Below are 54687 nucleotides of genomic sequence, written 5' to 3'. Positions count from 1 at the left end.
ATCCGCTCCTCCGCCGAGACGGTGAAGCGCCTGACCCTCGAGCTCGGCGGCAACGACGCCGGCATCGTCCTGCCCGACGCCGACCCCGAGGCGATCGCCGAGGGCCTGTTCTGGGGCGCCTTCATCAACACCGGCCAGACCTGCGCCGCCCTCAAGCGCCTCTACGTCCACGAGGACATCTACGAGGACGTGTGCCGGGCCCTGGCCCAGTACGCCGCGGCCGTGCCCATGGGCGTCGGGCTCCACGAGCAGAACCTGCTCGGCCCGCTGCAGAACAGGGCCCAGTACGAGATCGTCGCCCGCCTCGTCGAGGCCGCCAAGGCCTCCGGCGCGGAAGTGCTCCTGGGCGGGAACCCCGACGAGGACCAGCCCGGCCACTTCTACCCCACCACCCTGGTGGCCCACATCGACAACGCGAACCCCCTCGTGGCCCAGGAGCAGTTCGGCCCCGCCCTGCCCATCGTGAAGTACTCCACCGTGGAGGAGGCCGTGGAGATGGCCAACGGCCTCGAGGTCGGCCTCGGCGCCTCCGTCTGGTCCGCCGACAGGGACAACGCCCGCGAGGTCGCCTCCCGCCTCGAGGCCGGCACCGTCTGGATCAACGCCCACGGCGTCGTCCACCCCATGGTCCCCTTCGGCGGCGCCAAGCACTCCGGCTACGGCCTCGAATTCGGCGTCGAAGGCCTCAAGCACCTCGGCCAACCCCAGATCATCAACGGCTGACCCGTCGTCGCCCCGAGCGACGCGGGGCCTCAAGCGACGCCGGGCCTCAAGCGAGAGGACGCCTCCTCTTCGCGACCCTCCGCAAGAATGAAGGGGCCGGCGGACTCCTCCGGACTACGCTCGAGGTATGTCAGAGTTCCGCCACCTGACCATCCCCATCTCCCTGCCAGCCGGCGACGTCGCCGCCTTCGCGGGCAACCCCGCGAATCTTCCGCTGTGGGCGGAAGGGCTGGCGGGTGGGATTCGGGCCGAGGGTGAGCTCTGGATCGCCTCGTCCCCGATGGGCGACGTAGAGGTCAGCTTCGTCGGCGACGTCGCCGAGGGAATCCTGGACCACAGAGTCACGCTTCCTACCGGCGCAACCGTCCTCAATCAGTTCCGCATCCTGCACGACGGCGCGCACAGCCTCGCGGTCTTCCACCTCCGCCGCGAACCCGGTGTCTCAGACGAGGATTTCGAGTCGGACGCCGCAGCCGTGCAACGCGATCTCGAGACCCTGCGCTCCGTGCTCGAACACGGAGCGCAGGGGTCGGTCGACTAGGCTGGGGCGGGAAGAGTCCGGTGATGGAGGGGCAGATCGTGGCCGAGAGCGACATGCGGCTCGAGCACTCCCTCATCGGAGGGCGGTATCGGCTCCTCGAGGTCGCGGGCAGCGGAGCGATGGCGAAGGTGTACCGGGCCCGCGACGAGGTCCTCGGCAGGATCGTCGGGGTGAAGGTCTTCCGCGCCCACTCTCCCGACCCGCAGAATGATCGCCGGCGGCGGAGCGAGATGGAAGTCCTCGCTCGCCTCAACCATCCGAGCCTCGTCCGCCTCTACGACGTCGGCACGGAGACGAGCGCCGACGGCAAGGCCCAGGTCACGTATCTCGTGATGGAGTTCCTCGAGGGCAGCGACCTGCGCCAGCGCCTGCGGCACGGTCCGCTCACCGGGGACGAGGTGCGGCGTCTCGGCGCGGACCTTGCGAGCGCCCTCTCGTACATCCACGCCCTCGGCATCGTGCACCGCGACATCAAGCCCGCCAACGTGATCGTGCCGGATCCCGCCATCGCTGTGGGACCCCGTAGGCCCGCCAAGCTCACGGACTTCGGGGTCGCCCGCGTCATCGACGCGAGCCGCGTGACCCACACGAACACGACCATTGGCACCGCCCACTACCTGAGCCCGGAGCAGGCCCGCGGGGAGCCAGTGGGACCGCCCTCCGACGTGTATTCGCTCGGCCTGGTGCTCCTCGAGGCCCTTACCGGCCGCATCGAGTATCCGGGCGGCGCCGTCGAGTCCGCCGTCGCTCGCCTCCTCCGCGAGCCCCGCGTGCCCGCCGAGCTCGGTGCGCCGTGGACCACCCTCCTGCCGCGCATGATGGCCAAGGATGCCTCGGAACGGCCCACTGCAGCCGAGGTCGCCGCCATGCTCGAGGGCGCCGGCACCCCTCCCGCGGCGGGCACCATCCCTCCCGCGGCGGGCACCATCCCTCCCGCGGCGGGCACCGTCCCTCCCGCGGCGGGCACCGTCCCTCCCTCCGCGGGCGCGGACGACGACGCGACCCGCCTCCCGCCGTCGGGTCCACGCGCCGCAACACCCCAACCGCCTCGTCGTGCCCCGCTGCACCGGCGCCCGCTCGCGTGGGTGGCGGCCGCCGTCGTCGTCCTCGCCCTCATCACCGTGGTCCCTCTTGTCCTGCACGCGGGATCGCCCGACTCCCGGTCGGTGCCGAGCGCGCCGGGCTCGTCACCCGTCCCGGGGCCACTCGGGAGCCATATCGCCCAGCTCGAACGGAGTGTCCGACCGTGATCGTCAGCCGCCAGCGACTCGTGTCCGCCGCAGCAGCCGCGTGCCTCGCCGTGGCAACGCTCGCCGGCTGCGCCCAGAATCCTTCCGGGATGGACTCGGGCGTCGCCGCCGACCTCCAGTCGGCAGCCCAGAACGTGAGGGCCGAGGCCGCCGCGGGCCACTACGCGCAAGCACTCCAGGAGCTCGCGGAGATCGAACGCGAGGCGAATGACGCCGCGGCCCAGGGCAAGCTCAGCGTCTCCCGGAAGCAGGACGTGCTCACCGCCATCGCCCTCGTGCGGACCGACCTCGAGACCGCCTCGGGCTCCCGCGGCACCCCGTCCCCGAGCCCCTCGGCCACGAGCACTTCGGCTGGTACTTCGAGCACGGCCCCGGCGTCGTCCCCGAGCACGAGCGGGTCCCCAACGGCGAAGTAGCTCACCGCAGCTGCGGAAGCCCGTAGCGGCCGCTGGGCGCGGCTAGCCGTTCCCCGGGATCGGGGCTCCGAACGGGAGCCCCTCACGGATGTAGCCGTCGTACAGGGGCTGCCACGCGAGGGCGCCCTCATTGTGGGGCCCTCCGGGTTCCCCGCCGCCCAGCTTGACGGCGAGCTCCGCGAGGCACACGTGCCAGCCCGCGGCGTTGCGCGCGGCGGCCATCCGGTCGCCGAGCCAGTTGCGCAGAGTGAGCTCCGCATCCGCGCCCGAACCCTGGACGAGGAACTCGAGGGAGTCCTCACCCCAGTCGAACGCCCATCGCTCCGGCGGCTCCCACGCGGTGATCCGCTCGGACGACGGCGGCATGTTGGGATCGTCGGTCAGCGTCACCGTGCGTGCCGAGTGGTCGATGGCGACGGCGGACGGGAACCACCCGTCCAGGCCGTCCGGCGTGCTCACGGCGTCCCACACAGTCGCGGCCGCGACCGGATACGAACGCACGAAGGTCACCGAGGCCCGGCCCTCTTCCTCGCTGTACTGCCCGTCGAGCTCTTCCATCATTCAGTACCTCCGGACTGAGTGGTGCAGCGGTTCATGTCTCCGGGTCAGTGCCCGTACACGCTCCGGACGATCAGGTCGAACGCCCTGTCCGGGAGCAGCTTGCGCGCGGCCAGGATGGGCCACGCTCCTCCGCCCACGGGGTAGCGGGCGGCGGGACTCTTCGATTGGACAGCCTTGACGATGGCCCGCGCGACGGCGTCCGGGGGACTCGCACGTCCGGGCACATCAACGCCCGCCAGGACACCCGCGACCTTCCGCGCGTTGCCCTCGTAGGCTGTCCCCTCCGAGCTCTCGATGAGGGATTCACGGGCGATCGAGCTCCACTCGGAGAGGATCGGCCCGGGCTCGATCAGGACGACACGGATCCCGAAGGGCCGGAGTTCGATGCGCAGCGAGTCCGAGAGGCCCTCAACGGCGAACTTGGCCGCGTGGTACCAGGAGCCGAGCGGCTCGTAGAACTTGCCGCCGATCGAGGAGATGTTGACGATCGTCCCCGACCTGCGGGCCCGCATCCCGGGGAGCACGAGCTGCGTGAGGCGGGCGAGTCCGAAGAGGTTGACGTCGAATTGGCGCCTGGCTTCGGAGATCGGCACCTCCTCGAGTGCGCCGTAGGAGCCGTATCCGGCGTTGTTCACGAGGACGTCGATGCGCCCGGCATCGGCGAGAACGCGCCGCACGCCGTCGGTCATCGATTCGTCCGAGGTGACATCCATCGAGAGGATCCGGGCTCCGAGTTCGGCTAGCCCCTGCATCCGCTCGACCCGCCGGGCCGCGGCGTAGACCGTGAATCCTGCGCCGATGAGGTCGCGGACCGTGGCCTCGCCGATTCCGCTGGACGCCCCCGTCACGAGGGCAATGTGTTCCATGCGCCTCACGCTACCGGAGGCCCTGCACCCCGGACGAGGGCCTGTGACAAGCTGGGGGCCATGAGCCTTCGACACCTCGCAGCGTCCGCACGCTCTCAGGTCGCACCGTTCGCCGTCATGGACATCCTCGCGAGGGTCGACGAGCTCCGGGCTGCGGGACGGGACGTCGTCTCGCTCTGTGCCGGGGAGCCATCCGGCGGGGCACCGTCCGGGGTGTCGGCGAGGGCCGCAGCCATCCACGCGTCCGAGCGCCCGCTCACCTACACCCCCGCCTTGGGGACGGCGGAGCTGCGTTCGGCGATCGCCGCCCATTACCGGCGCTGGTACGGGCTCGAGATCGATCCCCGCCGGGTGGCGGTCACGACCGGTTCCTCGGGCGCATTCCTGCTGGGCTTCCTCGCGGCCTTCGAGGCGGGGGACCGGGTCGCCCTCGCACGGCCGGGATATCCGGCGTACCGCAACATCCTCGCTGCCCTCGGCTGTCAGGTCGTGGAGATCGCCTGCGGCCCTGAGACGCGGTATCAGCCGACGCCTGAGCTGCTCGATGCCGCGGCCAGCGAGCACGGCCCCCTCGCCGGCGTCGTTCTCGCCTCGCCCGCCAATCCGACGGGGACCATGGTGAGCCGAGCCGAACTCGAGGCGATCGCGTCGTGGTGCTCGGCCAACGGGGCCCGCCTCGTGAGCGACGAGATCTACCACGGCATCACCTACCCGGACGCGGTCGCCGACGAGCACAGCCCGCGCGGCGTCTGCGCGTGGGAGCTCGGAGACGATCTCGCGCGGGACACGATCGTCATCTCGAGCTTCTCCAAGTACTGGGGCATGACGGGCTGGCGGCTCGGATGGATGCTGCTCCCCGAGGAACTTCTCGGGGCCGTAGACGCCCTCGCCGGAAATCTCGCCCTCTGCCCGCCTGCACCCTCCCAGCTCGCCGCGGTCGAGGCCTTCTCACCGGCTTCCTACGCCGAGGCCGACGCTTGGGTCGCCCAGTACGCGGAGACGCGAAGGGCGCTCCTCGGGAGGCTCGGCGCCCTCGGCTGGGGGCCCGCTGCACCGGCCGACGGCGCGTTCTACCTCTACGCGGAGCTCGGCTCCCAGCTCGAGAGGTTCGGGGACTCGCGCGCCTACTGCCGCCAGCTGCTCGAGTCCGAGGGAGTCGCCATCGTGCCGGGCACGGATTTCGACGTCGTCTCCGGCGGCCGCTCGGTTCGCCTCAGCTTCGCCGCGGGCTCGACGGCGGTGACGACCGCCGTCGAGCGCATCCTCCGGTTCCAGGGCGCGTAGCTAACCCTCGCGGTGGCCGCGAAGCCTCTCCATCTCTCGGCGGTCCTTCTTCGTGGGCCGTCCTGCGCCTCGGTCCCGCTGCGGAAGGCCGAGGAACGGCACGGGCGGTCGCTCTGGGGTGTGGTCCGTGTAGCAGCGGGAGGCCGCCTCGGCGCCGACACGCTTGGCGATCAGGACGTGCACCTCGAGGATCCGTTCGAATCCCGGCTGCCTGACCCGGACGGTGTCGCCCGGCACGACGGTCTGGGAGGCCTTGACCGGGTTCCCGTTGAGCCGAACGTGGCCCGCTCGGCAGGCCGCGGTGGCCGCTGAACGGGTCTTGTACGCGCGCACTGCCCACAGCCACGAGTCGATGCGGACCGCGGAGGGAGACGAGGAACCTGACGAGGCGGGGGCGTGCGAAAAGGCCATGGTGCCCAGCAGTCTAGCGGCGTATCGTCGGCTCATGGGGGGCCGATGCTGAGGAGCTGACATGCCTGACAAGCAGCCACATCAGGGCGAGCACAAGAAGCCGTCGAAGTCCATCAAGGAGCAGCGCGCGGCCAAGAAGGCCAAACGCCAGGTAACCCTCGATTCGGACTCCGTCGCGCATCTCCGCAAACCGCGGAGCCGCTGAAACCGACCCGCCCCGGTCCCAGCCAGGGGCGGGCCGTACTATGCCCCGGCCCGGCTAGGCCCGGGCGAGCTGGAGGCCAGCGCGCGCCATCGCGTCCGCGTACGCCTTGCCCATCTCGATGAGCCACTCCGTCTGGCGCTCCTTCGAACCGGCAAAGGCCCTTCCGTGGAGCGAGCGCGCCTTGTAGACCTTGAGGCCGCGGCGCCAGATGAGCGGGTTGCCCGTCTTGAGGAGCATCTGCGCGAGCCGGTTCGCCTCGGGGCCGTGCGCGACGATGGCCGACGCGCGCGGGAGGATCTTGAGCAGCGCGAGGAGGGGCTTGAGCCCGGCCTGAACCTGGTCCGGCGTGAGCTTGCCGTTAGCCTCGCCGGGAGTGAACCAGGGGTGGGTGTTCCACGGCATGATCCACTCGGGGCGCAGGCCCAGCTGGTACTGGAGGCCGAGGAGCCGGGTGGCGGCGGCGTCGTCCCCCGCCCATACGAATCCCTGGGGGCTGGCCTCGCCCGTGTTCGAGAAGAGGCTCACGATGCGGCACTCCTCGACCGAGTGCATCGGGTCGACGTAGGGGACCTCGAGGCCTGGCCGCAGCTTCCGCAGGAACTCCACGTGCTCCGTGACGGGAGCGATCGAGGGCGCCCGCAGCGGGTCCGTCACCTCGACGTCGTCGCGGACGACGGCGGGCGGCGGCACCTGTTCGCCGTCCGGCGCGTCGAGGCTCGCCGCGCGAGGGTCGGGCGCCTCGTCTTCTTCCACGGTTTCCGCCGTCGCAGCCGGGTCAGGCAGCACTTCCACTGCCGACCGCCGAGCAGCCTCCGTCGCCGCCGCGAGCCGGTCGGCGGCGGCGCGGGCGAACTCCTCGGCCTCCGTCGAGCGGGCGAGGGCGAGCTGCGCTTCCTCCTCCGCCGCAGAGGCCTCGGCGGCGGCAGCCTTCGCAGCAGCGGCCTTCGCGACCGCCTCGGAGACGGCTCGCCTCGCGGCGTTTCCCGCCGATTCGGCTGCCACCCGCGCCCGCGTAGCGGCCTCGGCTAGCGCGGCGAGCACGGGGTCGGCACTGGCTGCATTGTCCGCGGCCTCCGCAGTGTCCACCGCGGCAGGAGCGTCTGTGGTCGAGGGCTGCGCGATGGGCGCCTCGGGAGTCCGGGCCGAGGCCACTGAAGCCGAGACCGCGACAGAAGCGAGCGTGGGAGCGGAATTCCGCGAGGTCGACATCTTGCTCGCGGGCGACTTCCGTGTCGTTGCCTTGGGGGTCGATGTCCGCGAAGGCGCGGCCTCGTCGTCATCGTCGTCATCGTCGTCATCGTCGAAGACGTCGGCGAACAGGTCGTCGAACTCATCCTCGTCGTCGTAGGCAAGCTCGGGACCTTGGCCGAAGCCCTCTTCGTACTTGGCGTCGAGGTCGGACCGGTAGTCCTCGTCGTAGTCGTCGTAGGCGGAGCACGAGGCCAAGACTGTCATCTGCTGCAGGATCTCCTCGAGTTCGGCGGGCGTCCGACGGGCGCGCCAGAAGGCGTCCGTCCGGACTTGAGAGGGGGATGGGCCGGCCGCTGGGGGCGGTCGGGCTTTAAGAGCTTAGCAAGCTCGAGTTCGCCTGAGGTTCGACAGATATTCAACCTTCCCAAAAGGGCGCAGGGAGCGGCGGACTGGCGGGGAATTTTCGGGCAGACTTGATGTTGCACACAGTGTGAGGGCGGATCGACCGCTTCCGCGCCCTACCTCCCCAGGAGAAGCCGTGACGCCCGCGTCCGACCATCAGATTTCACGCGAGAACCGCCTTGTGATCACCGCCCTCGTGACGGCCACATTCGTCGTGATCCTCAATGAGACGATCATGAACGTCGCGCTGCCGCGGCTCATGGCCGAGCTGCGCATCGATGCCCCCACCGTGCAGTGGCTCGCGACCGCCTTCATGCTCACGATGTCCGTCGTGATCCCCACTACCGGCTTCCTCCTTCAGAGGCTCGCGCGCAGGAGCGTCTTCATCCTCGCGATGAGCCTTTTCAGCGCCGGAACGCTCCTGGCGGCGCTGGCACCCGGATTCCCGGTCCTGCTCCTCGCCCGCGTCGTCCAGGCGTGCGGAACTGCCATCATGCTTCCACTGCTGATGACGAGCGTCCTCTCGCTCGTCCCGGTCGCCCGCCGAGGCCAGGTCATGGGGACGGTGAGCATCGTGATCTCGGTTGCGCCCGCGATCGGTCCGACCATCTCTGGCCTCATCCTCCAGTTCCTTCCGTGGCGCTTCATGTTCCTCGCGGTTCTCCCGATCGCCCTGGCGGCGCTCGTCTTCGGTGCCCGGCACCTCGGAGGCGACGCCGAGGGGGAGCGGCCTCGACTCGATGCCCTCTCCGTGGTGCTGACGGTGCCGGCATTCGGCGGCCTCGTGTACGGCCTCAGCCAGCTGGGCGGCGCGGGAAGCGGCCTCGGGCCCACGATCCCGCTTGCCGTCGGCCTCGTGTGCCTCGCGCTCTTCGTCCTGCGGCAGCTGAGCCTCCAGCGCTCGGGCTCGCCACTGCTCGACCTCCGTGCTTTCCTGCACCCGATGTTCACCGTCGCGACCGCACTGCTCGTGGTCGGCATGATTGCCCTGTTCGGCGTGGTCATCCTGCTGCCCATCTACCTGCAGCAGGTCCGCGGCCTCGACACGCTCGCGACCGGCCTCCTGCTTCTCCCCGGCGGCCTCGTGATGGGCCTGCTCGCGCCGATGGTCGGCAAGTGGTTCGACCGCGTCGGCCCGCTTCCGCTGACGCTCGCGGGAACCGCGCTCATGACCGCAGTCCTCTTCGTCTTCGCGTTCCTCGCCGGCGACACTCCGATCTGGATGGTCCTCTCGCTGCACATCGGGCTGTCCCTTGGCCTGGCCCTCCTGTTCACGCCGGCCTTCACGAGCGGGCTGAACCCGCTTCCGCCGCATCTCTACAGCCACGGCTCGGCGATCCTGAGTACGCTCCAGCAGGTCGCGGGCGCCGCAGGGACCGCGCTGCTCGTGGGAGTCATGGCCTCGCAGGCTCGGGCTACGACGGTTGCCGGGGCCGCAGTCAGTCCCCTCGAGGCCCAGATGAACGGCTTCCGTGCGGCGTTCCTGGTTGCCGCCGTCGTGGCCATCGCTTCGATCATCCTCGCGGTGTTCCTGCGCAATCGGCCGGCGGTTCCGGCACCGGAAGGCGCGGTGGCGGCGGCGCCAGCGCATTGAGGCCTCTGAGCCGGTTTCGAGGCCACCGAGCCGGTTTCGACCACTGAGGACAAGCGCACTGATGGACGAGAGCACTGGGCCCCCTGCACCGAGGGGAACCCAGTGCACTCAGGGCCGCCGCGCGCTCAGGCCGAAAACCCGCCGTCGGCCTTCACGAGCTGACCGTTGATCCACCCGCCCGGTCGGCTCACCAGGAAGGCGACGACGGCTGCCACGTCCGCCGGCGTCCCGAGCCGTCCCCCCGGCTGGCGGCCCGTCAGGCCCGCGCGGGTCGAGTCGTCCATCCATCCGGTGTCGACCGGCCCGGGGTTGAGCACGTTGGCGCTGATCCCGAGGTGGCCCAACTCGCGGGCCGCCGCCAGGACCATCCGGTCTAGTGCTCCCTTGCTGGCGCCGTAGGGCAGGTTGTGGGCGGTGTGGTCGCTCGTGAGAGCGACGATGCGGCCGAGACCGCGCAGGCTCTCGGGGAACTGCTCGGCGAATGCCTTCACGAGGAGCCAGGAGGCTCGAGCGTTCACGGCGAAGTGGCGGTCGAAGGATTCCACGCTCGTGTCGAGGATCGAGGAATCGACGGACTCCGCATGGCTCAGGACGAGGGCCCGCACCGGCGCCAGCTCTCCGGCCTGTTCGAGGAGCTCGGCGGGCACCGCGGGATCGGCGAGGTCCGCCTCGATGACCTGGACGGAGGCGCCTCGGGCACGCAGCTCTGCGGCGATCTCCTCGGCGTCGTGCGGGGGTGGGCCGCCGTGCATCCTCGCGTCGTAGGCCGACCAGTGCGAGAGCGCCAGGTCCCATCCCTGCCGCGCGAGCTCGCGCGCAATGCCCGCTCCGATCCCCGCGTGCCGCCCGACGCCGGTGACGAGGGCGAGCGGACGTTCTGCCGCGACGGCGGACGGCGGTGTCTGGCTTGTCGAGCTCACGCTGGCCAGCGTAGTAGTGCCCACAGGGTGTGCATACTGAGCGGAAACCTTTCCACAGCCTGTGGAGCAAATCCCAGAGGATGGCGCTCCGTCCCCTCTTGATCCCGATGGGCCAGCGGCCGAAGGCGCATCATCCGTAGCGAATCACAAGCCTGTAAGTTGTCCACCCCTGTGGACAACTTTGTGGAGAACTCAGTCCTCGGGGGCAACGAAACCGTCGACGACGAGGTCGCGGTATTCAGGATGACGGCGCAGGAAAGCGCGGACGTACGGGCAGTACGGCCGGATCCGCGCGCCCTTCGCACGGACATCGTCGAGGGCGAAACCCACGAGGCGGCTCGCAAGGCCGAGCCCGGAGTACCCCTCGTCAACCTCGGTGTGGTCGAACGCATATACAGCGCCGTCCTCCTGGAGCCGGTAGAGCGCCATGCCAATCCGCCTCGCCCCGTCGCGCAGCTCGTAGCGATGGTGCTCCGGAACGTGCACGATCTCGATCCGTTCGCTCATCCCTGCTTCCTCTCGCGTGATCCTCCGCGGGACCGGAGGCGGACGTGGGGGAGAGCGGGAGCCGGGAGTGCGGGCTCGCCTCGGGTGGCCTCGACGACGCCACCGAACTGCACGCCGTCATGCGCTTTCCGCTCCGCCTCCGTGCCCTCGGCGGCCTCCGCCCCGATTTCGCGCTGCCACGCCGCTCGGTACGCGACGATCTCGTCGTGATCCCGCCCGACGAAGTTCCACCACATCGTGATCTCCTCCTCGAACGGGCGCCCTCCAAGGAGGAGGAGGCGAAGCCGCTCGTCCCGGTCGTTCGCGAGACGCAGTGCGCCCCGGCCCGGCGAGAGGTAGGCGAGCACGTCCCGCGGCACCGCGGCACCCTCGACCTCAGCTTCGCCTTGGTCGACGAGGGCTCCGTGTTCGAAGGCCGGATCGACCTCGAGGACGACGGCGGTGTGCGGCTCGAGCGTGAGCTCAGCGCCGAGGAGGGGCGAGTAGGTCGGCACAGGGGAGGAGGTCCCGACGAGGGAGCCGAGGAAGACGCGTGCCTCGCCGGCAGCCTTCCCCTCCGGGTCGAGCAGCGTGATCGGCTCTGGCACGTAGCGCTCAAAGCCGGGATCTGTATGGCGGGACGCGTCCGGGAGGGCAGTCCAGAGCTGGGCCCCGTGCAGAATCGTCGTCCGGGGGGTCGAGTACTCGGAGTGGTTGATGCCGCGGCCCGCCGTCATGAGGTTGAGCTCCCCCGGCCGGACGAAGGCGTGGTGTCCCGCGCTGTCCCGGTGCTCGATCTCGCCCGTGAACAGCCAGCTCACGGTCTGGAGGCCCGTATGCGGGTGGGGCGGGACGCGCATGCCCCCGGTCAGGGAGACGTCGTCGGGGCCGTAGTGGTCAAGGAAGCACCACGCGCCGATGAGGCTCCGCTCCTTCGAGGGCAGGGTTCTCCGCACAGGCATGGCACGAAGGCCGCCGAGGGGGACGTCGCGAGGAACGATCAGTTCGACGCCCACCACGTCCGCACTGTCCGCTCCACAGCGGCTTTCCTGGGGCTCGAGTTCAAGATTGCTCATAGGCGCTGCCCTCCTCAGCCGAGCCTAATCCGTGGGAGGCCCGGGTTGTGCACTTTCCAACAGGGCCTATCCCCACAGTTATCCACAGCTGTTGATTCTCGCGGCACTTCAGCGGCGCGGAGCCGCCAATCCGGCGGTGTGGGCGACGACCGGCGGCGGAACTACAAGCCTGTAAGTTACCCACACTGTGGATAAACACTGTGGACAGAGGATGACAGGAAGCCTTGACCCTCGCCATCGGAGCGCGTAGTTTGATCTTATTCAACCGATACGTTGAACAACAAGAGCGTTTATCAACACGAAGGTTGATCAGGATGTTGGCTGGACCCTTCGGAAGGCACCTTGTGGACACCTCAACCGCTGATCCCGAGACTGCGGAGGAAGACCGTCTCAACCGTGCCTTCGCCGCCCTCTCGGATCCCCTCCGCCGGCGACTCGTCGCACGCCTCGCCCAAGGAGATGCCACGGTGAACGAGCTCGCCGAACCGTTCGCCGTGACCCTGCAGGCCGTCTCGAAGCACCTCAAGGTGCTTGAGGAGGCCGGTCTCATCACACGCAGCCGCGACGCCCAACGCCGCCCCTGCCATCTTGATGCCGCCGCTCTGGGTCGTCTCACCACCTGGCTCGACGGCTACCGCCACGCGGTCGAGGAACGCTACCAACGCCTCGACGCCCTTCTTGCATCGGAGGAAAAACACCATGACCACGACCAAGACCACCCAGGTCAGCGCTGAACCCGGACTGCCTTTCGTGGACGTCGTCCGCGAATTCGACGCCCCGGCGGAGCGCGTCTACAGGGCACACGTCGATCCACAGCTGTTCAGCCAGTGGGTCGGGCCCCGCGGGTACGCGACCACGATCGACCGCTTCGACGCCCGGAGCGGGGGGTCGTACCGCTTCGTCCAGTCCGCCGACGACGGACCCTCCTTCGCCTTCCACGGGTCCTTCCATGAGCTCTCGGAGCCGCGCCGCCTGGTGCAGACGTTCGAATTCGAGGGGGCGCCGGGGCACGTCTCCCTCGATGCGGCCGAGATCGAGCCGCTCGGGGAGGGACGGTGCCGCCTGACCGTCCACTCCACCTTCCAGTCCGTCGCCGCGCGTGACGCCATGCTCGAGGCCGGAATGACGGATGGGATGGGCGAAGGCTACGAGCGGCTCGACGAACTTTTGGACCGCACGGCATGAGCCCACGAACGGAGTCTGGATCCACAGGCTCCGGGGAGAGATATCCACAGGCGAGGATCCAGCGGCGGGAGCGGAGCTCTCACAAGGGCTTCCAGCTCCCGCCATTTCGGGGTTCAGGCCGTCTAACTACAGGTCTGTAAGTTGTGCACACATGTGGATGGCGGCTGTGGAAAACGGTCGTCAGCGACGGGCCCCAGATACTGGCGGGGCAGTTGGGGCGCCGACCGGGGCACCCTCAACGCTCCCTTGGGCAGCTAGGAGCCGATGGTCGAGGGCTGGGAGAGACCCAGGCTGGCGACGCGTACCGCCGTCAGGACCACGAGCAGCGCAGTGACGGCCACCAGCCCGCCGATCTGCACCGCGAGCTGGTAGCGGCCGCGTGGAGCGTACGCGATCACCGCCGTCGTCAGACCACCCGCGATGAGGCCGCCCAAGTGCGCCTGCCAGGCGATCCCAGGGACGACGAACCCCAGCACCGCGTTGATGGCGATCAGGACCAGGAGCTGGCGCACGCTGCCGCCGCGTTGGCGGACGACGACGAAGAGCGCCCCGAAGAGCCCGAAGATCGCACCCGATGCGCCTATCACGGCGGTCATCGACACCGGCGTCAGGAGGAAGAATCCCACCGAGCCGCCGAGTGCCGAGATCAGATACACCAGGAGGTAGCGCCAGCGTCCGAGCGCAGGCTCGAGGACTCGGCCGAAGATCCACAGGGTGTACATGTTGAGCGCGATGTGGAGGATGAAGCTCTGCGAGTGCAGAAACGCGCTCGTGAACATGCGCCACGGTTCGATGCCCGTGAGGACTGTCGCGTACGCGAAGGTCTGGAAGACGAGGTCGTTGGGGAGCAGCCATTCGAGTACGTAGACCAGGACGCAGGCCCCGATGATGGACCAGGTCACGACCGGCTGGCCCGACCGGCGCAGAGCGCTTCCGTACCGGCCGCGCGGCGCGAGCGCCGCGACTTCCCGCACGCAGTCGATGCACTGAATGCCCACCGCGGCCGGCCGCTGGCACTCCGGGCACGCCGGCCGCCCGCACCGCTGGCACCTCACATAGGAGACGCGGTCGGGGTGGCGGGGGCACACGGGCGGGGCGGCCGGCTCCGCGGGGGGCATTCCGTAGCTCATGGGAAGGCTAGAGCTGCTCGATGTCGATCGAGCTGATCACGACGTCCTCGACAGGGCGGTCCTGGAGTCCGGTGCGCACGCCTTCGATCTCGTCCACGACCTTCTTCGACTGCTCGTCCGCGACCTCGCCGAAGATGGTGTGCTTGCCGTAGAGCCAGCTCGTGTCAACGGTCGTGATGAAGAACTGGGAGCCGTTCGTTCCCTTGCCGCCCTGGATGCCGGCGTTCGCCATCGCGAGCTTGTACGGCTCCTTGAAGTTCAGCTCCGGGTGGATCTCGTCGTCGAAGCGGTAGCCGGGGCCGCCGATGCCCTTCCCGAGGGGGTCGCCGGCCTGGATCATGAAGTCCTTGATGATGCGGTGGAAGATCGTGCCGTCGTAGAGGGGGGTTCCGGTCTTGTCCTCGCCGGTCTCCGGGTGGGTCCAGGACTGCTCGCCCGTCGCGAGTCCCACGAAGTTCTTCACGGTCTTCGGCGCGTGATTGCCGAAGAGGTTGACCACGATGTCTCCGTGGTTCGTGTGGATGGTGGCCTTGGCGGTTGCATTAGCACTCATGGGCTCATTGTTCCACGGGCGTGTCAGAGCCAGCCGAGCGCTGCCGGACGTTCTGCGCTCGGTGAAATCGGGAACCTTGCAGCAGGGAAAGACCTGTTTTCGTAGCATACGAGGTCTCGCTCTCGTAGGCTGGCGATAGCCGAGCAGATATCTGGAGGTAGCTGTGAAGAAATCATTGGAGAAGACCGTCACGACCAGCGTCGAGAATGCGCGCGATTGGGCCCAGCCCCGCGTGGATGCGGCAATGGAGTGGGCCGTCCCGAAGATCCAGCAGGGTCTCGATGCCGCCTCCCCGAAGGTCCAGGAGGGCCTCAAGACCGCAGCGAACAGCCTGGCGGAGGGTGTCGCCGTCGTGACCCCGAAGATCCAGGAGGGGCTTTCGCACCTCGGCCCGAAGATCAGCGAGATCGTCGACACTACAACTCCCCGCCTCCACGAGGTCGTGGACAAGGCCGCGCCCGTGATCAAGGATGCGGCCGATCAGGTGCTTCCCCTGATCTCCGAGGGGCTCGCGACCGCAGCGGAGACCGTGAACCGCGGCCTCTCGGCTGCTCCGGGCCAGGTGGACGCCGTCGCCCAGAAGCTCACCGAATCCGGCATCGTCCGTCAGGCCGACGCCGCCGCGAAGCAGGCCGTCGCCGCGGCGCATGAAGCCGCCCAGCAGGCCACGGCCCAGCCGGGCAAGAAGAAGCGCCGCGGATTGCTCATGTTCGGGGTCGTCGCGGCGGCGGTCACGGCCGGCATTGCCGCGTGGCGCGCTGCCAAGCCCGTCGAGGACCCGTGGAAGACTCCGGTTCCGGTCAAGCCCGTTCCGGTGACCCCGCCGTCGTCCTCTGCCTCGCAGTCCGTTGCCTCGGTTCCTGAGGGGACCACCTCGGCTCCGACGGCCGCCACCGGAGCCAAGGAGCCGGCGGAGGACACCGCCACCGCCCAGGCCGCCGACGCTTCAGGTGCGGCAAGCGAGCCGGCGCCTGTGCCCGCCGTCAACACCTCGATGGGCCCGGAGGCCGCAGAGGGCGAGGACGCCGAGACCAAGGGCGAGCCCAAGCACGTCGCCAAGGACGCCGCGGCCGCCATGCAGGAAATCCACAACGCGAGCCAGGACGGGGCGTCCTAGCCGGAGCAAGGGCGGCCGACGGAACTCGTGTCCGTACATAGCTGGGAGGGGATCCGCACACTGCGGGTCCCCTCCTCGCCTTTGCTAGATTGGCAGTGATGGCACTCGAACCCGCCCTCTCCGCGTCGACCTACGCGACCGGCCGTCCGAGCGTGTCGATCGTCATTCCCGCCCACAACGAGGAGACCGTGATCCGGCAGTGCGTTACTGCCGCGATCTACCAGTCGGTTCCAGCCCTCGAGATCGTGGTCGTCGACAATCTGAGCAAGGACGCCACCGCCGCCATCGTCGGCCAGCTGCAGCAGGAGTATCCCGAGGCAGGTATCCGGCTTCTCTCACAGGACGATGAGAAGGGGCTCATTCCGACCCGGAATGTCGGGCTCGACGCCGCACAGGGCGAGATCCTCGGGCGCATCGATGCCGATTCGCTCCTCGAACCGGATTGGGTCGAGGAAGTACTCAAGGCATTCGCGGACCCGTCCGTGCAGGCCGCTACCGGCCCAGTCGTCTACTACGACATGCCGATGCGCCGGTTCGGCCTCAAGGCGGACGACAAAGTGCGGCAGCTCATGCTCAGGCTCGCAAAGCACCAGTACCATTTCCTGTTCGGCTCGAACATGGCGCTGCGCAAGAGCGCGTGGGAGAGGATCCGTGGCGAGGTCTGCCGCGACGAGAACGACGAGATGCACGAGGACATCGACCTCTCCCTGCACCTCGCCGAGCACAATATGCGCATCCAGTACTGGCCGGAGATGGTCTCGGGCATGTCCGCGCGTCGCCTCGAGGACTCGCCGAGCGACTATCGCTACTACGTCACCCGCTTCGACCGGACCTACAAGGCCCACAACGTCAAGAAGATCGCGCTCAAGGCGCCTATGGTCGTCTTCTTCTCGGTCTACTTCCCCGCCAAGCTGATCCGCGCCCTTCGCGCGGCCAATTCGCCATCGGGCGCCAAGCGGTCCGTCGTCGGCTAATCCGCGCCGAGCTCGGCTTCGGCCGCGCGTTCGCGCCTCGCCCGCCGCTGCCCGAGCACGACGACGGCGAGCCCGGCCAGGATGCAGGCGAGGCCCGCGTACGTCCCGGCTGGGAGCACCTCGTGGAGGAAGACCGCTGCGAGGATCGCGGCCCCGGGGATCTCGAGCAGGATGATCATCGAGACAACGAGAGGGCTCAGGGTCGCGACCAGGTGGTTGAACGCCGTGTGCCCGACGAGCTGGGCGGCAATCGTGATGGCGAAGATTCCCGCCCAGCCGATCGGCTCGAACCCACCCAGGCGCTGCCCCGAAACGAGTGCGAGCAGCGCTACGACCACCGCGCATATGCCGTAGCAGAGGGCCGTGTAGGTCCCCGTGCTCATCGTCTGACGCGCCTGGCCTCCGGCCATCGTGTAGAGCCCGGCGAGGACTCCACCCGCGACGGCCAGCAGGTCTCCGAGCAGGGCCTCGTGCGAGGATCCAAGGTCCAGGCCGGTGATGGCGATGACGCCCACGAAGGAGATTCCGAGTCCGATGATCACGGCCCGGGGGAGCCGGCGGCCGCGGATGAGGGAGAAGACCGCGATCCACCCCGACTGGAGGCAGACGAGGGCCGTCGCGGCCGCGACGGAGGTGAGGGTCAACGAGAGGATGAAGCACACGAAGTGGAACGCGAGGGCGACGCCCGCGAGGGACGACCACAGATACTCGCGGCGGCCGAGCTGCCGGAACTGCCGTGGCTCGCGGATGGCCACGGGCGCAGCCATGACCACTGCCGCCAGCGCGTTGCGCCAGAAGGCGATGGCGAGCGCGGTGACTGAACTTCCCGCGAGGGTTGCTGCGATGAGGGGTCCCGACGATGAGACGCCGAGCACGCCGAGGGCCGCGAGGAGGACTGTCACCGGTCCACTCTAGGGTCTCGCGGTGGGACCCCGTGATCTCGTCCGGCCCGGTATGCCTTCCCGCCCGGTTATTCGGGGCCGTCTGGCGCGTCTTCGCCAGACACGCCGCCCTCAGAGTGGTTGGAAACCGTCAACCGGGCGGGAGGCGCGGAAGCGGGCGGGCGGGAGGCGCCGTAGCGGGCGGGCGGGAGGCGCGGGAGCGGGCGGGCGGAGCTGCGGGAGGCGCGGTAGCGAGCAGGCGACCGGAAATGGCGGAAGCCCCGGCACCAATGGTGCCGGGGCTTCCCGGGGTGGAGGCAAGGGGACTCGAACCCCTAACCCCCTGCTTGCAAAGCAGGTGCGCTACCAATTGCGCCATGCCCCCGCTGCCCGCGGGCCTTGAGCTACTCGACGATATCCGTCGTGGTGCTCCAGACCTTCTTCTGGGCTTCGGAATCCTGCATCCTCTTGAAAACAAAGACGCCCGCAGCAGCAGCGATCGCGAACGCAATCAGCTTCTTCAACGGGCACCTCCGAAGGGTGGAAAGCAGTATCCGTGGGCGTACCAGGACTTGAACCTGGGACCTCTTCGTTATCAGCGAAGCGCTCTAACCGCCTGAGCTATACGCCCCTACATGGCCTTATATGGCTCTATTGTCCATATATTGCCCTCGGGCCGAGATAAGACTCTACAGCACCGAGGGCAACCCGGACAAATCCGGATCAGTCGTCCGTGAGGGTCACCCCGAGGCCGCCGACGAGGGCAGAAGCGAGGTTGTAGAGCACCGCCGTGAGCATCGAAAGAGCCGTGAGCAGGACGACGTTGACGACGGCGATGATCGTCGCGAACGAGGCGACCTGGCCCAGGGACGCGACCTTGCGAAGGTCGAAGCCACCGCTCTCAGAGCCCGCAACCTGGCCCAGCAGACCGTTGATCTTGTCGAAGATTCCGGTGATGTCGAGGACGGTCCACAGGACGATCGACGCCACGACGGTCACGATCCCCAGAGCGACTGAGAGGAGGAACGCCATCTTGAGGACCGACCACGGATCCACCTTGCTCACAAGGAGGCGTGCGCGCCGCTGCTTGGCCTTCGGCGCGGGGCGGACGAGGCCCTGCGTCGGCGCGCCGCCGAGGGGCGGCCGCTGCGCAGGACGTCCGGCGGGACGCTGACCGGTCGCGGCCGGGGCCACGGTCGGCCGCTGCGTCGCCGCAGCGGGAGCGGTCGGCGCGGAGGGAGCCTGGGCACCGCGAGGCTGGTAGCCCCCTGAGGACGACGGCGCAGCGGCCGGCCGCTGCGGGGGCCGTGCCGGCGGGGTCACCTGAGGGTAGCCGCCGGGACGGGCTTCATTCTCGGGCGTGCTCACTCGTTACCTCCGGGGTTCTCGACAGAGTCTCCGGTCAACGTTACGGCATCCCGGGCCTCCTCGCTGTCGTCGACTGGTTCGATCTCGGCCTCGACGACCTCGCCCTCGACGGCCTCGGTGAGCCCACGCTCGGTGTTCCGGGCCACCGCGATGATGCGATCGCCGTCGTCCGGCCGCGCGAAGATAACGCCCATCGTGTCGCGTCCTGTGGCCGGCACCCCCGAAACCGCGGAGCGGACGACCTTGCCGCCCTCCATGACGACGAGAACCTCGTCCTCGTCGTTGACGATCAGTGCCCCCATGAGATGGCCGCGGCCTTCCTGGTACTTACCGACCTTGATGCCGAGTCCGCCACGACCCTGGCGCCGGTACTCGTCGACCGCGGTCTTTTTCGCGTAGCCCGCCTCGGTCACGATGAAGACGTACGAATCCTCTCGCACGACGTCTGCGGCGAGGAGCTCGTCGTCCTCCCGGAACTTCATGCCGGTCACGCCGCTCGTCGCCCGGCCCATGGGCCGCAGCGCATCGTCGTCCGCAGTGAAGCGCACAGACTGTCCGTGCCGTGAGACGAGCATCAGGTCGTCGTCCTCGGAGACCAGCTGGGCGGAGACGAGCTCGTCCCCGTCGCGCAGGTTGATCGCGATGACGCCGGCCGTACGGTTCGTGTCGTAGTCCTCGAGGCGGGTCTTCTTCACGAGGCCGTTCTTCGTGGCGAGCACGAGGTACGGGGCCGCCTGGTAGTCACGCAGGTCGAGGACCTGCGCGATCCGCTCGTCGGGCTGGAACGCGAGGACGTTGGCAACGTGCTGGCCCTTGGCGTCGCGACCGCCCTCGGCAAGCTCGTACGCCTTCGCCCGGTACACGCGGCCGAGGTTCGTGAAGAACAGGAGCCAGTGGTGCGTCGTCGTGACGAAGAAGTGCTCGACGACGTCGTCACCGCGCAGCTGGGCGCCGCGGACGCCCTTGCCACCGCGGTTCTGCTGCCGGTACTGGTCGCTGCGCGTCCGCTTGACGTACCCGCCACGCGTGATCGTCACGACCATCTCTTCCTCGGGGATGAGGTCCTCGACGCTCATTTCACCGTCGAAGCCCGCGAGGATGCGGGTCCGCCGGTCGTCGCCGTACTTCTCGACGATCGTCCCGAGCTCTTCGGAGATGATCGCCCGTTGGCGGGCAGGGTCCGCGAGGATCTTGTGGTACTCCGCGATCTGGGCCTCGAGCTCGTCGTTGCGGTCCTGGATCTTCTGCCGCTCGAGGGCTGCGAGACGACGGAGCTGCATGTCCAGGATCGCCCGGGCCTGGAGCTCGTCGATCTCGAGGAGCGCGATGAGGCCGTCGCGGGCTTCCTCGACCGTGGGGGAGCGGCGGATGAGGGCGATGACCTCGTCGAGCATGTCGAGCGCCTTGAGCAGGCCACGGAGGATGTGGATCTCCTCCTCGGCCTTCCGCAGCCGGAACTGCGTGCGGCGGACGATCACGTCGACCTGGTGCGCTACCCAGTGGCGGACGAACGCGTCGAGCGAGAGCGTGCGGGGCACGCCGTCCACGATCGCGAGCATGTTGGCGGGGAAATTGTCCTGCAGCTGGGTGTGCTTGTACAGGTTGTTGAGCACGACCTTCGCGATGGCGTCCCGCTTGAGGACGATCACGAGGCGCTGGCCGGTGCGGCCCGAGGTCTCGTCACGGAGGTCGGCGATACCGTGCAGCTTCCCGTCCTTGACGAGCTCAGCGATCTTCATCGCAAGGTTGTCCGGGTTCGCCATGTACGGCAGCTCGGTGACGACGAGGCACGTTCGGCCCTGGATCTCCTCGACGTTGACGACGGCGCGCATCGTGATCGAGCCGCGGCCCGTGCGGTAGGCGTCCTCGATCCCGCGGTGGCCGAGGATCGTCGCACCGGTGGGGAAGTCCGGGCCCTTGATCCGCTGCAGGAGTGCCTCGAGGAGCTCCTCGCGCGTTGCCTCCGGGTTCTGGAGGTACCACTGGACGCCGTCGGCCACCTCGCGGAGGTTGTGCGGCGGGATGTTCGTCGCCATGCCGACGGCGATGCCCGAGGAGCCATTGACGAGGAGGTTCGGGAACCGGGCCGGCAGGATCGTCGGCTCCTGGTTCTTGCCGTCGTAGTTGTCCTGGAAGTCGACGGTCTCCTCGTCGATGTCCCGGACCATCTCCATGGCGAGCGGCGCCATCTTGGTCTCGGTGTACCGCGGGGCCGCGGCGCCGTCGTTGCCGGGGGAGCCGAAGTTCCCCTGGCCGAGCGCGAGCGGGTACCGCATGACCCAGTCCTGGATGAGGCGCACGAGGGCGTCGTAGATCGCCATGTCGCCGTGCGGGTGGTAGGTGCCCATGACGTCGCCGACGACGCGGGCGCACTTGTTGAACCCGCGGTCCGGGCGGTAGCCGCCGTCGAACATCGCGTACAGGACGCGGCGGTGCACGGGCTTGAGGCCGTCGCGCACCTCGGGCAGCGCGCGGCCGACGATGACGGCCATCGCGTAGTCGAGGTACGAACGCTGCATCTCCGTCTGCAGGTCGACCTGTTCGACGCGGTCGATGAGGGCGCCCTCAGCGAGGGGTCCGGTGGGCATGCCGTCAGGACCGAGGCCCGGCGTGTCGGGCGTCTCGTCGCTCATGAATGTCTCCTCTTGTTGCTCCTGCTCGTCCTTGGGCCGGAGGCCCGATCAGAAAGCAGGATCAGATGTCCAGGAAGCGGACGTCCTTGGCGTTCTGTTGGATGAAGTGCCGGCGCGACTCGACGTCGTCGCCCATGAGCACCGAGAAGGTCTGGTCTGCCGCGGCAGCGTCCTCCATGGTCACCTGGAGGAGGGTGCGCCGATCGGGGTCCATGGTCGTGTCCCACAGCTCGGTGTAGTCCATCTCGCCGAGGCCCTTGTAGCGCTGGATGCCGTTCTCCTTCGGGAGACGCTGCCCGTTTGCGAGCCCGATGCGGATCATCTCGTCCCGCTCCCGGTCGCTGTACACGTAGTCGTGCGGGTGGTTGGACCACTTGATCCGGTACAGCGGCGGCTGCGCGAGGTACACGTAGCCGTTCTCGATGAGCGGCCGCATGTAGCGGAACAGCAGGGTCATGAGGAGGGTCGTGATGTGCTGGCCGTCGACGTCGGCATCGGCCATGAGGACGATCTTGTGGTAGCGCAGCTTCGAGATGTCGAAATCCTCGCCGATCCCCGTCCCGAAGGCCGTGATCATGGACTGGATCTCGGCATTGCCGAGCGCCTTGTCGAGGCGGGCACGCTCGACGTTCAGGATCTTGCCTCGGAGCGGAAGGATCGCCTGCGTGTTCGGGTTGCGGCCGCGCTTCGCCGAACCGCCGGCCGAGTCGCCCTCCACGAGGTAGACCTCGCACTCGGAGGGGTCCTTCGAGGAGCAGTCGGAGAGCTTGCCCGGCATGCCGAACGATTCGAGCGGGCTCTTGCGGCGAGCGTTGTCGCGGGCCTTGCGGGCGGCCATTCTGGCCTGCGAGGCCTGGATGGCCTTGCGGATGATGTCCCTGGCCGCACCAGGATTGCGCTCGAACCAGTCGCCGAGCTGATCGGTCACGACGCGCTGGACGAAGCCCTTCGCCTCGGAGTTGCCGAGTTTGGTCTTCGTCTGGCCCTCGAACTGGGGCTCGGCGAGCTTGATGCTGATGACGGCGGTCAGGCCCTCGCGGACGTCGTCGCCCGTGAGATTGTCCTCCTTCTCCTTGAGGATTCCCTTCTCGCGAGCGTAGCGGTTCACGAGGGACGTCATCGCTGCGCGGAAGCCCTCCTCGTGGGTGCCGCCCTCATGCGTGTTGATCGTGTTCGCATACGTGTGCACGGACTCGGCGTACGCCGTGGTCCACTGCATCGCGACCTCGAGGGCCATCCCACGGTCGGTGTCCGTGCTGTCGAACGCGATGACCTCTTCGTGGATGACCTCGATCTTCTTCGAGGAGTTGAGGTGCTTGACGTAGTCGAGGAGGCCGTCTTCGTACTTGTAGTCGACGACCCGCGGCTCGGGACCGTGCTCGGCCTCGTCGGCGAGCTCTTCCTCGTCGACCTGGGCCGTGCGCTCGTCGGTGAGCGTGATGCGCAGGCCCTTGTTGAGGAAGGCCATCTGCTGGAAGCGCGCGCGAAGGGTCTCGAAGTCGAACTCGACGCTGTCGAAGATCGACGGGTCCGGGTAGAAGGTCTGGATCGTGCCGGTCGCGTCCGTCGCTTCGCCCTGCTCGAGCCCGCCCACGGGGTGGCCGCCGTCGCGGAACGACATCCTCCAGACGTAGCCCTGCCGACGGACTTCGGTGTCCACCCTCGTCGAGAGCGCATTCACGACCGAGATGCCCACACCGTGGAGGCCACCCGAGACGGTGTAGCCGCCGCCGCCGAACTTGCCGCCCGCATGCAGGATGGTCATGACGACCTCGACGGTGGGCTTGCCCTCGGTCGGGTGGACGTCAACGGGGATTCCGCGCCCGTTGTCCTCGACGCGGACGCCGCCGTCCCGCTGGAGGCTCACCTTGATGTGGTCGCAGTACCCCGCAAGGGCCTCGTCGACCGAGTTGTCCACTACCTCGTAGACAAGGTGGTGGAGGCCGCGGGGGCCTGTCGATCCGATGTACATGCCAGGGCGTTTGCGGACGGCTTCGAGGCCTTCGAGCACTGTGATGCTGCTCGCCCCGTATTCTCTCTGAGCATCCGGCGGGTTGGTCCCAGGCTCGCTCGATGCGTTCGCTGCGCTCTCGTCAGACACAGGCGGTCTCGACCCCTCTTTGGTAGGCAGGCTTAACGAGTCAATTCTACCGGGTCGGCCGCGCGATCCCGGACACGCTCGGCCTGAGGCTGCCCGTGGGAAGCCTTTAAGGGCCGAAATGGCGGCTCATAAGGAGGCCGACCAAGGGGGAGTGTGCCTCTGGGGCCATGAGCGGCACAGACACGGATTTCCGGCTCCGCGTGTCAAGGGCTCCGACGATAATCATCCGTACGTGTCGCGCGGACCTCGGCCGCGCACGTTCCGCATCCCTTTCCGCCAGCTCGGGGCGGTCGGTCCGAGCACTTGGAGCGTGCGGACGACGTCGGGGCCCAGCTCCCGCGCGAACCTGTCGAGGAGCGTCGTGCTGAGCAGGCGGAGCTGGGTCGCCCATGCCGTCGAATCGCACCTCACGCGCAGGGTCGTGTCCTCGAAGCTCTCGGGCGTGCAGTGCGCTGCGACCTCCGGGCCGACCAGGTCGCGCCAGCGGGCCATGACCGAACCGATCGCGACCGGCGATGACCAGCCGCGCTCCGCGACCATGCGTTGGACGACGCTGCCGAGTCCGAGCGGGTCGCGGCCCCCGTAGCCCGCCTCCCCCCTGCGAGTGGCTCCTCGCCGCGCCCTTCCGGAGCCGGGGGAGGCTGGAGCGAGCGAGCCGGTGGAACGGGAGCGCACCTCTCCGCGGGCCTCAGCTGCCTGCCGGACCCGGTTGAGAGCCGCCTGGGCTGCGTCGACCTCGGGTTGATCCGCGTCCGCCATCAGGACCCCCCGGAACCTGGTTCCACAGGACCCGCTTCCGCAGTGCCCGCTTCCACAGGACCCGGTCCGACAGTGCCCTCGTGCGCGGCTCCTGCAGTGGCGCCGTCGGCCCCCTCGATCCCACCCGGGACGACCCGGACCCGACGCCCCGAGAGCTCGGCCGGGATGTCGCCGTCGACCGCCGCCGTGACGATGACCTGCTCGGCCTTCGCGACGATCGCGGCAAGCCGCGCACGCCGCGCGACGTCGAGCTCCGCGAAGACGTCGTCGAGGATGAGGACGGGATCATCGCCGTCGACGGTCGAGTCGTCGAGCATCACGTAGTAGGCAGCGAGCCGGAGGGCGAGCGCGAACGACCAGGTCTCGCCATGCGAGGCGAAGCCCTTGGCCGGGGCGCTGCCGAGCAGGAGCTCGAGCTCGTCGCGATGCGGACCCACGAGCGAGAGGCCGCGTTCGAGCTCGCTCTGTCTTGCGGCCGCGAGCGCGGCGAGGTACCGCTCTCCGATTTCGGCGACACTGAGCGTCTCGAGTCCCGCGCCGGCTGACACGGACGACGGCGAGGGCTCGCTTTCGGCGGAGCGGCCTAGGAAGCGGTCGGCGGGCTCGGCGTCGTCGTCCGGCACGAAGCCTTCGATGGAGGAGCGATACGCGAGCCGTGCCGCCTTCGACCCATCGGTCAGCTGGGCATAGGCCTTCTCGACGTGGGGCCGCAGGCGCTCCACTAGGGCGAGGCGCGCGGCAAGCAGCTCCGCCCCGACCTTCGCGAGGTGCTGGTCCCACACATCGAGCGTCGACTCGACGGTTGCGCCGTGCGCGTCGGGGACGCGCCCCGAGCGGGAGCGCGATATCCGGGACGACTTGAGGAGGGCATTCCGCTGCTTGAGGACCCGCTCATAGTCCGAGCGCGTCCCGGCATGCCGGGGCACGAGAACCGTGAGGAGCTCGTCGAGGAATCGGCGGCGGGCCGACGGGTCGCCCTTGACGAGGGCGAGATCCTCGGGGGCGAACAGGACGGTCCGCGCGATCCCGAGGATCTCCCGTGCCCGGCGGGGTGCTCCCCGGTTGATCCTGGCCCGGTTCGCCCTGCCCGGATTGATCTCGAGCTCGAGCTGGGAACGCTGTGCACCCCTCACGAAGCCGGCCCGGACGATCGCCTGGCCCGCGCCGAAGCGAACGAGCGGCGCGTCGGAGGAGACCCGGTGCGACGAGAGGGTCGAGAGGAGGCCGAGCGCCTCCACCACATTGGTCTTGCCGACCCCGTTGGGGCCCACGAGGACGGTCGGCCCCGGCTCGAGGGTGAGGTCGAGCTGCGAATAGCTACGGAAGTCCGTGAGCGAAACCCGTTCGACGTACACCGGGGCGAGACCGTCCTTTCCCGGGCCCTGCTACTTGGCGGGACGGGTCGCGTGTCCGCCGAACTGGTGGCGCAGCGCGGAGACCATCTTCATGGCAGGCGAGCTGTCCTCGCGCGATTCGAACCGGGCGAACAGAGCAGCCGTGATGGCGGGGGCCGGAATCGCGTTCGCGATGGCCTCCTCCACGGTCCACCGACCTTCACCCGAGTCCTCGACGTAGTCGTCGATGCTGTCGAGTCCCGGATCCTCTTCGAGGGCCTTGACCAGGAGGTCCAGGAGCCACGAACGGACGACCGTGCCCTTCTGCCAGGCGCGGAACGTACCGGGGAGATCCGTGATGATCTCCTTCGCGGCAAGCAGCTGGTAGCCCTCCGCATACGACTGCATGAGGCCGTACTCGATGCCGTTGTGGACCATCTTCGCGTAGTGGCCAGCCCCGATCCCGCCAACGTGGACGAAGCTGTCCGCCCGTTCGCCCTCGGGACGCAGCGCGTCGAAGATCGGCATGGCCAATTCGACGTCCTGTGCCTCGCCGCCTGCCATGAGTCCGTAGCCGTTCTCGAGGCCCCAGACGCCGCCCGAGACGCCGCAGTCGACGAATCGGATCCCCTTCTCAGCAAGTTGGGCCGCGTGCCGCTGGTCCTCGGTGAAGCGTGAATTCCCTCCGTCGATCACGAGGTCTCCGGGGGAGAGCTTCTCGCCGAGCTCGGTGACGACCGAATCCGTGATCGCACCGGCCGGAACCATGACCCAGATGACGCGCGGAGCGGGCAGTGCGGCGACGAGCTCGTCGATCGAGGAGACATCCGCGACGTCGGGGTTCCGGTCATAGCCGGTGACGTCAAGGCCGGCGCGGCGCGCCCGCTCCCGCATGTTGAAGCCCATTTTGCCCAGGCCGATCAATCCAAAGTGCATGGTGTTCCTTTCGACGAGGCTTGCTGGCACGAGGCCTGATTGGTGGCAGGCCCGGCCCTGTAGTCGCGGGGTCCCCGCTCAGTTCGGGAGTCAGTTCGGGAGTCGGACCGGCATCACGAGGTAGCGGTAGCCGATCTCGTCGTCGCCGTCGAGTTCCTTCTGGGCCGTCAGCATGGCGGGCTTCGGCGCGCTCGTGAACGAGAAGCGCACGTAGGGAGCCTCGATGACGCTAAGGCCCTCGATGAGGTAGTGCGGGTTGAACGCGACAGTGATGTCCTCCCCGGTCAGCTGGGCCTCGAGTTCCTCGGACGCCTGGGCGTCTTCGCCGGTCCCGGCGTCGAGCGCCACAAGACCGTCCGTGAACGCGAGGCGCACCGGGGTGTTCCGCTCGGCCACGAGCGAGACTCGGCGTACGGCTTCGACGAGTTCCTGGGTGGAGACGATCGCATGGATCGGCGTGCTCTCCGGGAAGAGGGAACGGATCTTGGGGTAGTCGCCGTCGACGAGGAGCGACGTCGTTGTGCGGCCGCCGCTCTCGAAGCCGATGAGGCGCGAGTCGTCGTCGGCGAGGGCAATGTTGAGTTCCCCCGAGCCTCCAAGGGTCTTCGCCACTTCGTTGAGCGTCTTCGCCTTCACGAGCGCGCTCGTCGAGACCGACGGCGAGGCGGGCTTCCAGGGGATCTCGCGCAGTGCGAGCCGGTAGCGGTCGGTTGCGAGGAGCGTGATGAGGTCGTTCTCGAACTCCATCCGCACTCCGGTGAGGATTGGAAGCGTGTCGTCCTTGCTCGCAGCGATGATCACCTGGGCCACACCCTTGGCGAACGCATCGCCTGAGACCGCGCCGGTCAGTGGAGGAAGTCCAGGGAGCGGCGGGTACTCGGCTTCCGGCATCGTCGCGAGGTGGAAGGAGCTGCGGCGGCACGTGAGCGTGACCTTGGAGCCGTCCGTTTCGACGTCGACCGGTGCGGCCGGGAGGCTGCGGCAGATGTCCGCCAGGAGCCGACCGGAGACGAGGATCGTGCCTTCTGCGCCGATCTCCGCCGGAATCTCAAGCCGCGCAGAGGTTTCGTAGTCGAAGCTGCTCAGGCTGACGACGCCGTCGTGTGCTATCAGGAGCAGGCCCGAGAGGACGGGGACCGGAGGCCTCGGGGAGAGGGAACGTGCTGCCCAGCTCACTGCCTCGGTGAGGACATCCCGCTCGACTCGGAACTTCACGGAAGGGTTCCCGCCTTTCAACGATTGCTGCGTGGCCGCCCTGTGCGCACTGGGGACAGCTTAGCCGCAAGATCAGGGGCACGTTCAACGGCCCTGGAGGCTCCCAGTGGCCTTTACGGTCCGAGCGCACGGGGGCGGAGTTCCTGTTGTCTAGCGGATCTTAAAATTTTTGGGATTCGTGGTGTTAATAACTGCTGTGGAAACTGTGGAAAACGGCCTTCTGCCCAGCGGAGACGCGAGGACGGGCTGTTCACGAAGTGTTGAGGATGGGGAGGCCAGTCCTAGACCGCTGTGGATGGGCAGAATGTTGTCATTCGCTCTCTCCACAGGCCGAGGTGGACTTTTAAGGCCATGGACGGGGGATGTGCACTTAACCACCCACAGGTTTGTCCACAGGCCCCTGTTAATAAGGAATGACACGAATGCTGTCAGGGGGAGGAAAGCCCTCCACAGGAAGGCCCGGGCCGGTCCCCGGTGCCATCGAGGCGCCTGCGGTCAGACGCCCCGCTGAGCCTGCCTGATCTTGTTCGTCAGCTCGGTGACCTGGTTGAAGATGGCTCGGCGTTCCGCCATCAGCTCGCGGATCTTGCGGTCCGCGTGGATCACCGTGGTGTGGTCTCGGCCGCCGAGGACCTGGCCGATCTTCGGCAGCGACATGTCCGTCAGCTCACGGCAGAGGTACATCGCGATCTGGCGTGCCGTCACAAGAGTCCTCGTCCGCGACTTGCTGTTCAGCTCCTCGATCGTGAGCTTGAAGTAGGCTGCCGTCTCCTGGAGGATCTGGTCCGCGGTGATCTCCAGGGCGGAATCGTCCATGATCAGGTCCTTGAGGACCATCTCTGCGAGGGCCACATCGACCGGCTGCTTGTTGAGGCTCGCGAATGCCGTGACCCTGATGAGTGCACCCTCGAGCTCGCGGATGTTCGAGGCGATCCGAGACGCGATGTATTCGAGCACGTCGTCCGGGGCGTAGAGGCCTTCGCTGTTCGCCTTCTTGCGGAGGATCGCGATGCGGGTCTCGAGGTCCGGGGGCTGGATGTCGGTGAGCAGCCCCCATTCGAACCGGGACTTCATCCGGTCCTCGAAGCCGTGCAGCGCCTTCGGCGGCTGGTCGGAGGTGATCACAACCTGCTTGTTGCTGTTGTGGAGGGCGTTGAAGGTGTGGAAGAACTCCTCCATGGTCCCCGTCCGGCCTGCGAGGAACTGGATGTCGTCGATGAGCAGCAGGTCGACGTTGCGGTAGGTCGCCTTGAAGCTCGTGCCCTCGTCGTCGCGGATCGAGTTGATGAAGTCGTTCGTGAACTCCTCCGAGTTCACGTAGCGCACCCGGATCCCTGTGTAGAGACGCCGTGCGTAGTGGCCGATCGCGTGCAGGAGATGCGTCTTGCCGAGCCCCGAGTCGCCGTAGATGAAGAGCGGGTTGTAGGCCTTGGCGGGAGCTTCCGCGACGGCGACGGCGGCCGCGTGGGCGAAGCGATTGGACGCACCGATGACGAAGGTGTCGAACGTGTACTTGGGGTTGAGCCGGCCGAACTCCTGGGACGTGCTCGGAGGGGTCGGAGCCGGGCGCAGGTCCGGAACGGCTTCGGGCCGCTTGACGGGCTCGAAGATCTCCTCGCGGGCTGGCACCATCTCGGTGTCGACGTCGATCGCGCACCGTACGTCGTCCGAGAAGACGAGCCTCAGCGCCGTGTCGAGCGGTTCCTTGAGCTGGGTCTGGAGGACCTCGCGGGTCAGCTCGTTCGGGACCGCGACGAGCAGCGTCGATCCGATCAGTCCCTGTGCCTGGGCGAGGGCAACGAATCCGCGCTGCCGAGGCGTGACACGCTCGTCCTCCTCGAGCAGGCGCACGACTCGCCGCCACGAACTGCCAACCGTGTTGGCCTCGTTGGCCTCCTCAATGCCCATATGCCCTTCTTGCCGCCTTCTGCTGCTGATGGTCACCCCCCTTTGTCCACATGGCTGTCCACATGTAGGAGGGGGGCGCACTGAGCAAGCCTAGAGTACGGAGAATCGAGATGAGAACTGGGGAGACGGCCTCTGTGAATTACACTGATGGAGTTCACGGCGCCTGAGGCATCAGCCCGCTGTCCACAGGATGCACGTGCGATTCACCACAGCTGGGGATAAAGAAGCGAGAGGCGGCTCCGGGGGGCTCCGCACGAGCGAAGAACACAAGGCGGACGGCTGGCGTTCTCGTGCGCCAGTTTGACGGCCGCCCTGCTCCTGCCCTAACGTCGTTAAGTCCTTTGTGTCTGTCTACTGTCCTGTCGCATGCCCTCGAACGCCGTCGGAACCAGCTACCGCTGGACCGGGGTGATCGGCATGAGGCGCGGCGGGGCGGCAGGCACCGCCTACACAGCGTCCGCCAGAGCCACCAGCGCCCCATGGGCAGACGCCCCGGAACCACTGGAGTGACAACCGTGAGCAAGCGGACTTTTCAGCCCAACAACCGTCGTCGTGCCAAGAAGCACGGCTTCCGCCTTCGTATGCGCACCCGCGCCGGCCGCGCCATCCTGGCCGCCCGTCGCTCGAAGGGCCGCTCGGAACTCTCGGCCTGACGCCGGGACCGGCTCGGCCTCAGCAGTGACGCGGCTCTAGCGGCCAGGGATGCTTCCCGCCCGACATCGGCTGCGCACGAGCGCCGACTTCTCGCATACAGTACGTTCCGGCGTCCGACAAGGGCGCCGGAACGTCGTGCTGTATGCGGCCCTTTCGGATGCGGCTGCTCCTTCGCGCTTCGGATTCATCGTTTCCAAGGGAGTGGGGAACGCCGTCACCCGGAACCTCGTTAAGAGGAGGCTGAGGGAAGCTGGCGCAGAGACCCTGCGGGATAGGCCAACAGGCGTCGACGTCGTCGTGCGCGCCCTGCCCGCCGCGGCGTCCGCGGACTGGCCCACCCTTCGCGGCGATTATGCATCTGCCCTGCGCGGGGCGCTGCGCCGGCTTGTGCCGGTGCCTGAAGGTGGGGATTCGCCGGATGGCGGAACGGAGGTTGGGTGATGGCTGCGGTGAGCGACGCCGCTGGCGCGCCTATGCCCTCCAAGGCCCCGAACGCCGTCGGCCGCTTCGTGTGGGATCTCCCACGGAATGTGCTGATCCTGCTGCTCAAGGCATACCGAGCCGTCGTTTCTCCGCTCTACGGGCAGGTGTGCCGGTTCTATCCGTCCTGCTCGGCCTACGCGCTCGAAGCCGTCACAGTTCATGGGGCTGTGCGAGGATCGTATCTGGCAGTTCGCCGGCTCGCGCGCTGCCACCCCTGGAATTCCGGAGGGCTTGACCCGGTGCCTGACGGACACCGGCACTGGCCCGATGGCCGCACGCCGCGGATCGTGGTGCTGAACCACCCCGACCGCTACTGGAAGGACGAGTCGGATAACGGCAGCCCTGCCAGCGACGACGACATGAGGAAATAGGGAAAATTCATGGACCCCTTAAGCGCGATACTGCTGCCCTTCGAGTGGCTGGTCTCCTTTGTGATGGTGGCCTTCCACGAGGCGCTGTCGTTCTTGGGCATGCCTTCGGGGAACGGTTGGACCTGGACCTTCTCGATCATCGGGCTCGTGCTCGTGATCCGCGGGGCCCTTATCCCGGTCTTTGTGCGGCAGATCAAGGCGCAGCGAGGCATGCAGCTGCTCCAGCCGGACCTCCAGAAGCTCCAGGCCAAGTACAAGGGCAAGACTGATCAGCTTTCGCGTCAGGCCATGGCGCAGGAGCAGATGGCCCTGTACAAGAAGCACGGCACCAACCCCTTCTCCGCATGCCTGCCCATGGTCATCCAGATGCCGTTCTTCTTCGGGCTCTTCCGAGTTCTCTCGAACGTCAGCGGCGCCCAGAGCAACAACCCCGGCATCGGGGCGATGACCACCGACCAGGTCAATCAGTTCCACAGCTCTCAGATCTTCGGCGCGCCGCTTTCCGCCTCGCTGCTCCATGGTGGCGGCGGAAACCCCGTTGTCGTCGCAGTTCTGACGATCTTCATGATCATCGCGATGACCGCCTCGCAGTTCATCACGCAGAAGCAGATCATGGCGAAGAACATGTCCGAGTCTGCTCTGCAGAGCCCGTTCATGCGCCAGCAGAAGATCCTTCTCTACATCCTTCCGCTCGTCTTCGGCATCGGCGGCATCAACTTCCCGATCGGCGTCCTGATCTACTGGACGGTCAGCAACCTCTGGACGATGGGCCAGCAGTTCTATGTGATCCGCCGGATGCCTGCTCCTGGTTCGCCGGCAGCCAAGGCCCTCAACGAGCGTCGTGCCGCACGGGGACTTGCTCCAATCGACGTGACGACGGGTAAGACTCTGAAGGCAGAGGACATTCCCGAGCCCGTGCAGCCCAAGGGGCAGCGCCAACAGCCTCAGCGCAAGAACAGGAGGAAGAAGTGAGCCCTGCTGAAACCGCCGCGGAAAGTGGTACCGAGGACATGGACTTTGAGAGCACCGAGGCCGCAGCCGAGACGGCGGCGACGGATGTCGAGGGCGTCGAGGATGCAGACGACGACGCTGACGAGACCCCTCTGAGCCGTCTCGAGGAGGAGGGCGACGTCGCCGCCGATTATCTCGAAGAGCTCCTCGACATCGCGGACATCGACGGCGATATCGACATCGAGGTCCGGGGTGGACGCACCTACCTCTCCATCATTGCCGACGAGAGCAGCAGTGGCCTGACCGCGCTCGTGGGAAAGGGCGGTGAGGTGCTCGACGCACTCCAGGAGCTCACCCGGCTGGCGGTGCTGTCCCAGACTGGCACCCGCTCTCGCCTCGTCCTGGACATCAATGGCTACCGGGGCGAGCGGGCGAAGTATCTGCATGCGTTGGCCCAGGAGGCCGTCGCCAAGGTGAAGTCCGAGGGCGGCGCCGTGCATCTCATCCCGATGAGCTCCTACGAGCGGAAGATCGTGCACGATGCTGTGGCAGATCTCGGTCTCGCGAGCGAGTCGGAGGGCGAGGGCGCGAAGCGGCACATCGTCGTCTCTGCCGACTGAGATGGTCCAGGATCTCTCCGGGGTGACGCCCGACGATGGTGTCCCACCCGTCCTTGAGGGTGCCGAGCTCGCAGCCGCCCAGCAGATCTTCGGGGAGAGGCTTGGCCTTGCCCAGCAGTACGTGGAACATCTCGCCACGTCTGGCCTCGAACGGGGTCTCATCGGACCGCGAGAGGTGCCACGACTCTGGAGCCGGCACGTTCTGAACTGTGCCGTGATCGAGTCGGAATTCGCCGGCAATGCGACCGTGGCCGATGTCGGAAGCGGTGCTGGCCTGCCGGGCCTGTGCTTGGCCCTAGCGCGGCCGGACCTCACTCTCGTCCTCATCGAACCGCTCGAGCGGCGGGTCGTCTGGCTTGAGGAAGTGGTTGCGGATCTGGGCCTGGACAACGTGCGCGTGCTCCGGTCCCGCGCCGAGCAGGCCGTGGGGCACGTGAACGCTGACTATGTCACGGCACGTGCAGTTTCCGCCCTTTCCAAGCTCGTGCCGATCACTCTGCCGTTGCTCGGCGGTTCGGGATCCCTCGTTGCCATCAAGGGGCGGAGCGCTGCCGAAGAGGTTGAAAACGCGGTCAAGGCGATCAAGAAGTATCGGGGCCACAGCCCGGAGATCAAGGTTATCGGGGAGGCTCTCCTGGAGGAGCCGACCACAGTCGTGCGGATCGCCGTCGGTGCGGCCTGATCCGGCTCGGGGGCGCGGCTACCCGCTAGGCTAGAGTGAAGGACATCGACGCGACCCGAGAGTGAGTGAACAGTGACGAGTGACGAGTCATCAGCTCAGCGGATCCCGCCTTTCGTGTCTCTCGCGACTGCTCGAACGACGACTGTGGCCTCCTCCACTGGTTCTCAAACTTCCAAGGTTGTTTCTGTTTCACGTGAAACGCCTTCCCCGAAAGGATCGGCCAACAACGGCTCCGCAATCACGATCGACGACTCGAGTCCCATCGGCAGTCAGCTGGCGAACGAGACGAAGCGCCGTGAGAGGTTGAGCCAACGGAAGCTCCGGCGCCCGGAGGCCACTCGCATCTTCACCGTCTCGAATCAGAAGGGTGGCGTCGGCAAGACCACGACCACGGTCAATATCGCCGCTGCGTTGGCTGCCTCCGGCCTCAACGTCCTGGTCATCGACATCGATCCACAGGGCAACGCCTCGACTGCTCTGGGCATCGAGCACCATGCAGAAGTCGAGAGCATCTACGATGTGCTGATCAATGACGTCTTGCTCGGGGAAGTCGTGCGGTCGTGCCCGGACGTCGACCGCCTTGAATGCGCGCCGGCCACGATCCACCTCGCGGGCGCAGAAATCGAACTTGTCTCACTCGTTGCGCGCGAGCAGCGACTCCGCCGTGCGATCGAGATCTACTCCAAAGAGCGCGAGTCTCAGGGCCTCGAGAGGCTCGACTACATCTTCATCGACTGCCCGCCGAGCCTTGGTCTGCTTACGGTCAACGCCTTCTGCGCCGCGAACGAGGTGCTCATACCGATCCAGTGCGAGTATTACGCTCTCGAGGGCCTCAGCCAGCTGCTCAGCAATATTGAGATGATTCAGAAGCATCTCAACGCAAACCTTCGCGTCTCGACCATCCTGCTGACCATGTATGACGGTCGCACCAACCTCGCCGCCCAGGTGGCGGCGGAGGTGAGGGAGCACTTCCCGCAGCAGGTCCTCGAGGCCGTCGTCCCGCGTTCCGTGCGAATCTCCGAGGCGCCGAGCTACCAGCAGACGGTGATGACGTATGACCCGTCGTCGACTGGTGCCCTCTCCTACATGGAGGCTGCGGCGGAAATCGCTGAGCGCTAGTTTGCATACTGGTCATACCCTCAGCTGCGAGGGTCCGAAGGAGGAAGTTCGCTCATGAGCGAGAAGCGCCGTGGATTGGGCCGTGGCCTGGGGGCTTTGATTCCAAGCTCAGGAGCCACCGTTGGATCTGGGTCAACGTCACGACCCGTAGACCTGTTCTTCCCTGAGTCGCGTAGCCCAGAGAAGGTCGAGGAGGAGCCGACCCCCGCAGCCACTCCGGCCACCCCTGAATCGGACAGCCGTACGTCCCGAGCCGAGCGGTCAGCCGAGGTAGAAGCGACCAACGCCGACGAGGACGTTGAGACTGAGACGCTGGATGCATCAGCAGGTTCTGCACGGTCTACCGCCAATCCCGAGGCGATCGCGGGTCCGCGTTCCGGGCGCCCCTCCACCCTCGACCCACGTGACACCAGTGAGGAGTCGGCGAGACGTCCGTCTTCTGACCCTGTGATTGCTGAGGCCGGGGAGGGAAAGCCGTCCCGCGGCGAGTCGACTGCACGCGACGAAGGGGCAGACGAACTGGACTTGGTCGAAGTACCTGGTGCTCGGTTCGCTGAACTCCCTGTCGACTCAATCCACCCCAACCGCAAGCAGCCGCGTACCGTCTTCGACGAGGACGAAATGGCCGAGCTCGTACACTCGGTCCGAGAGATTGGCGTTCTTCAGCCCATCGTTGTACGCAAATCAACGGATATGGGTAGCGAAAGCTATGAGATTGTCATGGGGGAGCGTCGCTGGCGCGCCGTGCAGCAGGCGGGCCTTGACACTATCCCTGCGATCATTCGGGACACGAGTGACGATGATCTTCTGCGGGACGCGCTCTTGGAGAACCTTCATCGGAGCCAGCTAAATCCGTTGGAAGAGGCCGCGGCGTACCAGCAGCTGCTTGAGGACTTCGGCACGACCCACGAAGAGCTTGCCGATCGCATCGGTCGCTCACGCCCTCAGGTATCCAACACCATTCGTCTCCTCAGGTTGCCGCCTCTCGTCCAGCGGCGCGTTGCAGCGGGCGTCCTGTCTGCGGGCCACGCCCGAGCATTGTTGTCGCTCCCGGACGCCGGTGCCATGGAGCGTGTCGCGCAGCGCATCGTGGCAGAAGGGCTTTCTGTCCGGGCGACCGAAGAAGCGGTCGCGCTCTACCAGGATCCGGGGGACCCGCGCCGGGCGAATATCCCCAAGCCAAACGCTCGGCACGAGCGCCTCGACTTCCTCGCGTCGACGCTGGCGGATCGGCTCGACACCAACGTAAAAATCACGTTGGGAGCTCGTAAGGGACGCGTAAGCATTGAGTTTGCCAGCGTCGAGGACCTCAACCGCATCATGGGTGTTCTGAACCCCGGATCGGAGTAAGCAGCGATCTAGTAAGGGGGCCTGTCCGGCGGATAGGCCCCTTTTGCGTGTGTGCCGGGGAGGGCGTTCTTCTCTTCCCTTCTACTGAGCAGGGGCAGTCTCGTCATCTCGCTGCAACGCGTGCTGTGGGACACCCGGGGTCTCACAGCGCCCGTGCCGTTTCACATGAAACTAAAGGCGCCGACCGGACAGAAGATGTAGCGGCGGCACGTTATCGGCCGAGATTCGTTGATGTGTTGGATGCCCGTTGGGATGCAGCACGATGACTTGTCGTACTTGTCCGAAGCCAGGTGCCGATTGGCTGCACAGGACGCTTCTTGGCTGACACATTCGAAAGGTTGGGGAGGAGCGCTTACTGGCGCTGCCTGCGCTTCGACACCATTTAGACGTGAATCTGGACCAAGAAGTCCATTTCTGGGAGCGGTATCGTCCTGGTCGCTCCGATTAGCGGTTAGAACGCCCTCAACCCAATGAGACGGCGATGCGCGATAATCCGTCGGCACCATCGCGAGAGAGTGACTGGGAAGAGTCTTGGAGTTGGCTAGGACACGGACCTGCTGGTCCATGAAACGGGGTTCCGCGGGACCGAGTGACGAGACCGGGTTTCACTGGTAAGAGGCAGACGTGCTTTGCGCCCGGGGGAAACCTGAGGATCCGAATCTCTAAGTACGCACAGTCGGTGCGGCGGCGATGCCCGAGAGTGTCGCGATCAGGTCTGATCGCGGTGCGACACGGAGCAGCATTTCGAAGCAACGGGACCACGATGAAGCACCGGGACCACAATCGCGTGCACTTTCCCGGAGTCACTCGCTCCCAACTCCACATCATCACGGCTGCTGGACTACCTCACCCTGACTGCAACTGTTCCAGGCGTAAGCCCGGCGGGATCTCACGGTCTATGACGGGCCGACTGATGTCCACCCGTTCTGTCACTTCCGGTCTCCCGTCTCGGTTCCCGTGGCCGCGCGGTTTCACGTGAAACGAGCGCAGCCTAGGACGAAATGGTCGACCAGCCAGGGAAGCTTGGTTTCGTCGGCGCCTAGAACCGAGTCCACATATGTGTGACGCGCTTAGCGAACCAAGTACGGCGCCACGACCAGGTAGCTACAAAACCCGGGCAGTGGAGAATGCCTATGACCTAAGGGCATGGAAAGAACGCTAAGGGCATGGAAAGGACCCGACAACTTCCGTGGTGACTATGCCGGCAATTCCCCCCATTGGCTGTGGACAGAGAAGTCGGCGGAACACGGCCAGCAGGCCCATGGCGATCTCACTGCGTCCTGAGCATTGAACCATCGCTAGTCGGGAGAGTCATCGATCGCTGAATCGGAGCTCTCAGCGCGGATCGAGACACCAGCGGCTGCTTCCATGGCGATGAGATCTGAGGCCGCAGCTCGCAGCTGCAGAAGGGTCCGCGTCTAGTGCGGTGCTTGCCTCTCCCGTACATGGTGTCGCTGGCAGATCGAAGTCGGGAAGGTCTCCGTCGTGTGAGTCACGGTTTCGGGCTCTCTCCAGCGCTACCGGTTCATAGAGAGGGGGGTGACTGCGCGGGTTGCCCCGGCGACTCGCGATGTCGCGTCGCAGCCCCGCCTGGCCCTGTCCCGTATGGGTGTGCAGTGTGGAACGGCGAAAGAAGGCGGCCCGATGGCCCTGCCCTCCGAACCCGGCTCGGCTGGCCCTGTTTCACGTGAAACAGTATGCTCACGACCGCCAGTTGGCGTGTACCGCCGCCTCGCATCCCAGTCCGAAAACGGACGTATCACTGGTCCTTAGAGGGACCTAGGCAGAGTTTCGTTATCCCGATCGTGGCCGGACCCGCAGCATTGGCCTGTGGATTCGCCTGTGGATAACTGAGGCGCGCCATCCCCAGACCGAGCGCGGGGGGTGTGGATAACCCTGTGTAAAGAGGCGGCAATGTGCCGCTGCTGAATCCACACCGGGGTGTCGGTAGATCGTTGGTAGCTCACCGCTCAGAACAGACGAGCGGTGCTTGAGTCCAGTTCTCTGGTACCAGACCGACGAATACGCCACATTTGACCGGTATAGGGCGAGATCTGAATGGAAGTAAACCCTGCTGGGCCAAGAGGGCTGTTGAAGACTCGACATTGCATGCGGGGCATTGGACGGCCCATGTCTAGGTGAGACTCGAAGGGGAGGTTGGGGCGTGTCCAACCCTGTGCTGATGCGGCTGTCTGTCCACAGCTTAGAAGCGACGGTTGTGGAAAAGCACTGTGGATTCTGCTGTGGATAACGTGGCTCCGTGCTGTTCACAGACAAGCGATCGGGTGCTGCGAATTCCGGAGCCCGACGAAGCAGCAGGGGGCGTATAAGACGTCGCAAGGTGCCTCTCCGATCTTCCGGAACATCGGCCCCAGAGACGTGAAGGCGCGTGAGGGGACAGTTCGGCGGCCAAGGTCGTCGCCCGGGGGTGCATCGTTGTGGGGGTGCGGCGAGGGCGTCTTCGCGCTTCGCGCCACGGGACCTCGGTATTGACTCGGCGCACGCGCAGGCACAGGAGCCCCCGGGCGATTCTGGGATGTCGCATGGCCGCGTCCGGACGTCGTGGGCGACGGTGGATGAGTCGATACGAAGCGGAGCCACCATTCCGCTCCGACCAGGGCAGTGGACACGTTCGGCCCCGGACGTTGTCCATTACGGCGCGTGCTACATCGCTCTGTGGGTCTTCCTCCGGCTCACACGTGAGCCCCGCTGTATAGGAGCCAACATCCGCCCACCTGGAGTCTTCGAGAAGGTCTGGTAGCTGCCATGCACGTGTGCGGCTTGGGCGAGGATGACCATAGGCGCAAGAGCCTCCTGGCGCGGACATCCTGCTGTAAGGTGTCGCTTAGCGGCCGCCTTAGAACCAGGGCGTCTGTAGGCCGCTCGAATGGTGCGGTGGGGCGGATTTGGGCAGGACGGGGGTTCTCGTGTCGGTCATGGGTCGTGCCGCCTTCCCACGCAGGGACTTGCCACGGGGGCGGAGCAGCGTGACCGAGCAGAGTCGGGGGCAGCCGCTCAGTACGGAGTAGTGCAAGGTCGCGAGCAAGCGCCGAAGCCCTTATCCGAAAGTGTTTCACGTGAAACAAATTTCCAGGGGCAGTTTCACGGGCAAGCTTCGGGATGGCCCGCTGCCCGAAGGGATGAATGCTTGACCGGCCCGAGAGGAATAAATGCCCGACCGCGGCTTGCTTTCAGTGCCCACATACCGGCTTTCCGCAGCCTGGGGAGCAGCTGCCCGCTTACGTTGCCCAGACCGCTGCTGCGGAGGCCGTCTTGGTTGTGCTCAAGGTCATCTGATGTGGTGGTTGTCGATGTGCGCCGTGACCAACCGTGGTGCGTACGAGGCTAGGGCTCGGCCTGCCGCCTTCGGATAACCTCTGTCTTCTACAGCACGGTACGCCCGCGAGCTGCACGTTGCGGCCCAGGGGCGCCGCTGGGGGCCAGTCCAACGTGTTCCTGCCCCGGTCGTCGCAAACAGACGACCGAAGGGTAGTGACACCAAAATCGAACCGTGGTGACGTCCCAGGGGGGACCTGCCTCGACAAAGCGTGATGCATCCGCGCCCTTGTGTGCCCGGAAGTCGGTTGTGGCTGCCGAAATCCGAGCTTCTAAGCACGAGACGGCGCGGTCGCACCAGAATGATTGATCTGCTATCGGCGGGTGGTTTGGGGAGTTCCGGTGTGACCCCTCATCGGGAAGCGTCGGGTCGATCGGGAAGCATCGGAATGGGCGAATCCCCATTTTTCGCCGCTGATGGATGCACCTTCGGACCGTTGCGTTTCATCTTGACCAACCCGACGCTTCGCAGGTGGTGTACTTCGAACGTTTTGGCGCTCAATTCCAAGCTCCTTGGCCACGTTTCGCGCGCCGACGTTGGGAAATATGATTCGTCGTCGCAATGGTTATCGGTACACCGTGATCATCGAGACCATAACGGGCGCGCGCGGCGCTGGCTGGTCGCTTGAACGGCGGTGGCTTGCTGTGGAATTGGTGCCCCATAATCAACAAAAACCGCTGATTTGGCGGTCGCTGATTCTAAGTAGTGTCAGTGCATGACCCATACATACATACCCAGGTGTCTTGGCCGCATCGTACGGGCGTGGTCCTTTGGCCCGACGCAAGTAGGTGCCCGAGCAGCAGGATTCGGTCTAAGGAACGAGCTTGAGCCCCCCTGATTGGTACGGGCAGGATTGTCACTGCCTTCCGGGTGATCAGGGGCCAGCTTTTGCGGCAGACGAAGTCGCAGGAGGGGCTAAGCATGTTCTATTGGGAGCAGAGGTGGGTGGCGAGCCGGCCCCATGACTGGGTGGGACCCACCCGGAGGCGAAAAGAGAAGGCCGGGCCCCTACATGCTCTGCGGGTAGGCTCCCGCTACGTCGGCCCGCTGGATAGGCCCGATGAGGGCCCGGGCTGCGCTACCGCCGGGGGACGCGGATCGCGCGGAGTCCAGGAAGGGAGGCGTCCTAGGGTCCTCGAAGTCCTCTTATCTGGCCGCTATGGGCGGGAAATGGAAGTTGCTGGCTCACCAAAACAATCGGAGATCGCAGCGGAACAGAGCGCTTGGACTGAGGAGGCGCGATACTAGGCCGCGTACGGCGTGCACTGTTTCACGTGAAACGGCAGCTGGGTTCACGTGAAACGGCAGCTTGGCTACCGAGCCGCGACTATGGGCCCGGGACGACTTGGACGCGCGCCTCTGGCCAAAAACAGGAAAGGGGCGCGGCCTACGCCGCGCCCCTTTGAAGTCATAAGTCCTACTTGCTCAGGACCTCAGACCATTCCTTCTCGAAGTACTGCTTCGGCCGAGCACCGATAACGGTTCCGGTCACCTTGCCCTTCTCGAAGAGATAGACAGCAGGGATGGAAGTGATACCGTACTCGGCGGCGATGTTGGGGTTGTCGTCAACATTCACCTTGACGACGTCAACCTTATCGGAGTACTCAACCGAAATGTCGTCGAGAATGGGACTCACCTTGCGGCACGGACCGCACCACTCGGCCCAAAAGTCGACGATGACCGGCTTGTTCGAGAGGAGAACCTCGTCGGTGAACTGCGCGTCGGTGACGTCTCTGGCGTTACTCATTGCTGCCTTCCGATCTCTGGATGAGGATTCAAGCCTGCTGAGCGGCGAGGCTCGGTAGTTCAAGATTTGCGAGGTAGTGCTCAACGTCCAAGGCCGCAACGCAACCCGAACCGGCTGCGGTGATCGCTTGGCGGTAGGTGGGGTCCACCACATCACCTGCGGCGAACACACCTGGAACACTCGTGCGGGACGTGCGACCCTCAACTGCAATGGTGCCTTCAGGGGTGATGGCCAAAACGTCTTTGACAAGGTCCGTACGGGGGTCGTTGCCGATAGCGACGAAAACGCCGGTGACCGCGAGCTCGGATTTCGAACCATCGACCGTGTTACGCAGGACAAGTCCCGTCACCTTGTCTTCACCGATGACATCGGAGACCTCACTGTTCCAGGCGAACCTGATCTTTTCGTGAGTCAAGGCTCGATCAGCCATGATCTTCGAGGCACGCAGAGAATCCCGGCGGTGGACGACGGTGACTGAGCGAGCAAACTTCGTCAGGAACAGAGCCTCCTCCATGGCGGAGTCCCCACCGCCTATCACGGCGATGTCCTGGTCTTTGAAGAAGAAGCCGTCGCATGTCGCACACCAGCTCACACCGTGGCCCGAAAGTCGCTTCTCGTTCGGGAGGCCGAGCTCACGGTAAGCGGACCCCGTTGCAATAACGACCGTCCGGGCGAAGTGTTCCTCGCCATTTCCAAGGACGACTCGCTTGACGTCACCCTCGAGGTCGACCGAGGCCACGTCCTCGAATTCGATCTGCGCGCCGAATTTGGCGGCCTGCTGCTCAAGCTTGTCCATGAGCTCTGGCCCTTGAATTCCGTCCGGGAAGCCAGGGAAGTTCTCAACCTCGGTGGTATTCATCAGTTCGCCGCCGGCGGTGACCGATCCGGCAAAGATCAACGGCTGGAGGTTGGCTCGCGCTGTGTAGATGGCCGTCGTGTATCCCGCAGGACCTGATCCAACGATGATGACGTCCCGCACTTCGGCGGCGTTGCTATCGGCAGTGCTCACGGGCGAATGACCTCTTCTTCTGACGTACTGGACTCCGAGTGTCCACAGCTCACAACATGTTGAGAAGCGCCGGTATTCCGGGGATCTCGTCCCTCAAGGGTACCGAAGCGCCGAGCGGGGCATCGAACGGCTGCGAAACGTCATGAAAAGACACGGAAGGGGGCGTGCCGACTCCCAGGAGTCGGAACGCCCCCTTCGTCGAGGCAGTCTCCGATGCCGATGCCCTACTGGACCTTGATCTCCGCCAGTCGAAGCCCGTAGGGGTACACCTTGTAGTTCGCGAGTCGCGGCAGGGCGTTGATCTGCACGAGGACGTACTGTGCCTTGACGGCAGCCGGCAACTGGAAGACTAGCTGCGGACCGTTGAAGGAGCTCGTGCCCGCCAACGCAGCGCCACCGAGGTCCGGAGTGGCATTCGTAAACACGCTTACGCTGCCGCCCGTTGCCCCGAGCTGGTCGAGCTCGACCTGCTTGATGTCCGAAACATCCTTGAGCTTCACCGCAAGGGTCACGCTCTTTGCGAACCCGCCCCAATCCTCACGCGCGAACTCCATGTCGGACCAGTAGCTCGCCGGATTCCCGTCGTAGGTGTTGGCAAGCTTCGCATCGAACTGATCCGCGAACGTCAGCTCCCCTGGGTTGAGGCGCGTCACCGAATCAACGACCGGCGCTACCGCGACAGGAGCGGGCGCCTGGGTCTGGCCTGCTGACGGCGAACCCTGGGTGGCCGAGGCCGAGGGTGCGTTCGACGCCGCCCTCGAAGTGCTGCTCGCCTGCGGCTGGAAGACGCTCCCGAGCGTGGTGAACGCAAAAATCAAGGCGGCGATCAGGACGACGGCGAGGATGCCGCCTACGAGCCACGGCACTGACTTCGGGCGGGTCGCCTCGTCGTCCTCTTCCAGATCATCGTCGCGATCGAAGATCCGATCCGAGGCATTTCCGCGACCAACGTTCCGCGCCGCAGCCGGGAACGTCCCACCTCGGGCGGGGCCAGGACCGGCAGGCGAGGTTGGCGGCTTCTGGACAGGCTGCGTCGCGTCACTGTACTGCGCGGGTGCACCGTACTGGACGGGCTCGTTGTACTGCGTCGGCTCGCCCTCTTGGGGCCGCTCGTTGTACTGGGCCGGCTGCCCGGCCGCTGGAGTAGGGGGAGCAGGGTTGACGGGACGAGGCTGCGGTGCCGGAGCCTGCGGTGCCGGAGCCGCAGGGCGGGCTGCACCCGAGGATCCGGGCCAAGGCGTTACCTTCGGCGGGTTGGTGAACTCGGATCCGGCAGCGGCAGCAGCGGCAGCAGCGGCGGCAGCCGCAGCCGCCCCGGCGGCATTTGACCGACCCCTCTGATCCTCAGACTCATCCTCTGCGGAACGCGGCGGAGCGGGTGGAGGAGGCGGAACCGGGCGCGGCGGCATCGGCGGTACAGGCCGCTGCTCACGGGGAGGCTCGGGCCGCGTATCCGGCACGTCGTCCGGATGAGCGCTCGGATAACGGATGTAGTCGTGATCGCCGTGCTCGTAGAGGCCGTCGTACGTCTCGGGTTCCCGTGAGCGGGATTCGCCGAAGATCTCGCTCCCGAGAGTGTCCGTGAAGAACGGCTCGACGTACGGCGCGTCCTGGGCCACGATCAGGTCGAGCAGGTCAGCGGCCGCGGCGTGGTTCGTGATGAGGTAGGTCGCCTCATGGCTTGTGCCCAGGTCGAGGACCTGAATGCCGACGTGACGCTCGCCGGTCGCGACTTCCCTCGCGCTCTGGGCGAGCTGCTGGGCGTTGTGCGGCGCAGACACGAGGATGCTCACGGGACGATTGAGGATCTGATCCACTCCGTCGAGGACCAGGTCTCCGTCATGCGACTCAACGATCGAGGACGTGACCTTGTACCGACCGCCGAGCACGCTGCCGACGTCGATGGACTGGGACACGGGTACCTCCTGAACGTCTGCCCCGCCAGCCCGGACATGCCGGACCCTTGCTATCACTCGATCCTAGCGGACGGTGTCGGAACCGCTCGTTACACTTGCCCGCAGACGCACCCGGATGGGAAAACGATCAGCGGTCGCGGAAGTTCGGGTTCCGTCCGGGAGGGCCTTGATAGGTCCGCCGGCCGGGCAGAGGCTCCTGGCGGGCGGACTCGGGCCGAGCTCGGTACATGCTCGGATCGAACTGCCCCGAGATCCGCGGGATGATCCCCGTGTCGTCCGAAAGGGTCGGAGCGCTCTCGCGCAGGGCGTACGCCGGCTGCCGAGGCTCCGCGGGCTCCTCGAGATAGGCGTACCCGGGATCCTCGTAGTCGCGGCCACGGGCGGCAACGCCGTAGGCGGCCCCCTCGTAGCCCGCGTCGCCCCCGTAGCCGGCGGCAGCACCGGCGTCGTGCGCCGGCTGGGCGGCGGGCGACGCCGCGTGCTGTCCGCGCCCGGTGAACCGGCCCATGATGGGGCGCAGGAGGTCGCGGAGCTCGGTGACCCCGAAGATCCGGAGCAGCAAAAGGTAGACGAGCAGCATCGCGACGCCGATGACGATGATCGAGATCAGTGCCGTGAGGCTCGAGCTCCAGATGAAGCCCCGGGACGAGAGGCCGCCGAGAAGCCAGACCGCGATTCCGCCGGCCATCGCTGCGCCCAGCGCCGCATAGCCCATTCGAATGTAGGAACGCGCGACGGTCACCCCGTCGAGGTTGCCGAGCTTGCGTCGCAGATAGGCGCCGCTCAGCACGACGGACAGGATGTTCCCGACCGTGTACAGCGTGGCGATCGCGAAGATGATGTAGCGCGCCGGCAGGAACTGGATCACGGACGCGCCCACGACGTTGAGGATCCCGAGCCAGACCTGGACCTTGAACGGCGTCTTCGCGTCCTCATAGGAGTAGAAGACGCGGGACATCATGAAGTTCGCGCTGAGGAAGGGCGTGCTGAGCGCAAGGATGCTGAGCGTCTGCGCGAGCATGACGCCGTCCGAGGCCGACCCGCCGGAGAAGAACCGCCCGAGCGGCGCGGCAAGGGCGAACAGTGCGAGGGCGCTGAAGACGGTGGCAACGGCCATGGTGCGCAGCCCGTGGGAAAGCGCAATCCGCACTCCCCGTCGGTCGCCGGCCTGGGAGGCCGCCGTCATCCGGTTGAACAGGACCGTCGCGAGCGAAAGCGCGATGATCGAGTGCGGCAGCAGGTACAGCTGGCTCGCCATCTCGAGGACGGTGTTGCCGGGGATGAACTGCCACGAGGGGTCGCCGGCCTCCCGGAGCTGTTCCCGGACGGCGCCGGGCTGGGATGCGATCTTCATGAGGTAGAGGAACGTCAGCTGGCCCACGGCGGTGGTCGCGAGTGTCCAGACACCGATCCTCGCCGCCGCGCCGAGGCCGACGCCGCGCCATCCGAACCTCGGGCGCAGGCCGAGCCCCAGCCTGCCGACGGGGATGAAGAGCATGGCCGTCTGGATGACGACGCCGACGGTCGAGGCGCCCGCGACGAGCAGGGTCTGCGGGGTGCCCCAGGATTCGATCGTGTGCGGGTTGGCAGCGTTCGTCCCGAAGATCCAGATGAACATGCCGAGGCCCGCAATGGCGACGACGTTGTTCACGAGGGGCGCCCACATCGCGGGGCCGAACGCCCCATGGGCGTTGAGGACCTGGGTCAGCAGCGCGTACAGCCCGTAGAAGAAGATCTGCGGAAGGCACCAGTACGCGAAGACGGTGGCGAGCGCGAGCTGTTGGGGACTGTAGTCGGAGGTCGTGAGCCGCATGACGATGGGTGCGCCGATCGTCACGAGCGCCGTGAGGACGAAGGTGACGACGACGCCCAAGGTGAGCAGGCGGCTGATGTAGTCCGCGCCACGGTCAGGGGCGCGGCTTGCCTTGAGGATCTGCGGGACGAGGACCGTGTTGAACACGCCGCCGGCAACGAGCAGGAAGATCAGGTTCGGGAGGTTGTTCGCGTTGACGAACGTGTCCGTGACCGTCGAGCCGAGGCCCAGGGCGTAGACGAGGAGCAGCTGCCGCACGAACCCGAGCACGCGGGAGAGGAGCGTGCCGACGGCCATGATGGCGCTGGATTTCGCCTCCGAGGCCGGGGCCGGGGCTTTCGAAGCCGTCATCGGACCGTCACTTCAGGAGATGTTCCGGGAGGACTTCCCGGGCGAGGTCCGCGATCCGTCGCTCGTTCGGAAAGGAGAGGCGGCGCGAGAGTTCGGAAATGGGCACCCACGCGACGTCGACGGCCTCCTGATCAGGATCATTCTCGATGGTCAGTTCCCCGCCGACGGCTTGGAGCAGATAGTGGTGGACCGTCTTGTGGACACGGTGCCCCGTGACGGTGAACCAGTAGTCGATGCTGCCGAGAGGCGCGAGGATCCGGCCGTCGATGCCCGTCTCCTCGCTGATCTCGCGGACAGCCGCACTCTCGTTCGACTCTCGACCCTCGGGATGCCCTTTGGGGAGGCACCACTCGAGACGTCCGCCGCGATTGAGCCGCGCAATGATCGCCACCGGCAGATTCGGGTTGTCCGTGTCCACGATGACACCGCCCGCAGAGATCTCCTCGACCGTGGGGAGCGAGTGAATATAGGTGTGACCCGCCGGAGCGACGTGCGGTCCGATCGCGGACGGCAGCGGCGCACCCCTCCTCTTCTGAGGATCGCTCGGCAGCGGAATCACCATGCAGTCCACTCTAACCAGAAGCCCCTCACGATGAGTCATGGTCCGCCTGCGCCGCTCGGATCGGAAACTGGCTCTTCGATCTGCGAAGCTTTAAGGGCTATGGCAGGAGAAGACTCACAAGGGGCGCGGACGACGGCGCCTGAAACACCGTCCGTCGGCTTCGCCGTCGATCCCGTCGCGCTCGAACTCGGGCGTCGCTTCGTCGACGCCGGGTTCGAACTCTCACTCGTGGGTGGACCGGTCCGGGATCTCTTCCTGGGCCGCCAGTCGCCTGACCTCGACTTCACGACCAACGCGACCCCAGATGAGACCCTGGCGGTCATCAAGGGGTGGGCCGACGCGTTCTGGGAGATCGGCAGGGACTTCGGCACCATCGGCCTGCGCAAGCGGGGCTTCCAGATCGAAGTGACGACCTACCGGGCCGAAGCCTACGACCCGGAGTCGCGGAAGCCCGTGGTCGCCTTCGGCTCGTCGCTCGAGGACGACCTCGAACGCCGCGACTTCAGCATGAACGCCATGGCGCTGCGCCTCCCGTCGCTCGAGCTTGTCGACCCGTTTGGTGGCGTCCGGGACCTCCACGCCGGGGTCCTCCGCACACCGGGGACGCCTGAGGATTCCTTCTCCGACGACCCGCTGCGGATGATGCGCGCCGCGCGCTTCGCTTCCCAGCTCAAGGTCGACGTCGCGCCCGAGGTGCGGGACGCGATGACGGCCATGGCTGGCCGCATTTCGATCGTCTCGGCGGAACGCATCCGCGACGAGCTGGTCAAGCTCATCAACGGGGCCGCCCCCCGCGCTGGCGTCGACCTCCTCGTGGACACCGGAATTGGCGACGTCGTGCTTCCCGAGGTGAGCGCCCTGCGGCTCGAGGTCGACGAGCACCATCGCCACAAGGATGTGTACCAGCACTCGCTCACCGTCCTCGAGCAGGCGGTGGCCCTTGAGACGGGTCCCGACGGGCCTGTCCCGAGCCCGGACTTCGTGCTGCGCTTCGCGGCGCTCGTGCACGACGTCGGCAAGCCGGCGACGCGCCGCTTCGAACCGGGTGGGGCCGTCTCCTTCCGCCATCACGACGTCGTCGGCGCCAAGCTCGTGAAGAAGCGCATGCGCGAGCTGCGGTTCGACAACGAGACCATCAAGTCCGTCGCCAGACTAGTAGAGCTCCACATGCGCTTCTACGGCTACGGGGACGCTGGCTGGACTGATTCCGCGGTGCGCCGTTACGTCACGGATGCCGGGCCCCTCCTCGAGCGGCTCCATCGCCTCACGCGCTCGGACGTCACGACGCGGAACCAGCGCAAGGCGGACCGCCTCTCCTTCGCCTACGACGATCTGGAACAGCGCATCGCCGAGCTCGCGGAGCAGGAGGAGCTTGCGTCAATCCGCCCCGACCTCGACGGGCAGCAGATCATGGAAGTCCTGGGCATTGCGCCCGGACCGATCGTGGGCCGGGCCTATCGGTACCTGCTCGACGAGCGCATGGAGAACGGACCGGCCAGCGAGGAATCTGCCCGGGCAAAACTGCTCGACTGGTGGGCTGGGCAGCCGGAAAACGGTGCTGCTGAAAGCGGTCCTGTTAAAGAGGAGAAGGAGAGCGAGTGAGCACCGAAGATTTCGGCCTGCCGAAGCTGTGGCTTCTGCGGCACGGCGAGACGGAGTGGTCCAAGAGCGGCCAGTACACCGGGCTCACCGATCTTCCACTCACCCCGGAGGGTGAGGAGCAGGCGCGCGCAGCGAAGGCGACGCTCGACGGCGTCAATTTCGGTCTCGTGCTCACCTCTCCACTGCAGCGGGCGCGGAGGACGGCGGAGCTCGCCGGATTCCCGGAGGCGGAACTCGAGCCCAACGCGGTCGAGTGGGACTACGGCGACTACGAGGGCGTGCGTTCGGCTGACATCCGGCGCAAGAACCCGAGCTACCTCATCTGGAAGGACGGGGTCCCCAACGGGGAGACCCTCGCCGAGGTGGGGGCCCGGGCGGACCTGATCGTCGAGCGCGTCCTCCGCTCCGGCGTCGAGAATGCACTACTCGTCGCCCACGGTCACTTCTGCAGGATCCTGGCAGCCCGATGGCTCGGCATGGTCCCTGTCGAGGGGCGGCATTTCATTCTCGGGACAGCGAAAGTCTGCCGCCTGGGCTGGGACAAGAAGACCCCCGCCGTCGAGGCGTGGGGACTTTAGCAGTTGCCGTCCGCGCCCCGGGAATGTAACTCAACTTGTCAATACGGTAACCTCTGGCTAGAAGCCACGGCTTCCTGAAGAATCCGTGCCGCAGCACAACCGTGCTCAAGGAAGAGGGACAATGCGCAAGAAACTCATTGCCGCCTTGGCGGCGCTGACCGCCGCTTTCGGGCTGGCGTTCGCCGCTGCGCCCGCACAGGCGAGCACGGGCGGGACCGACGACGGCAACGCCCATCCCGGCGTGGCGCTGATCGTCTTCTACACGGCGGAGGGACGTTTCCGGTGCTCGGGCTCGCTCATCTCGCCGACTGTCATCCTGACGGCTGCCCACTGCACGGATGGCACTCTCGGCAGGACGCTCGTGAGCTTCGATTCCGTGATTGCCGAGCAGCCGCCGTCGGGCTTCCCGAACGCGGCAGACCCGAGCGTTGGCTACACGTCAACTGACCTTGCGGGTCGAATCTCGGGAACTGCGGTGACGGACCCCGCCTTCTCGAACTTCACGGACAAGAACAACTGGAACGACGTCGGCATCATCAAGCTCGACACCCCCGTTTCGCAGCCGTTCTACCCCCTCGCTGCGCCGGGTACCCTTGACGCGCTCGCTCCCGGCGACGTGCCGAAGACCACCGTGACGGCCGTCGGCTACGGCGCGCAGCTCGCGAAGCCCGACTCCGGTCCACAGCGGCGAGTCCCCGTCTCCTACCCGATGATCCGCCGCTCGGTGGACATGAACCTCCAGAGCGTGGGCCCGCAGATCTTCACGACGCACGCCAACGTCAACCCGGCCCAGGGCACCGGCGGCATCTGCTCAGGTGATTCCGGCGGCCCGGTGTTCCTCAATGGTCAGATCGTGGGCCTCACGAGCTTCGGCAACAAGAACTGCCTCGCGCTCGACGGGCTGCAGCGCGTCGACCTCGCGTCGATCCAGTCCTGGATTGCTAGCGCTAGCAAGTAGCGCAAGCCCTAGAGCCTCTCTAGAACCGCCGCCCCCGGGTTACCCCCGGGGGCTGCGGTGTTTTCAGGATGCGGCGAAGTCGTTCTCTGTTGCGGCGCTGCCGCCAATCACAGTAGTTCGGGTCTTGCCTTCCGGATCGTCTTCACAGCGTGCTCCCTGCGTCCTCGTCGACAGCGCGCCGCTGGGCCGGCCATGAGCTGAGGGACTGGAAATATTCGGTTGCTTCTGCGTCTTCGGTGAACTCGAGGAGGTTGCCGACTTTGGTGGCCAGGACCTCGCGGACTTCGGCCGGCGTAGCGAAGAAGAACTCCTTTCTTGGGTTGGCCTGGTTGAGGGCGCGGTCCGCGAAGTGCCGGTGGAGTTCGGTCTCGAGGGTGACGGCGTCCTCAGAGAAGTAGATGGTGTGGATGTCGAACCGGAACGGGACGGAAGCCCCGCTGAGCTCGCTGACACGGTCGGCGGGTTCGAGCCTGCGAGTGAGACCGATCTTCACGACCCCCTGCCCGAAGGCGCCCCGGTTGGAGATGACGTAGACGTAGCCTGCACGAATGTTGGCTGCCCGGTAATCGTTCTCCGCGATCGCCTGATCGATGTCGGCGAGGCGCTGGACAAGGTCGGGGTTCGTCGTCCCCGCGGCGCTGAGGGTTTCGAGGGTCTGCAGGAGCAAGGCCCGTTCCTTGTCGAGCCGTGCGCGTTCCTCGGCGAGCTCCTTCTCCACGCGCCGTTCTTCCCTGAGGCGGGCCCGCTCTTCGCGTTCACGCTCCTTTTCTTCCTGCTTCATCATCAGCCAATCGGCGGTCAGTTCGATTTCCTCGATACGGAGCAGGTGGTAGGCGTCGCTAATGTGCATCTGCATCATCGCGCCCAGTCGGGTGATTGCCGTCCGCGACGCTTCGAGCCTGCGCTTGGCAGTCTGGACGTTCCCGGCCTTCAGGCTCCGGATGCTGTTGTCCGCTTCGGCGTTGTAGGCCCGGAGCATGAGCTTGGCTAGGTCGTCGGACATCTTCCGTCCCTTGGCCAAGGAGTTGTCGAAGGTGAACGTGTTCGAGGTCTCAATGGCGTGCCCCTCTCGGATCAGGGCCGCAACCCGGGACTCGATGTCGTTGAGGCGGGGAAGGTACGCCGCGGCGTTCTCGAGGGGGTGGTGGTAGCGGTAGATGCCGACCTCTTGCAACACCTTCTGGTCATCGAGCTGTACCGGGGCGTCGGAGGGCGACGTGTCCGCGAGAAGCTCGCGGAGTCTTTTGTTCTCGGCCTTGAGTGCATTCAGCCTGTCCAGCAAACCCTTGTCATCCGGTGCCGGGCTTTTAGAGCGGAGTGCTCTTCTCGGGATCTCTTCGCTTGGGTGGCCAGGCTCCTGCTGCACAGCCGGGCATTCGCCGTCGGCCGGGGCGTCCTCGGCGACTTCTCCCTCGGGCATCCAGAGCTGCCACCCGGGCGGGGGAGCTGGCCAGGAGCTCGGGGGCCTCCACCCTGCGGGGGGCTTCCAGCCCGCCGGGGCCGGCGGCCATCCTGGGGGAGGGTTGAAGCGCGTTCTCTCGGGGCTCATGACCGGCGGACGCCGGCTGGGTCGACCGCGGCCAGGGCCGAGGGATTCTTCGATACTGCCGCGCCGAGGTGCTGGAGCGTCGCCGCGGGGACGACGCCGGAGAGGTCGAATTCCAAGAACTTCTCCCGGGGAGAGGTCACGGCGACCAGGGGGATGAAGGTCTCGCGTCCTGTCGCCGGATCCTTGGTTTGGGGACCGACCTGCAGGGAGACCGCCCGGATGATTCCCTGACGGTCGGATTCGAAGATCTCGTGCAGGGATCTGATGGCAACCTGGTGCAGGGCGCCCGCGTAGCGGTCGTTCGCCTCTTTCTTTGACAGCTGCGTTGCGGTGATCTCGTCGCTTGCCTTCACATACCGGTGGGCCTTCACGCTGCGGAGCTCCTCCGGAGCAGGCACGAGCACGCTCAGCTTCAGCTCGGCCGTCTCCGGGTCGAACTTCGCCTCGTGCTGGACTTGGAAGTGCTCGGGGTAGACCGAGTTCGCCATGACGATGCCGACGTATTCCTCGACCGCCTCGGGGGCGCCATAGGCGAGGGCGGCGGCGAGGTCGTCGATCGCGGCGTTGTGCTCGGCGACTTCCTTCTCACGTTGCTTGCAGTCCGCTTCGTAGCGGGCGATCTCGGCCTTGAGCTGTCGGAGCCGTTCCTCCTCGAAGGAGGCGTGCGTTGCCTTGAGCGCGGCCTCCTTCGCGGGAATCGAGTCCCGGTAAGCGGTCCACTCCTGCATGGCCTGCTGGTACTCGGCCTGGGCTTGCAGCCGGGCAGCCTCGAGCTTCTTCTTCCGACCGAACAGCCCCGTCGGCGGTTCCGGTTCCCGCAGGGCCGGAGGCGGGGGCACCTCGATCGGAGAGGGAGCCGGGTTTGGGCGTTCCAGGTCGGGGCGCGGGAATGCCGGGTGCCGGACCGTCCGCTTCAGGGACTGCAGGTCGACCCAGTCGTCCGAATCGAGGGTGGCGCCGAGGATGCCGTCGATTTCGGCGTATTCGTTGCTCAGGGCCTCATTCAGCCTCTCGGCCTCTGCCAGTCGGGCCTCGATGTGGGCTGCGCGCGCCTCCTTCTCAAGCTGCTTGCGCTCGGCCTCTGACGCACGCTCCGCCGCCGCTGCCGCCCGCAGGGAAGCTGCATGGGCGCGCTCGGCTCGGGCCTGCGCGGCCGCTGCGGCCCGCTGGGCCGCGTTCGCTCGCTGCTGGGCTAACCGCTGTTGACGCTGAAACTCTGCAAGAAACCCGTGACGCCGCGACACTCCAACCTCCACCCCATACGAAATCGACCAAATCTCACTCTAAGTCTTCACCATCTCGAGATGTCGGAATTAGGCCGTCCCGCAGTTCGTTTTATCGACCCTTCAATCGAAACTGCGAGCGAATTTCGTCCTACAACGTCAGCGTTGTTCTTGCCGCTCCCGGAGGCGCGAATTTGTCCGCCCGTGGATGCTATCCAGGGCGATTTCGGCTGGTCACATCGGGTCTTCGGCTACCGACGAGCCCCTACTTCGCCTCAAACTGTGGCACCAACGCGGCTACCGCCGTCGCGATGACTTCGTCGACCCTTTCCCGCGGAAGACGCCCGGCGGCGACCAGCATGCTGATGCCTTCGAAGGTCGCGGCGACGAGGTAGACCTGAGGCCTGGGGGGCGTGCTGGGGTCCTCACCGAGCAGGCGGGCACCAGTGGCGAAGAAGTGCCTCGCCGCTTCGGCGAGCGGACCACCTGCCGCTCCGTGTTTGGCCCCGAACATCAAGGCCACAAGCGGTCCGTTGTCGGCCGCGAATCGGACGAACGTACGGGCGTACTGGGTCAGCCGCTCAGCGAGGTCGTCAGCGTCACCCGCGCGGATTGCTGACTCGGTGAGCGACTCGAATCCTCGGGCGGCAATCGCGTCGAGCAGTTCTTCGCGGTCGGCGAAGTGACGTCGTGGTGCGGCATGGCTGACGCCCGCGACCCTGGCAAGACGGCGGAGCGTGACCGCGTCCGCCCCTTCCTCGAGGAGCACCCGTTGCCCTTCAGTGAGCAGCGCTTCCCGGAGGGCGCCGTGATGGTATGCCTCGTCCACGAGGTCCATCCTACTCAAATGTAGTCATTGACAACAATGTTGTCGCTGACTACATTAGCGCCATGAGCCTCTACAACGCAGACCATCTCCCGGGCCTCCAGGACCGCACGGTGTTGGTCACCGGCGCGACAAGCGGGATCGGGCAGGCCACTGCCGCCGCCCTCGCCGGAGCCGGGGCGAGGGTCGTCATTGCAGCGCGCAACCACAGCAAGGCTCAGGCGGTTGCGGCCAGCATCTTCGGCCGGGTGGAGACGCGACCCCTCGACCTCGGTGACCTCGAGTCCGTCCGGCGGTTCGCCGACGGCTGGACAGAGCCAATCGACATCCTCATCAACAACGCCGGGGTAGCTGCACGAGCGCTTGAACGAACGCGGGACGGGTTCGAACTCGACTTCGGCACGAACCACCTGGGGCACTTCGCACTGACCCTGAGACTTCTGCCGTTCCTTCGGGACCGCGTGGTTGTCCTCGCATCGCAGGCCGAGCGGGCTGCGCGGCTCGACCTCGACGATCCGAACTGGGAAAACCGGCCCTATCATTCGTCTCGGGCCTACAACGACTCGAAGCTCGCCAACCTGTTGTTCACCGCGGAACTGGATCGACGCCTCCGCGCAGACGGATCCGGAGTCCGGGCGTTGGCAGCGCACCCCGGACTGGTCGTGACGCCGATCTACGACAAGCCAGCAGGCACAACGCGAAGCTTCTGGGACCGTCTCCTGCCTGTCCTCGGACAGGACGCGGCGCACGGCGCCCTCCCCGTTCTCTACGCTGCAACCGAAGACCTCCCGGGGAACACCTTCGTGGGGCCCCAGCGGCTCATGCACATGCGGAGCGGCGCCGAGCCCATCGGACGCTCCGCCGCAGCGAAGGACGCTCCAGTTGCGGCCCAGCTCTGGCAGATCTCCGAGAATCTGACCGAGGTCGGATTCATGGCGCCCTGAGCACAGCACTCCGGTGCCCTGT

At 66.6% G+C, this 54687-nt stretch carries 50 protein-coding genes and 2 tRNA genes; 23 read left to right on the top strand and 29 right to left on the bottom strand.

Translation table 11 applies throughout. The features are described 5' to 3' along the window. The 4 genes from E6A21_RS14745 to E6A21_RS14730 all read left to right on the top strand — a co-directional run. Positions 1-723: aldehyde dehydrogenase family protein (locus tag E6A21_RS14745; RefSeq protein WP_138444914.1), on the top strand; the 723-nt coding region annotated here is incomplete at its 5' end. A 127-nt stretch (positions 724-850) separates the two neighbouring features. Continuing rightward, complete coding sequence (locus tag E6A21_RS14740) at positions 851-1264, top strand: SRPBCC family protein (protein WP_138444913.1); 414 nt, start codon at positions 851-853, stop codon at positions 1262-1264. A gap of 23 nt (positions 1265-1287) precedes the next feature. Next, positions 1288-2514: a serine/threonine-protein kinase gene (locus E6A21_RS14735; protein WP_246036541.1), complete on the top strand. Its 1227-nt coding sequence runs from the start codon at positions 1288-1290 to the stop codon at positions 2512-2514. Then, positions 2511-2930, top strand: a complete 420-nt coding sequence (locus E6A21_RS14730) for a hypothetical protein (protein WP_138444912.1) — start codon at positions 2511-2513, stop codon at positions 2928-2930. Before E6A21_RS14735 ends, E6A21_RS14730 begins: the two co-directional genes overlap by 4 nt. 42 nt (positions 2931-2972) lie before the next feature. On the opposite strand, the gene E6A21_RS14725 is transcribed toward E6A21_RS14730, so the two are convergent. Both E6A21_RS14725 and E6A21_RS14720 read right to left on the bottom strand, forming a co-directional pair. Continuing rightward, on the bottom strand, positions 2973-3491 hold the full coding sequence (locus E6A21_RS14725; RefSeq protein ID WP_138444911.1) for an SRPBCC family protein: 519 nt from the start codon (positions 3489-3491) through the stop codon (positions 2973-2975). 44 nt (positions 3492-3535) lie between these two features. Then, on the bottom strand, positions 3536-4357 hold the full coding sequence (locus E6A21_RS14720; protein WP_138444910.1) for an oxidoreductase: 822 nt from the start codon (positions 4355-4357) through the stop codon (positions 3536-3538). Between the two features lie 60 nt (positions 4358-4417). On the opposite strand from E6A21_RS14720, the gene E6A21_RS14715 reads away from it, so the two are divergent. After that, entirely contained in the window at positions 4418-5641 is a 1224-nt protein-coding gene (locus tag E6A21_RS14715; RefSeq protein WP_138444909.1) for an aminotransferase class I/II-fold pyridoxal phosphate-dependent enzyme, read from the top strand. Here the strand turns inward: E6A21_RS14715 and E6A21_RS14710 are convergent, their stop codons facing one another. Further along, positions 5642-6052, bottom strand: coding sequence for an RNA-binding S4 domain-containing protein (locus tag E6A21_RS14710; RefSeq protein WP_138444908.1), 411 nt, complete (start codon positions 6050-6052; stop codon positions 5642-5644). It abuts the gene before it with no gap. Between the two features lie 61 nt (positions 6053-6113). Here E6A21_RS14710 and E6A21_RS17960 point away from each other — a divergent pair, with 61 nt between their 5' ends. Further along, the gene (locus E6A21_RS17960) at positions 6114-6257 is read left to right on the top strand and encodes a hypothetical protein (RefSeq protein ID WP_171041423.1); all 144 of its coding nucleotides are present in this window, start codon (positions 6114-6116) and stop codon (positions 6255-6257) included. 54 nt (positions 6258-6311) lie between these two features. On the opposite strand, the gene E6A21_RS14705 is transcribed toward E6A21_RS17960, so the two are convergent. Further along, positions 6312-6809, bottom strand: a complete 498-nt coding sequence (locus tag E6A21_RS14705; RefSeq protein ID WP_342777878.1) for a uracil-DNA glycosylase family protein — start codon at positions 6807-6809, stop codon at positions 6312-6314. A gap of 1129 nt (positions 6810-7938) precedes the next feature. On the opposite strand from E6A21_RS14705, the gene E6A21_RS14700 reads away from it, so the two are divergent. Then, entirely contained in the window at positions 7939-9444 is a 1506-nt protein-coding gene (locus E6A21_RS14700) for a DHA2 family efflux MFS transporter permease subunit (RefSeq protein WP_425471563.1), read from the top strand. Between the two features lie 125 nt (positions 9445-9569). On the opposite strand, the gene E6A21_RS14695 is transcribed toward E6A21_RS14700, so the two are convergent. The 3 genes from E6A21_RS14695 to E6A21_RS14685 form a co-directional block, all read right to left on the bottom strand. After that, positions 9570-10364, bottom strand: a complete 795-nt coding sequence (locus tag E6A21_RS14695; RefSeq protein ID WP_171041422.1) for an SDR family oxidoreductase — start codon at positions 10362-10364, stop codon at positions 9570-9572. A 192-nt stretch (positions 10365-10556) separates the two neighbouring features. Beyond that, the gene (locus E6A21_RS14690) at positions 10557-10871 is read right to left on the bottom strand and encodes a GNAT family N-acetyltransferase (protein ID WP_138444906.1); all 315 of its coding nucleotides are present in this window, start codon (positions 10869-10871) and stop codon (positions 10557-10559) included. Continuing rightward, positions 10868-11926, bottom strand: coding sequence for a pirin family protein (locus E6A21_RS14685; RefSeq protein WP_138444905.1), 1059 nt, complete (start codon positions 11924-11926; stop codon positions 10868-10870). The genes E6A21_RS14690 and E6A21_RS14685 overlap by 4 nt, the downstream gene beginning before the upstream one ends. A gap of 314 nt (positions 11927-12240) precedes the next feature. On the opposite strand from E6A21_RS14685, the gene E6A21_RS14680 reads away from it, so the two are divergent. Together E6A21_RS14680 and E6A21_RS14675 are read left to right on the top strand one after the other, a co-directional pair. Then, positions 12241-12660, top strand: coding sequence for an ArsR/SmtB family transcription factor (locus E6A21_RS14680; RefSeq protein ID WP_138444925.1), 420 nt, complete (start codon positions 12241-12243; stop codon positions 12658-12660). Beyond that, on the top strand, positions 12626-13111 hold the full coding sequence (locus tag E6A21_RS14675) for an SRPBCC family protein (protein WP_138444904.1): 486 nt from the start codon (positions 12626-12628) through the stop codon (positions 13109-13111). Before E6A21_RS14680 ends, E6A21_RS14675 begins: the two co-directional genes overlap by 35 nt. 254 nt (positions 13112-13365) lie before the next feature. Here the strand turns inward: E6A21_RS14675 and E6A21_RS14670 are convergent, their stop codons facing one another. Together E6A21_RS14670 and E6A21_RS14665 are read right to left on the bottom strand one after the other, a co-directional pair. Next, complete coding sequence (locus E6A21_RS14670) at positions 13366-14241, bottom strand: rhomboid family intramembrane serine protease (RefSeq protein WP_138444903.1); 876 nt, start codon at positions 14239-14241, stop codon at positions 13366-13368. Between the two features lie 7 nt (positions 14242-14248). Then, entirely contained in the window at positions 14249-14794 is a 546-nt protein-coding gene (locus E6A21_RS14665; RefSeq protein WP_138444902.1) for a peptidylprolyl isomerase, read from the bottom strand. A gap of 163 nt (positions 14795-14957) precedes the next feature. On the opposite strand from E6A21_RS14665, the gene E6A21_RS14660 reads away from it, so the two are divergent. After that, positions 14958-15911, top strand: coding sequence for a hypothetical protein (locus tag E6A21_RS14660; RefSeq protein WP_246036535.1), 954 nt, complete (start codon positions 14958-14960; stop codon positions 15909-15911). A 98-nt stretch (positions 15912-16009) separates the two neighbouring features. After that, on the top strand, positions 16010-16885 hold the full coding sequence (locus tag E6A21_RS14655) for a glycosyltransferase family 2 protein (protein ID WP_138444900.1): 876 nt from the start codon (positions 16010-16012) through the stop codon (positions 16883-16885). On the opposite strand, the gene E6A21_RS14650 is transcribed toward E6A21_RS14655, so the two are convergent. The 12 genes from E6A21_RS14650 to dnaA all read right to left on the bottom strand — a co-directional run bounded on the left by E6A21_RS14650 (position 16882) and on the right by dnaA (position 30020). Continuing rightward, positions 16882-17787: a DMT family transporter gene (locus E6A21_RS14650; protein WP_138444899.1), complete on the bottom strand. Its 906-nt coding sequence runs from the start codon at positions 17785-17787 to the stop codon at positions 16882-16884. The genes E6A21_RS14655 and E6A21_RS14650 overlap by 4 nt on opposite strands. A gap of 291 nt (positions 17788-18078) precedes the next feature. Next, positions 18079-18151, bottom strand: a tRNA-Ala gene (locus tag E6A21_RS14645). 19 nt (positions 18152-18170) lie between these two features. Further along, positions 18171-18290, bottom strand: a complete 120-nt coding sequence (locus E6A21_RS18040) for a DLW-39 family protein (protein ID WP_212745949.1) — start codon at positions 18288-18290, stop codon at positions 18171-18173. A 33-nt stretch (positions 18291-18323) separates the two neighbouring features. Next, positions 18324-18397: transfer RNA gene (locus E6A21_RS14640), tRNA-Ile, on the bottom strand. A 92-nt stretch (positions 18398-18489) separates the two neighbouring features. Continuing rightward, on the bottom strand, positions 18490-19134 hold the full coding sequence (locus tag E6A21_RS14635; RefSeq protein WP_246036533.1) for a DUF3566 domain-containing protein: 645 nt from the start codon (positions 19132-19134) through the stop codon (positions 18490-18492). Beyond that, a complete protein-coding gene (gyrA, locus tag E6A21_RS14630) occupies positions 19131-21767 on the bottom strand; it encodes a DNA gyrase subunit A (protein WP_138444898.1) in 2637 nt (878 codons plus the stop codon). The genes E6A21_RS14635 and gyrA overlap by 4 nt, the downstream gene beginning before the upstream one ends. 61 nt (positions 21768-21828) lie before the next feature. Next, positions 21829-23868 (bottom strand): DNA topoisomerase (ATP-hydrolyzing) subunit B, encoded by a 2040-nt coding sequence (gene gyrB, locus E6A21_RS14625; RefSeq protein ID WP_138444897.1) that lies wholly within the window; start codon positions 23866-23868, stop codon positions 21829-21831. A gap of 222 nt (positions 23869-24090) precedes the next feature. Further along, on the bottom strand, positions 24091-24627 hold the full coding sequence (locus E6A21_RS14620) for a DciA family protein (RefSeq protein ID WP_138444896.1): 537 nt from the start codon (positions 24625-24627) through the stop codon (positions 24091-24093). Further along, positions 24627-25982: a DNA replication/repair protein RecF gene (gene recF / locus E6A21_RS14615; protein ID WP_138444895.1), complete on the bottom strand. Its 1356-nt coding sequence runs from the start codon at positions 25980-25982 to the stop codon at positions 24627-24629. The genes E6A21_RS14620 and recF overlap by 1 nt, the downstream gene beginning before the upstream one ends. 30 nt (positions 25983-26012) lie before the next feature. Continuing rightward, positions 26013-26897: a phosphogluconate dehydrogenase (NAD(+)-dependent, decarboxylating) gene (gnd, locus tag E6A21_RS14610; RefSeq protein ID WP_138444894.1), complete on the bottom strand. Its 885-nt coding sequence runs from the start codon at positions 26895-26897 to the stop codon at positions 26013-26015. A 90-nt stretch (positions 26898-26987) separates the two neighbouring features. Beyond that, on the bottom strand, positions 26988-28112 hold the full coding sequence (gene dnaN, locus E6A21_RS14605) for a DNA polymerase III subunit beta (RefSeq protein ID WP_138444893.1): 1125 nt from the start codon (positions 28110-28112) through the stop codon (positions 26988-26990). A gap of 495 nt (positions 28113-28607) precedes the next feature. Further along, positions 28608-30020 (bottom strand): chromosomal replication initiator protein DnaA, encoded by a 1413-nt coding sequence (gene dnaA / locus E6A21_RS14600; RefSeq protein WP_138444892.1) that lies wholly within the window; start codon positions 30018-30020, stop codon positions 28608-28610. 515 nt (positions 30021-30535) lie between these two features. Here dnaA and rpmH point away from each other — a divergent pair. From rpmH to E6A21_RS14560, 8 genes are all read left to right on the top strand, one after another. After that, the gene (gene rpmH, locus E6A21_RS14595) at positions 30536-30673 is read left to right on the top strand and encodes a 50S ribosomal protein L34 (protein ID WP_005268235.1); all 138 of its coding nucleotides are present in this window, start codon (positions 30536-30538) and stop codon (positions 30671-30673) included. 49 nt (positions 30674-30722) lie between these two features. Then, on the top strand, positions 30723-31115 hold the full coding sequence (gene rnpA / locus E6A21_RS14590) for a ribonuclease P protein component (RefSeq protein WP_138444891.1): 393 nt from the start codon (positions 30723-30725) through the stop codon (positions 31113-31115). Then, complete coding sequence (yidD, locus tag E6A21_RS14585) at positions 31115-31528, top strand: membrane protein insertion efficiency factor YidD (RefSeq protein ID WP_138444890.1); 414 nt, start codon at positions 31115-31117, stop codon at positions 31526-31528. Before rnpA ends, yidD begins: the two co-directional genes overlap by 1 nt. Before the next feature lie 9 nt (positions 31529-31537). Further along, entirely contained in the window at positions 31538-32500 is a 963-nt protein-coding gene (yidC, locus tag E6A21_RS14580) for a membrane protein insertase YidC (protein ID WP_138444889.1), read from the top strand. Beyond that, positions 32497-33099, top strand: coding sequence for a Jag family protein (locus E6A21_RS14575; protein WP_425471562.1), 603 nt, complete (start codon positions 32497-32499; stop codon positions 33097-33099). Before yidC ends, E6A21_RS14575 begins: the two co-directional genes overlap by 4 nt. Position 33100: 1 nt before the next feature. Beyond that, positions 33101-33781, top strand: coding sequence for a 16S rRNA (guanine(527)-N(7))-methyltransferase RsmG (gene rsmG, locus E6A21_RS14570; protein WP_138444888.1), 681 nt, complete (start codon positions 33101-33103; stop codon positions 33779-33781). A 114-nt stretch (positions 33782-33895) separates the two neighbouring features. After that, positions 33896-34900, top strand: a complete 1005-nt coding sequence (locus E6A21_RS14565; protein ID WP_425471561.1) for a ParA family protein — start codon at positions 33896-33898, stop codon at positions 34898-34900. 54 nt (positions 34901-34954) lie between these two features. After that, on the top strand, positions 34955-36250 hold the full coding sequence (locus tag E6A21_RS14560) for a ParB/RepB/Spo0J family partition protein (protein WP_138444886.1): 1296 nt from the start codon (positions 34955-34957) through the stop codon (positions 36248-36250). 4754 nt (positions 36251-41004) lie between these two features. Here the strand turns inward: E6A21_RS14560 and trxA are convergent. The 5 genes from trxA to E6A21_RS14535 all read right to left on the bottom strand — a co-directional run bounded on the left by trxA (position 41005) and on the right by E6A21_RS14535 (position 46937). Beyond that, complete coding sequence (gene trxA / locus E6A21_RS14555; protein WP_138444885.1) at positions 41005-41334, bottom strand: thioredoxin; 330 nt, start codon at positions 41332-41334, stop codon at positions 41005-41007. A 28-nt stretch (positions 41335-41362) separates the two neighbouring features. Further along, the gene (trxB, locus tag E6A21_RS14550; RefSeq protein WP_138444884.1) at positions 41363-42343 is read right to left on the bottom strand and encodes a thioredoxin-disulfide reductase; all 981 of its coding nucleotides are present in this window, start codon (positions 42341-42343) and stop codon (positions 41363-41365) included. A gap of 224 nt (positions 42344-42567) precedes the next feature. After that, positions 42568-44259: an ABC transporter substrate-binding protein gene (locus E6A21_RS17955; RefSeq protein ID WP_171041421.1), complete on the bottom strand. Its 1692-nt coding sequence runs from the start codon at positions 44257-44259 to the stop codon at positions 42568-42570. A 127-nt stretch (positions 44260-44386) separates the two neighbouring features. Then, positions 44387-46423, bottom strand: a complete 2037-nt coding sequence (gene murJ, locus E6A21_RS14540; RefSeq protein WP_138444882.1) for a murein biosynthesis integral membrane protein MurJ — start codon at positions 46421-46423, stop codon at positions 44387-44389. A gap of 7 nt (positions 46424-46430) precedes the next feature. Beyond that, positions 46431-46937, bottom strand: a complete 507-nt coding sequence (locus tag E6A21_RS14535; protein ID WP_043121003.1) for an NUDIX hydrolase — start codon at positions 46935-46937, stop codon at positions 46431-46433. A gap of 147 nt (positions 46938-47084) precedes the next feature. Here E6A21_RS14535 and E6A21_RS14530 point away from each other — a divergent pair, with 147 nt between their 5' ends. From E6A21_RS14530 to E6A21_RS14520, 3 genes are all read left to right on the top strand, one after another. Further along, positions 47085-48587, top strand: coding sequence for a CCA tRNA nucleotidyltransferase (locus tag E6A21_RS14530; RefSeq protein WP_138444881.1), 1503 nt, complete (start codon positions 47085-47087; stop codon positions 48585-48587). Continuing rightward, positions 48584-49165 carry a histidine phosphatase family protein gene (locus E6A21_RS14525; protein WP_138444880.1) on the top strand — a complete coding sequence of 194 codons (582 nt, stop codon included), beginning with the start codon at positions 48584-48586 and terminating at the stop codon, positions 49163-49165. Before E6A21_RS14530 ends, E6A21_RS14525 begins: the two co-directional genes overlap by 4 nt. Positions 49166-49286: 121 nt before the next feature. Further along, on the top strand, positions 49287-50123 hold the full coding sequence (locus tag E6A21_RS14520; protein WP_138444879.1) for a S1 family peptidase: 837 nt from the start codon (positions 49287-49289) through the stop codon (positions 50121-50123). A gap of 142 nt (positions 50124-50265) precedes the next feature. On the opposite strand, the gene E6A21_RS14515 is transcribed toward E6A21_RS14520, so the two are convergent. The 3 genes from E6A21_RS14515 to E6A21_RS14505 all read right to left on the bottom strand — a co-directional run bounded on the left by E6A21_RS14515 (position 50266) and on the right by E6A21_RS14505 (position 53724). Continuing rightward, positions 50266-51672: an SNIPE associated domain-containing protein gene (locus E6A21_RS14515; RefSeq protein WP_171041420.1), complete on the bottom strand. Its 1407-nt coding sequence runs from the start codon at positions 51670-51672 to the stop codon at positions 50266-50268. Further along, complete coding sequence (locus E6A21_RS14510) at positions 51669-52916, bottom strand: hypothetical protein (RefSeq protein ID WP_171041419.1); 1248 nt, start codon at positions 52914-52916, stop codon at positions 51669-51671. The genes E6A21_RS14515 and E6A21_RS14510 overlap by 4 nt, the downstream gene beginning before the upstream one ends. A gap of 244 nt (positions 52917-53160) precedes the next feature. Further along, a complete protein-coding gene (locus tag E6A21_RS14505) occupies positions 53161-53724 on the bottom strand; it encodes a TetR/AcrR family transcriptional regulator (protein ID WP_171041418.1) in 564 nt (187 codons plus the stop codon). Positions 53725-53786: 62 nt separating this feature from the next. Between E6A21_RS14505 and E6A21_RS14500 the strand changes: the two genes are divergently transcribed. Then, complete coding sequence (locus E6A21_RS14500; protein ID WP_138444877.1) at positions 53787-54665, top strand: SDR family NAD(P)-dependent oxidoreductase; 879 nt, start codon at positions 53787-53789, stop codon at positions 54663-54665. The last annotated feature ends 22 nt before the right edge of the window (positions 54666-54687 follow it).

It is taken from the genome of Sinomonas susongensis (genome assembly GCF_005877005.1).
GTDB lineage: Bacteria > Actinomycetota > Actinomycetes > Actinomycetales > Micrococcaceae > Sinomonas > Sinomonas susongensis.
Note: the sequence above shows the minus strand (reverse complement) of the source record. Positions and strands in the feature narration are given on the sequence as shown.

Coding starts and splice junctions, on each gene's coding strand:
- E6A21_RS14740 (WP_138444913.1), top strand. CDS start 851: ATGTCAGAGTTCCGCCACCTGACCATCCCCATCTCCCTGCCAGCCGGC.
- E6A21_RS14735 (WP_246036541.1), top strand. CDS start 1,288: ATGGAGGGGCAGATCGTGGCCGAGAGCGACATGCGGCTCGAGCACTCC.
- E6A21_RS14725 (WP_138444911.1), bottom strand. CDS start 3,491: ATGATGGAAGAGCTCGACGGGCAGTACAGCGAGGAAGAGGGCCGGGCC.
- E6A21_RS14720 (WP_138444910.1), bottom strand. CDS start 4,357: ATGGAACACATTGCCCTCGTGACGGGGGCGTCCAGCGGAATCGGCGAG.
- E6A21_RS14715 (WP_138444909.1), top strand. CDS start 4,418: ATGAGCCTTCGACACCTCGCAGCGTCCGCACGCTCTCAGGTCGCACCG.
- E6A21_RS14710 (WP_138444908.1), bottom strand. CDS start 6,052: ATGGCCTTTTCGCACGCCCCCGCCTCGTCAGGTTCCTCGTCTCCCTCC.
- E6A21_RS17960 (WP_171041423.1), top strand. CDS start 6,114: ATGCCTGACAAGCAGCCACATCAGGGCGAGCACAAGAAGCCGTCGAAG.
- E6A21_RS14705 (WP_342777878.1), bottom strand. CDS start 6,809: ATGCACTCGGTCGAGGAGTGCCGCATCGTGAGCCTCTTCTCGAACACG.
- E6A21_RS14690 (WP_138444906.1), bottom strand. CDS start 10,871: ATGAGCGAACGGATCGAGATCGTGCACGTTCCGGAGCACCATCGCTAC.
- E6A21_RS14685 (WP_138444905.1), bottom strand. CDS start 11,926: ATGAGCAATCTTGAACTCGAGCCCCAGGAAAGCCGCTGTGGAGCGGAC.
- E6A21_RS14680 (WP_138444925.1), top strand. CDS start 12,241: ATGTTGGCTGGACCCTTCGGAAGGCACCTTGTGGACACCTCAACCGCT.
- E6A21_RS14675 (WP_138444904.1), top strand. CDS start 12,626: ATGACCACGACCAAGACCACCCAGGTCAGCGCTGAACCCGGACTGCCT.
- E6A21_RS14670 (WP_138444903.1), bottom strand. CDS start 14,241: ATGAGCTACGGAATGCCCCCCGCGGAGCCGGCCGCCCCGCCCGTGTGC.
- E6A21_RS14665 (WP_138444902.1), bottom strand. CDS start 14,794: ATGAGTGCTAATGCAACCGCCAAGGCCACCATCCACACGAACCACGGA.
- E6A21_RS14655 (WP_138444900.1), top strand. CDS start 16,010: ATGGCACTCGAACCCGCCCTCTCCGCGTCGACCTACGCGACCGGCCGT.
- gyrA (WP_138444898.1), bottom strand. CDS start 21,767: ATGAGCGACGAGACGCCCGACACGCCGGGCCTCGGTCCTGACGGCATG.
- E6A21_RS14620 (WP_138444896.1), bottom strand. CDS start 24,627: ATGGCGGACGCGGATCAACCCGAGGTCGACGCAGCCCAGGCGGCTCTC.
- gnd (WP_138444894.1), bottom strand. CDS start 26,897: ATGCACTTTGGATTGATCGGCCTGGGCAAAATGGGCTTCAACATGCGG.
- dnaA (WP_138444892.1), bottom strand. CDS start 30,020: ATGGGCATTGAGGAGGCCAACGAGGCCAACACGGTTGGCAGTTCGTGG.
- rnpA (WP_138444891.1), top strand. CDS start 30,723: ATGCTTCCCGCCCGACATCGGCTGCGCACGAGCGCCGACTTCTCGCAT.
- yidD (WP_138444890.1), top strand. CDS start 31,115: ATGGCTGCGGTGAGCGACGCCGCTGGCGCGCCTATGCCCTCCAAGGCC.
- yidC (WP_138444889.1), top strand. CDS start 31,538: ATGGACCCCTTAAGCGCGATACTGCTGCCCTTCGAGTGGCTGGTCTCC.
- rsmG (WP_138444888.1), top strand. CDS start 33,101: ATGGTCCAGGATCTCTCCGGGGTGACGCCCGACGATGGTGTCCCACCC.
- E6A21_RS14560 (WP_138444886.1), top strand. CDS start 34,955: ATGAGCGAGAAGCGCCGTGGATTGGGCCGTGGCCTGGGGGCTTTGATT.
- trxA (WP_138444885.1), bottom strand. CDS start 41,334: ATGAGTAACGCCAGAGACGTCACCGACGCGCAGTTCACCGACGAGGTT.
- murJ (WP_138444882.1), bottom strand. CDS start 46,423: ATGACGGCTTCGAAAGCCCCGGCCCCGGCCTCGGAGGCGAAATCCAGC.
- E6A21_RS14530 (WP_138444881.1), top strand. CDS start 47,085: ATGGCAGGAGAAGACTCACAAGGGGCGCGGACGACGGCGCCTGAAACA.
- E6A21_RS14520 (WP_138444879.1), top strand. CDS start 49,287: ATGCGCAAGAAACTCATTGCCGCCTTGGCGGCGCTGACCGCCGCTTTC.
- E6A21_RS14515 (WP_171041420.1), bottom strand. CDS start 51,672: ATGAGCCCCGAGAGAACGCGCTTCAACCCTCCCCCAGGATGGCCGCCG.
- E6A21_RS14500 (WP_138444877.1), top strand. CDS start 53,787: ATGAGCCTCTACAACGCAGACCATCTCCCGGGCCTCCAGGACCGCACG.